Origin of the sequence: Micromonospora parva, from assembly GCF_000718515.1 — a bacterium.
Lineage (GTDB): Bacteria > Actinomycetota > Actinomycetes > Mycobacteriales > Micromonosporaceae > Micromonospora > Micromonospora parva.
Window position 1 is genome coordinate 454690 of the sequence record NZ_JNZS01000004.1, and the last position, 41161, is coordinate 495850.

The window sequence follows — 41161 nt, forward strand, 5'->3', positions numbered from 1 at the left end:
CCCGACGTTACTCACCGGTAACCAGGCCGGCAACCAGCGGAGATCCGCCGACCGGGCACCCTCAGAGGTTGGCGATGGTGCGCAGGATCTCCGCGTAGAAGTTTCCGTCGATGCTGCGGAAGAAGGCAAAGTCCTGACCCGGGTCACCGAAGAACGGCCGCAGCGTCCAGGCCAGTTGGGTGCCGACGAAACCGAAGAGCAGGATCCAGATGTAGAGCAGGGTCATGCTCGCCGGCCGCTGCGTCGGCTCGCCGCGTCGGATCGGAGCGTTGTCCCACGGGCGCTGCGGCGGGTAGCCGGGCGGGAACGAGGCACCGGCCGGCTGCCCGGTCCACTGCGCCGGAACCTGCGCCGGAGCTGGCGCGGTGGTCACCGCGCCGTTCGACGTCGACTCGGCCACCGCCGCCCCGGCCGGCACGGCCACCGCAGTGGCACTCTGACCGGCGGGCGGAGTGCCGACCGGCGTCGCCCCGGCGGGCACCGCGGCCGGCACGGCCTGGACCGGCGCCGGGGCGGTGACCTGCTCGGTGGCCTTGGCGGTAGGAGCCTCCGGCGCGAGCAGGCCGTGGTCGTTGAGCACCTGCATGCCGCCGGTCAGGAAACGCAACCCGACCAGCGCCGACAGGGTCAGGATCGCCACGTTGAGCAGCTTGAAGAACCCGTAGTCGTTGGCGGTGATCAGGAAGAACAGACTGATCGGCGCGAACGCCACAGCGAGCATCGAGGTGACGGTGATCGCCACCATCACCAGTGCCAACGACTGCCGCACCGAGAGCCGGGCGCCGAAGACCAGGTTGAACAGGTAGAGCGTGGGCAGGCAGATGGCCAGCGTGACCAGGAACAGCAGTGGCAGCTTCAACGCCGAGGTCAGCGCCATCAGCGGGCTGTGGAAGAAGCCCAACACCGCCCCGTAACAGGCCAACGCGATGGCGGAGCTGGTCAGCATCCGCCCGGTCAGGCCGTTGAGGTCACGCTCGGCCACGATCTGCTGCCAGATGCCCTCGCGATCGCGCAGGATGCGCTCGATCACGAGCGGGCTGGGACGGTCACCCGACACGGGGACCCCTCTCGATGCTCTTGCACTGTGGACTGGGTGGGCAGACGGTAGGGCACCGGGTGGCCGGTCCGCCACCCCGCTCCGGCGCGTCGTCAGCGCCACCCCACGTCGATCCGGTCGCCACGCTCGTCGAAGAAGTGCAACGCGTCCATCCGCACCGAGACGGCGAGCGGGTGACCGGCACTGACCGCCGGGTACGGCGCCAGCCGCACCGCCAGCTCCGCCGGCCGTCGGTGGTGACGGCCCGGATCGGGGAGCACGCTGGTCTGGACGCCGCCTGTCGCGGGCTCCTGCGCCTCCACCGGCTTGCCGGTGAGCCGCTGCATCACCGAGCCGAACCGGCGCAGGCCGCGCTGGCCGACCGGCGGCGGATCGAGCGGGGTGCCCATCTCGTCCACCATGATCGCGGTCGCGCCGATGTCGAGGAACGCCAATGACTCGTGCCCGTGATGCTCCAGGTAACGGATCCGCCCGCGCAGCACGTCACCGGGGCTGTCCGGGGCGACCGGGGTGAGCGCCTCGGCACGCATGCCGACCACGATCCGCTCACCGTGGTAGTGCGCCACCGCCCGACTGCGGATGTCGTTCCAGGGCAGGTAGAGCGACTGGTCGCCGAGGTTGAGCGTGACGTACCGGTCGAGGTGGACGTAGACCGACGCCTCCAGCAGGTTCATCCGTGGGCTGCCCAGGAACGCCGCCACGTACAGCGTCGCCGGCCGGCCGTACACCTGGGTCGGGGTGCCCACGTCCTGGAGCACGCCGCGGCGCATGATGGCCACCCGGTCGGCCATGGTGAGCGCCTCGGCCTGGTCGTGCGTGACGTAGACGGTGGTGACGCCCAGCTCACGGGTCAGGCCCGAGATCTCCGCGCGCAGCTCGGCACGAAGACCACTGTCCAGGTTCGACAGCGGCTCGTCCATCAGGAACAGGCCGGGCCGGCGGACGATCGCCCGACCCATCGCCACCCGCTGCCGTTGCCCGCCGGAGAGCTGACCCGGCTTGCGGGCCAGCACGTCACCGATGCCCAGCGCGCTCGCCACGTCGCTGACCCGCTCACCCCTCGGCTCGGGCTCGATCCCGGCCAGCCGCAGCGGGAACGCGATGTTGTCGCCAACTGTCATGTGGGGGTAGAGGGCGAAGTCCTGGAAGACCATGGCGATCTTGCGGTCCCGTGGGGGGAGGTCGTTGGCCAACTCGCCGTCGAGCATCACCGCGCCGGTGGTGGGTTCCTCCAACCCGGCGATCATTCGCAACACCGTCGACTTGCCGCACCCGGATGGCCCGAGCAGCACCATGAACTCACCGTCGTTGACATCGAGATTGATGCTGTCGACGGCAACAGTGCCATCCCGGAAAACCTTGGTCACATCCTTGAGCGTGACGGTGCTCACCGTCTTCCCCCCCAGCGCGTCGGCCGAACCCTCCAAGACTGTGACCAGGATCATGGCGTTAGCACATCGGGTAAACGTCTTATGTTCGATCGATGTCGCTGCTATTACACGACAGACGGCCGATCAGCAGTGCGTGGACCTCTCGCCGGGCTCCCCGAGGAACACCTGGCGCACCACCCGCTCCGCCGCCCGCCCGTCGTCCATTGTGCAGAACCGGGCCCGGAACTGCTCACGCGCCTTCGCTGCCGAGTCCGAGCGCACCGCATCGGTGCGGAACACATCGAGAAGGTCGGCGAAAGTGGCGGCCACCGCGCCCGGCGGCTCGGCGGTGACGTCGAAGTAGACACCCCGGGCCAGCCGGTACGCCTCCCAGTCCGGGGTGTAGAGCACGATCGGCCGGTCCAGCACCGCGTAGTCGAACATGGCCGACGAGTAGTCGGTGACCAGCACGTCCGCCACCAGGTAGAGATCCTCCACCCGCTGGTGGCCGCTGACGTCCCGCACCCGCTCCCAGTCCTTCGGCCTACCCGGACGTCGATCCCGGTCGTGGAAGTAGTGGCTGCGCATCAGCAACCGGCCCGAGTCCCCCAACGCCTGCACGAAGCGGTCCGGGTCGAACGGTGGCCGGTAGCCGGGCAGGTGCTCGCGGTGCGTCGGGGCGTACAGGACGACCTGCTCGTCGGGGTCGAGACCGAACTCTTCGCGGAGTCGGCGCACCTCGTCCGGACCGGCCGTGACCAGGCGGTCGTTGCGCGGGTACCCCACCTCCAGGGTCGTGTACGTGGCCGGATACGCCCGGTCCCACATCTGGGTGGAGAAGCTGTTGGCGCTGATGCTGTAGTCCCAGCGGTCCACCCGGCGCAGCAGCCCGGCGAAGTCCATCCGGCCCGCGCCGATCGGGTAGCGCTGCTGATCCAACCCCATCACCTTGACCGGCGTGCCGTGGTGGGTCTGCACGTGCACCTGTTCCGGTCGCTTGCGGACGAAGTCCGGGAAGTTGACGTTGTTGACCAGCCACCGGGCGCGGGCGAGCACCCGGTAGTACGCCGGCGTGCCGGCCACCACGTACTCCACCCCGGCCGGCACGGCGTCCACCCGGTCCCGGCGCACGATCCACACCCCGCGCACCCCCGGCGCCAACCGGCGGGCGACCTCGTAGATGGCCGCCGGGTTACAGGAGTAACCCCGGTACCAGTACGCGGCGTACACCGCGAGCGTCGGGTCGACGGGACGTCGCAACTCAGCCCGGTAGTACTCGCGCAGCAGCCCGTCGCGGGTCAGCCGGGCACCGCGCCGGGCAACCGGGCCGACAGTGCGCCGAGCGGTGCGGGCCCGCCGGCGGGCGGCGTCCCGGGCCCGGCTGGCCGCCCGCAACGCGCTGAAGGTACGCCACCGGCCGGTGGCGACGAGCTTGTGTTTGATCCCCTCGACCCCGTCGGGCACCGGATAGCCGCCGGGCGGCAGCCAACGCTCGTAGTCGGCGGTGATCTGCGCGAAGAAGGCCTCCCGCAGCTCCGGCGCGATCCGCTGACCGTTGCCGAGCACCGTCAGGTAGTGCCAGATCATCCGTTCGAAGACCGCCGGCCGCAGCGCCTCCGTCGCCGACCCCCACGAATCCATCAGATGGAAGACCCGGTGCCACTGCGGGAAGACCTCGAAGTGCCGGTCACCCCGGGTCCGGGTGATCGCGCCCGCGCGGCGTTGGCGGTAGTTGACACAGACCCGGTCCAGTACGCCGATCCGCCGCGCCGCCATCAGCACCGGGTAGCTGAACGAGACGTCCTCGTACCAGCCGGGCGCGAAGCGCAGCCCCAGGTCGACCAGGAACTCCCGACGGACCAGCCGGTTCCACGCGGTGTGCAGCAGGTGCATCGCCTGCGGCCGGTCCCGCAACCGGAAGGTGCCCGAGCCCGGTGACTCCGGAAACACCTCCGCCATCGCGCTGCGGGTGGCGGTGTTGTTCCAGTGGGTGCGGACGTGATCGACGAGCAGGACGTCCGGGCGGGTGACCCGCAACCGTTCGGCGACGTCGGTCAGACACTCCGGCGCCAGCCAGTCGTCGCCGTCGAGGAACCACACGTACTCGCCGACGGCCCGGTCCAGCCCGATGTTCCGGGCCGGACCGAGGCCGACGTTCTCCGGCAACCGGACCGAGCGGACCCGCTGGTCGCGGGCCGCGTACTCGTCGATGATGTCGCCGCTGGCGTCCGGCGAACAGTCGTCGACGGCGATCACCTCGATGTCGGTCTCCGGCTGACCGAGGATGGAGTCCAGGCATTCCCGCAGGTATCCCTGCACCCGGAAGGCCGGCACCACGAAGCTGATCAGGGTCATCCGGCCGTCCCTCCGTCAGCGCGGCGCGGCACCTCCAACGCCCGCCGGCGCGACCGACGCCCGCGCGCTACGGGCCGGTCGCACGAACCAGGCCAGGACGACGCTCACCACGAAAACCACGAGAAGGTACGCACCGAGTGTAGCCAGTCCGACACCCGCAATACCGACGATCGCCGCGAGCGCCACCAGCACCGAACGTCCCTCCCAACCCAGCGTCGCCGCGTGCAGCGGCGGTGCCGCCTGCCGCTTCTCCAGCCGGGCGGTCAGGTCATAGTGGTGCACGGTGAGCACGAAGACGTACCCGAAGATCAGCCAGCCGGGCACCCCGCCGACCACGCCGACGGCGATCGCGAACAGGTACTCGGCGGCCCGCAACGCCGCCGGGACCAGCCAGTCCAGCGGACCGTTGTGCGCCGCCCCGGCGCCCAGGCCGCCGACCAGCAGCACCAGCAGCGCGACCGGCACCGCCCACCGGAGCTGATCGGGCGCGTCGTTCAGCAGCGCCCCGACCAGCAGCACCGCCGGGCCGAGCGCGGCGATCACCGCCAGGGTCAGCGGCCCCATCGGGCGCAGCACCGGCAACCAGCGGGCCAACGGGCCGTCGTCGCGGTGCAGGGTGGCGTCGACAGTGTCCAGCACCGGCACCCACATCCAGCGGGCCCGCAGCGTCCGCAGCGCACCGGTGTACGCGAACGCCAGCACCCCCCAGACCAGCACGGCGATCAGGCTGACCAGCGGGTTGAACAGCGCCACGGTCAGCGCGATCAGCGCCCACCGCTCACCGATCGGGAAGACCACGGTCCGCTTCAGCCAGTACGACAGCGAACCGGTGTCCGCCTGCACCCGGGTCGACGCCGCGTTGAGCCGGTCACCGATCCCGCCGCTGGCGTTCGTCGCCGTACGCGGCCGACGGGCCGCCTCGTCGTGCAGCACCCCGTACCAGGTGTCGGTCATGTGCCGGACGGTCTGCAACGTCATCGCGGCGATCGCGAGCGCCCACCCGTTACCCAGCCCGGCGTGGCTCACCCCGAAGCCCAGACCGGCGTAGACCACGTACTCCTTGGCCCGGTCCGCCATCGTGTCCAGCCAGCCGCCCCAGGCGCTGAAGTGCCGGGTGTAGCGGGCCAGTTGGCCGTCCACGCAGTCCAGTACGAAGCCGAGATAGAGCAGCACCGCGCCACCGACCAGCGCGGGTCGCCCACCGACCCCGAACAGTACCGCCGCCGCCAGCGCGAAGAGCACCGAGATCACCGTCACCCCGGTCGGGGTGAGCCGGAGCCGCGCCGACAGCCGGACCAGGTACGGCGACCAGGTGCTGACGAAGTAGGTGGAAAAGAAGTCGTCCTTCTCCTTCACCGACAACCGCAGCTCGGCCCGGTCCTCGTCGACAGCGGTCACCGCCGCCTCGGCAACGGCCAGCCCGGCCGTGTCCTCGACCCGGTGCGCGACGAGCAGGCGTACCCGCTGGGCGAAGATCAGGGTGCCGAGCGCCGCGAGGCCCGCGAAGAGCCGGTCCACGGCGGGCCCGGGGGCACCGGCCGCGGCCGACCCGCCGGCCCCGGCGGTCGTCGGCAGCGGAGCCACGTCGCCGACCGGACCGATCGGGGCGGCGACGGGGAGCATTCCGGACGCGGCGGCCCGGGCGGCGGCCGCGAGGGTCGGCAGGTCGTCCACGCCGACCCGCAGCGCACCGCCGAACACGCCGGTGGCGTCCCCGTCGAGGGCGTCCAACGCGCCGGCGTCGACCACCTGGCCGCGCTCCTCCCGGACGGCGGTCCGACCGGGCACCGGCGGGTCGCCGAGCACCAGCGCCACAGTCGGCCCCACCGGGCTGGTGGCCAGGTGCCGCAGGACGGCGGTGTGCGCGACCAGGTCCGTTCCGGTGATCAGCACCGGGGCGGTCGCGGTGGCGACCAGGTCGGTCAGCTCGTCGAGGGTGGCGGCGAAGCGCACCTCGTCCGCCCCGGCCCGGCGCAACTGGGCGGCCAGTCGGTCGGCCAGCGGCTCACCGGTCGCCGTGGTCAGGCCCGCCGCGGATGGTCCGGCGGCGAGCACGATCGCGAGCGTCACCGCGGGACCGCGGCGTGGTACGCGTCGAGCGCCTCGGCGATGGTGCCGTCGAGCGTCAACCGGCCCGCGTCGAGGTACAACCCCCGACGGCAGAACCGGGTCAGGTCCTTTTCGTTGTGTGACACCAGCACCAGCGTGCGCCCCTCCCCGAGCAGACGATCAATCGTCGCGTAACACTTCTTGCGGAACTCCGCGTCCCCGACCGCGGTCACCTCGTCCATCAGCAGGATCGGGTGCGGCAGGTGCGAGATGATCGCGAAGCCCAGCCGCACCTTCATCCCCGACGAGTAGTGCCGCACCGACGTGTCGATGGCCCGTTCCACCTGCTCACCGGCGAACTCGACGATCTCGTCGAAGTGCCGCTTCAGGTAGCCCGTCGACAGGCCGTGCAGCCCACCGACCAGGTGCAGGTTCTCCCGGCCGGTCAGGTCGTTGGAGAAACCGGCTGACAACTCCAGCAGCGGCGCCACCGCGCCGTGCACCCGGATGTCGCCCTCGTCCGGAATGAGCACCCCGGCGATCAGCCGCAGCAGGGTGCTCTTGCCGGTGCCGTTGCGCCCGATCACCCCGACGGTCTCGCCGGGCTCCACGGTGAACGACACGTCCCGCAGCGGCCAGAACTGGCCGGGCAGCGCACCACGCGCGCCGCGGTGGATGAACAGCTCCCGCAGCCGCAGTTGACGGCGGCGGTTGCGGACGAACCGGATGCCCAGGCCGTCCGCCTCGATGATCGGCGTGGCCACGTCACAGCTCCTTGAGCACGGCGGGCTCCAACCGGCGGAACGACCACCAACCGGCGACCAGCACCAGCAGGCTGCCGACGACAGTGGTGGCGAGCAGACGGGCGTCCGGAAACTCGTCCGGGTACCAGATCGCGTGGTGCAGCTGGAAGATCCCCACCAGCGGGTTCAGCTCGTACACCACCTTCAACCAGCCCGGCAGACCGGACTCCCGGACCAGGCTGAGCGGGTAGATGATCGGCGTGGCGTAGAAGAGCACCCGGATGATCAGACGCATCAGCCGCTCCACGTCGCGCATCAGCACGTTCCAGGCGGACAGCAGCAGGGCCAGCCCGGTCAGCAGGACGGCCTGCACGGCCACCGCCAGCGGCAGGGACAGCAGCGACCAACCGGGGTGGATCCGACCGTGCGCCGCGTAGATCACCGCGATCGCGACCAGGATCGGCAGGCCGGCCGCGTACTCGGCGAACCGGCCGGTGACCCGGCCGATCGGGAAGACCTGACGCGGCACGTTCATCGTGGTGATCAGCCGGGACTGGCCGGTCAGCGCGTTCGTCGCCTCGCTCAGCGCCGAACTGGTCCACATCCAGGCGAAGATGCCGGTGATCAGGAACAACGGGTACGACCCGGCCGCCTCGCCGAGGTGCCGACCGGTGTCGCGGGAGTAGAGCACCCCGAAGACGAACCAGTAGATGGCGCCCATGCCGAGCGGCTCGATCAACGACCAGAAGTAGCCCAGCACCGACTGCTGGTACTTGACCGCCAGATCCCGCCTGACCAGGATGCGCAGCGAGTTGCGGTGCGACCACAACGCCGCGACGCCAGAGGTCACCGCCGCCTCCCGCCTCCTGAAACGGACGACAGGTTAGCAGTCGGTGAACGATTGCCCCGAATCGACCGGACTCAGCACTCGATCACGTTGACGGCCAGACCGCCCCGCGCCGTCTCCTTGTACTTGACCTTCATGTCGGCGCCCGTCTCCCGCATGGTCTTGATGACCTTGTCCAGCGACACCTTGTGCACACCGTCGCCGCGCAGCGCCAGCCGGGCGGCCGTGATCGCCTTGATGCTAGCCACCGCGTTCCGCTCGATGCAGGGGATCTGCACCAGGCCACCCACCGGGTCACAGGTCAACCCGAGGTTGTGCTCCATCCCGATCTCGGCCGCGTTCTCCACCTGCTCCGGGGTGCCACCGAGCGCCTCGGCCAACCCGGCCGCCGCCATCGAACACGCCGAACCGACCTCACCCTGGCAACCCACCTCGGCACCCGAGATCGACGCGTTCTCCTTGAACAGCACACCGATCGCGCCCGCCGTCAGCAGGAACCGCAGCACACCCTCGTCATCGGCACCCGGCACGAACCGGGTGTAGTAGTGCAGCACCGCCGGAATGATCCCGGCCGCGCCGTTGGTCGGCGCGGTGACCACCCGGCCGCCCGCCGCGTTCTCCTCGTTGACAGCGAGCGCGAACAGCGTCACCCAGTCCATCGCGTGCAGCGGGTCGACCGTCCCGGCCTCCGCCTCCAGGCCGCGCCGCAGCTCCGCCGCGCGCCGCCGAACCTTCAACCCCCCAGGGAGTACGCCGTCCCGCTCGCAGCCGCGCTGCACGCACTCCCGCATCACCCGCCAGATCTCCAGCAGACCGGCCCGGATGTCCGCCTCGCTGCGCCAGGAACGCTCGTTGGCCAACATCACCTCGCTGATCGACAGACCGGTGCGGGTGGTGACGTCGAGCAGCTGCGCCCCGGTCAGGAACGGGTACCGCACCACGGTGCTGTCCGGCGTGATCCGGTCCGCGCCGGCCGCCTCCTCGTCGACAACGAAGCCGCCCCCGACGGAGTAGTAGGTGCGGCTGCGCAGCTCCGCACCGGCACCGTCGTACGCCACGAAGGTCATCCCGTTCGGGTGGTACGGCAGCGACCGACGGCGGTGCAGCGTCAGGTCCCGATCCGGGTCGAAGGCGATCTCGTGCACGTCGAGGATGTTGATCCGCCGCTCGGCGCGGATCCGTTCGACCCGAGGACCGACGGTGTCCGTGTCGACAGTCTCCGGCGACTCACCGGCCAACCCGAGCAGCACCGCCCGGTCACTGCCGTGGCCGTGCCCGGTGGCACCCAACGAACCGAACAACTCGGCCTGCACCCGCGCCGTGTCAGTGAGCAACCCGTCGGCCTTCAACCCGCCGACGAACGTACGCGCGGCCCGCATCGGCCCCACCGTGTGCGAGCTGGACGGCCCGATACCGACACTGAAGAGGTCGAAAACACTGATCATGGCTGCGCTTCCTCGCCGTCGTCCCGGCGTACGGGACCCGGGCGGGTCGTGACCACCGGTCTGGCGGCCCCGATGGTGACCGTCCGGGGTATGGGTGCCGGCCTTCCGGGGTGTGGAAGGCCGATCAGCCAGCCTACCCGCCCAGGTCACCGCCCACCCGGTCCGGGACGTGAACACCCCACGACCGTCCCCCGCCCCCGCCCTCGCCCGGCCCCGTCTCGCCGCCTCGCCCTCGCCCGGCCCCGTCTCGCCTCGCCTCGCCTCGCCCCGCAAGATCGTGCTCGATCCAGGGTTTAGTGGCATCCGCCCGGTCCGAGGCCACCACAACCAGGATCGAGTGCGATCTTGCGAGGCGGCCCGGCGGAGACAGGTGGTGGCGGACGTTCGGGGAGGCGTCAGCGGGGGTCTGCCCGGGTAATGCACCTACGGGTCCACTGGTTGCCACTCCACCTCGGGACCGAGGGCGAGCTGGTCATCCCCTTCTACCGTGGATTGCAGACGCGGCGCACCGCCGCAGAGTGGGAGTACGACGATGAGTCGCAAACTGGTCCGGCCCCGTGAGGGGCGCATGCTCGCCGGTGTCTGTGCTGGCCTCGGTCGACGGTTCGGCATGTCCGCCGGGATGGTCCGGCTGCTGTTCCTGCTGTCCTTGCTGCTGCCCGGCACGCAGGTGATCGTCTACCTGATCCTGTGGGTGCTGATGCCGAACGAGGACCGCTACCTCGCCTCCACCGGCCACTGACCCCTCCCCGGTAAGACCAGATCTTGGACAGTTTCCGTCAGCACGTGACGGAAACTGTCCAAGATTGCCCGCACCGCTGCCACGCCGGCCGCGAGGGAGCCCCCGGCGGCGGGCACGAAACCGGGCCGTCAGCCCCAGCCGGGCCGTCAGCAGCAGCCGGGCCGTGAGCCACCGGGCACCAGCCGAGAAGCGCCCGCTCCGACGGAAGTCGGTGCGGGCGCTTCGGCGTACGGGGGGGAGGAGGAGGTCAGGGCGCCACGTAGGTGACAGTGATCTGCTGGTAGCCGAGGGAGCGGAGCAGCCCCTCCAGCATCTTGCGGGTGTTCTCCTCGGCGCGGGCGGAGAGCCCGCTGTCCCGGGCGGCGGCGGTGATCCGCTCCTCGGCGAGCTGGTAGACCTGCTGCTGCCGGTTGGGGTCGTTGCCGACCAGGTCACCGAGTCGGTTGAGCAGACCGCGCTGCTCGGCGAAGACGTAGCTCTTCTCCATGTCGAGGTTGGTCTCGCCGAGCTGCGGCGCCGGCAACTTGATCTCGACGGACTTGCCGTCGGCGGACTGGACGATGGCCCCGTCACCGATCTTGGTGAAGTCGACGTACGCCTCGACGCTGCCGGCCCCGACGAACAGGGTGCGCTCGTTGAGCAGGAAGTCCGGAACGTTGCGCCGGTCGTTCTGGGTGTCGACCACGACCTGGAAGTTGCCCTCGGCGGCCACGTAGCGGCTGAGGTCCTGGATCGACTTGAGCAGCGGTGGCTGACTGCGGTCGGTCTGCTCCTTGGCGAACGGGTTGCGGAACTCCGGCAGGATGCCGGTCGCCTGAATGCCGAGCAGCACGATCACGGCCAGCGCGGCGGCGCCGAGCAGCAGGAGCAGACCTCGGGCCGCCCCACCACCCCCGCCGGTGCCACCGGTCGTCGGGCCACCGGGGCCAGCCGGGTCGGCGGGGTCGCCGGTGCCCTCCGGGGTATCGGTGGTCCACTCGGGTGTAGCGGTCGACCGCACCTTGAGATCGTCACCGGTCGGGTAACCGGGGAACTCCCTCGTGGGCTCGTTGCTGCCAGCGTCGCGGGCCATCACGCTCACCGTCCTCGTCAGACACGTCGTCTGTCAATGACGGTACGGCCCCGTTACGACAGTCGCGCGGCGAGCGCCAGGAAGCGACAAAGGAGCAGGTCAGGCGAATGCGGAGAGCCCGGTGAGCCGCTGTCCGATGACCAGTTGGTGGATTTCCGAGGTGCCCTCGTAGGTCAGCACGCTCTCCAGGTTGTTGGCGTGCCGCATCACCGGGTACTCGCCGGAGACGCCGTTGGCGCCGAGGATGGTGCGGCACTGCCGGGCGATGGCCAGCGCCTCCCGTACGTTGTTCAGTTTGCCCACGCTGACCTGCTCGGGCCGCAGCCGCCGGGCGTCGGCGAGCCGGCCCAGGTGCAGCGCGAGCAGTTGCCCCTTCACCAACTCGACGGCCATGTCGGCGAGCTTCGCCTGGGTGAGCTGGAACCCGGCCAGTGGGCGACCGAACTGGGTGCGGGTGGTGGCGTACGCCAGTGTGGTTTCCAGGCAGTCGCGGGCCGCGCCGACGGAACCCCAGACGATGCCGTAGCGGGCCTCGGTGAGGCAGCTCAGCGGCGCCTTGAGGCCGACCGCCTCGGGCAGTCGGGCGTCGGCCGGGAGCCGGACGTCGTCGAGCACGATCTCGCCGGTCACCGACGCGCGCAGCGACATCTTGCGGTGAATCTCCCGGGCCGTGACGCCGGGCGTGTCCATTGGTACGGCGAAACCCCGTACGCCCTCGTCGGTGCGGGCCCAGATCACCGCGACGTCCGCGATCGGGGCGTTGGTGATCCACATCTTTCCGCCGGTGAGCACCCAGTCGTCGCCGTCGCGGCGCGCCCGGGTGGCCATCGAGGCGGGGTCGGAACCGTGGTCCGGCTCGGTCAGGCCGAAGCACCCGATCGCCTCACCGGTGGCCATCGACGGCAGCCAGCGTTGCTTCTGCTCCTCGCTGCCGTAGCGCCAGATGGCGTACATGGCGAGCGATCCCTGCACCGAGACCAGCGAGCGGACGCCGGAGTCACCGGCTTCCAGCTCCTGGCAGGCGAGCCCGTAGGCGACCGCTGAGGTGCCGGCGCAGCCGTAGCCGGTCAGGTGCATGCCGAGCAGGCCGAGCTTGCCGAACTCGCGGGCCAGCTCCCGGGCGGGCACCCGGCCGTCCTCGTACCACTCGGCGACGTGGGGCCGCACCCGGTCGTCGACGAGTTGGCGGACGACGTCACGGACCTGCCGCTCCTCCTCGCTGAGCGACGGGTCCAGGTCGAGCAGGTCCAGCGGAGCGGTCATGGACGCCACCCTAACGAAGCTTCAGGCCGGACCGCTCACTCGATCGGCTCGGAGAGCACCAGCACCCGGGCGTGGATCTGGTTGCGCTGCTGGAGGGCGGCGCGCAGCGCCCGGTGCAGCCCGTCCTCCAGGTAGAGCCCACCGTTCCACTGCACCACGTGCGGGAAGAGGTCACCGTAGAAGGTGGAGTCCTCGGCGAGGAGCTTGTCCAGCGCCAACTCGCGCTTGGTGGTGATCATCTGATCCAGGCGCAGTGGCCGCGGCGGGATCTCCGCCCACTGCTTGAGCGTCAGATTGTGCTCCGGATAGGGACGCCCGTCCCGGACCGCTCTGAAGATCACGACGGCACGCTCCCCTCCCCGTGGCCGGGCCGACCGACGGCGCCGAGCCGGGCCGCGGCGGGCACCGCGCGGCGCGGCACCGATGACCGTGCCAGCCTAGCCGCCCAGCGCACGCTGCGTTCTGCTCCCTGATGTCAGTTTCGCTATCGCTCGTCCGATCCTCAACCGGACGAACGGGACGTCCGCCTCAGTTCCACCGGCCGCGCCGCACAACCTCGTCCATCGGACGACGCCCCCGACGCAACGACGGTGACCGATGGTCAGCGGCCCGGTAACCGATTGTGACGGCACCGATGGGCTGGTACTCCGCCGGCACGCCGAACGCGTCCCGGTAGGTGCCGAGCCGCTGCGGCGGAATGCCGAAGAAGCACGCCCCCAGCCCCTCGTCCACCGCGGTCAGCAGCATCAGCAACGCGGCGAAGCCGGCGTCCACGTGCCAGTACGGCACCGGCCACCGGTCCGGGGACTGATCCGTCCAGCCCTTGTCCGGCTCCGCGTACCGCCGCAGGTAGGCCGACTCGTTGGCGTGCGGCACCACGATCAGCGGTGCGCGGCGCATGCCGGCGAGCCACCGCTGACGCCCACCCCCGTCGGGGGTGGTGGCAGCCCAGAACCGGTCCCGGTCGACCGGCTCCTCCAGCACCAGGAAACCCCAGCCCTGGGCGAAGCCGGCCGACGGCGCGCGGACCGCGTGGTCGAGCAGCCGGTCCACCACGTCGGGCGGGACCGGGCGGTCCGGGTCGTAGTTGCGCACCATCCGCCGACGGCGGACGACCTCGGCGAACTCCATCAGGCGCCGGGGCGGATGCCCCAGGCACCTCGCCAGGTCGTGCCGGGCTTGAGGGTGAGCAGATCCTTGCCCGACCGGAACGCGTCCGGTGGGCAGGTCATCGGCTCGACCGCCACCGAGCGGCGCTGCCGCTCACCGGTGAGGGCGTCCCCGGTGAACACCTGCCACCAGCCGAACTCGGCATCCGCCCAAATGCTCACACCGGTCGCGCCGTCCGGCGCGGAGAGGCTCACCGACGAACCGCCGTCGGCGTCGCGGATCACGTCACCGAAGCAGGAGTCCAGGACGGCGGCGCCGATCCGGCGGGGGCTGGTCCAGTCGTACTCGGTGCCGGCCACCGGGGTCACCCCCACCGGCAGCAGCCGGCCGTCCACCAGCACCCGGCTGCGGGTGGGCAGCCGCAGCACCAGGTCGTCCACCGCGACGCCGGGCAGTTGCAGGTACGGGTGCACGGAGAAACCGAACGGCGCCAACTCCCCGCCGATGTTGGTCACCTCGTGCTCGGCGCGCAGCCCGTCCGCGTCGACGCTCCACCGGCTGCGCAGCCGCAGCGGCCACGGGTAGCCGAGCTGCGGCGGCAGGTGGTAGCCGACCGTCACGGCGTCCGCGGACTGCTCCAGCAACTGCCACGGCACCCAGTTGACCAGCCCGTGGATGGCCACGTGCCGCTCCGGCTCGGTCAGTGCGAGCTGGTGCGTCCGCTCGCCGAACGAGTAGCGGCCATCGCGGATCCGGTTCGGCCAGGGGGCCAGCACCTGCCCGGTGCAACCCGGGCAGACCTCGTCGGTCCGGTACCCGTCGACCACGTCCACGCCGTCGTGCCGGTACGTCCGGAGCCCACCGCCCACCTCCACGATGACGGCCTCGTGGCCGGCGGCGGAGATGGTCCACTGGGCGCCGGAGAACGGGCGCTGATCGGGGCTTTCCATGCCGGCGACCCTAACCGGTCAGGCCCGGTCGCCGCTTGACGCCGTCGCCGCCCGGTAACGCAGCAGCACCGGGAACGCGACAGCGAGCACCACCACGAGCACCGCGGAGGCGAGCCCACCGGCCACCCAGGCCACCCCGCCGCCGAACCCGGCAGCCATGGTGCCGGCCCGCAGGTCGCCCAGGCGTGGCCCACCGGCCACCACCACCGTGTTGACGCCCTGGAGTCGGCCGCGCATCCGGTCCGGCGCGTAGACCAGCAACATGGACTGACGCAGCACCGCGCTGATCAGGTCGGCGGCGCCGGCCACGGCGAGCAGCACGACCATCAGCCAGAGCTGGTGGGCCAACCCCGCCGCGGCGATCGCCAGGCCCCAGCCGACCACCGCGAGCACCAGGCCGAGCCCCTGCCGGCGGAGCCGGCCGATCCAGCCGGAGGTCAGCCCACCGATCATCGAGCCGATCGCGATGGCGCTGTAGAGCAGGCCGACCGAGCCACCGCCGCCGAACCGCTCGTGCGCGATCTCCGGAAAGAGAGCCCGCGGCATGGCGAGGATCATCGCGATCAGGTCCACCGCGAAGGACAACAGCAGGACCGGGGTGGTGGCCAGGTAGCGGAACCCGTCGATGACGCTGGCCAGGCCGGCCTTTCGGGCCTGGCCGTCGGCGGTGGGCTCGGGCGGCAGCGACGGCAGCCGCAGCGCCGCCCAGAGCATCGCGGTGAACAGCACCGCGTCCAACCCGTACGCGATCGGCAGCACCACAGTGGTGTCCGGCGAGGCGGAGAGGATGAGACCGGCGGCGAGCGGGCCGGCGACCGAGGCGGCGGTGAAGGTCGTGTAGTTCAGCGTGGTGGCGGACGCCACCAGGTCGTCCGGCACCAGCCGGGGCAGCATGGCGCTGCGGGCCGGCGAGCTGATCGCGAAGGCCACCGACTGCACCGCCATCAACGCCAGCAGCAGCACCGGGCTGCCGACGTCCAGCACCGCCTGGAGCAACAGACCGAGGGTGGATGCCCAAAGCAACAATGAGCCACCGAGCAGCACCGCACGCCGGTCGCGGGCGTCGGCGACCGCGCCGCCCCAGAGCCCGAAGACCAGCAACGGTACGAAGGCGGCAATCCCCAGCAGGCCCACCCAGAACGAGTCCCGGGTCAGGGCGTACATCTCCACCGGCACCGCGACGGCGGTGAACTGGAAGCCGAACATCGCCACGGTGTTGCCGAGCCAGAGCCGCCGGTACGCCGGGACCCGCAGCGGACGCACGTCGATCGCCCAGCGGCGCGCGGCGCGCGGCCGGGTCTCCTGCACTCCCGTCACGGCGCCAACCGCTCGACGATCCAGGCACCCTCGTCCCGGCGACGGAAACGGAGCCGGTCGTGCAGCCGGCTGGCCCGACCCTGCCAGAACTCCACCGACTCGGGTTGCACCCGCAGCCCGCCCCAGTGCGACGGGGTCGGGATGTCGGCCTGGCCGGCGAAGCGTTCGGCCACCTCCTGGTACCGCTGCTCCAGCGCCGCCCGGCCCGACACGACCTGCGACTGAGGGCTGGCCCAGGCGCCCAGTTGGGAGCCGCGCGGCCGGCTGGCGAAGTACGCCTCGCTCGTCGCGCGGTCGACGGGCGTCACCCGCCCGGCGACCACCACCTGACGCTGCATGGGAAACCACGGAAAGACCAGGCTGGCGTACGGGTTCGCGGTCGCCTCGACGCCCTTGCGCGACAGGTGGTTGGTGAAGAAGACGAAGCCCTCCGGGTCGTACCCCTTCAACAACACCGTCCGCCCGCTCGGCCGGCCGGCCGGGTCGGCGGTGCCCACCACCATGGCGTTCGGTTCGGGCAGCCCGAAGGCCACCGCGTCGGCGAACCAGCTGTCGAACTGGGTGTGCCAGTCGGCGGCCAGGTCAGCCTCGGTCAGGCCCAGGTCCGCGGCGTACTCGTTACGCATCGCGGCCGGGGCGGGTGTGTCACCCGTCACGTCCCCACTCCTTCTCGGGGGCCCCGCCAGCACCCTCCCGCGCTGACCAGCCCGCCCTGCCCAGTCTCACTGAGCCAGGCGGAGAATGCGCGTCCGGGGATGTCGCGTGCAGCACAGTCGCAGCGGGTCGCGTATCCCTTACTCAGCAGGCAAGATGTTCCGAACACATCCCTGAGGGTCGCCTAAGGCGCCCGGCCGATCGGGCCGGATGAGCTGTTCGGGCGCACCGACCAGATCCAGGAGAGCGACATGGCCGATTTCAAACCCGGGCTGGAGGGCGTCGTCGCCTTCGAGACCGAGATCGCCGAACCTGACCGTGAGGGCGGCGCGCTGCGCTATCGCGGGGTCGACATCGAGGATCTGATCGGCCAGGTGTCGTTCGGCAACGTCTGGGCACTGCTGGTCGACGGCCGGTTCGGGCCGGGCCTGCCGCCGGCGGAACCGTTCCCGGTGCCGGTGCACTCCGGTGACATCCGCGTCGACGTGCAGTCCGCGGTCGCCATGCTGGCCCCGTACTGGGGTCTCAACCAACTGCTGGACATCTCCGACGAGCAGGCCCGTGAGGATCTCGCCCGGGTCTCGGTGACAGCGCTCTCCTTCGTCGCCCAGTCCGCTCGCGGCCTCGGCCTGCCGGCCGTGCCGCAGAAGGAGATCGACAAGGCGCAGACCATCGTCGAGCGGTTCATGAAGCGCTGGCGCGGCGAGCCCGACCCCCGGCACGTCAAGGCCGTCGACGCGTACTTCATCTCGGCCGCCGAGCACGGCCTGAACGCGTCCACCTTCACCGCTCGCATCGTCGCCTCCACCGGGGCGGACGCGGCGGCCTGCATCTCGTCGGGCATCGGCGCCCTCTCCGGCCCGCTGCACGGCGGTGCCCCGTCCCGGGTGCTCAGCATGCTGGAGGCGGTGGAGCGCAGCGGCGACGCGGAGGGTTACGTCAAGGGTGTCCTGGACCGCGGCGAGCGGTTGATGGGCTTCGGCCACCGCGTCTACCGCGCGGAGGACCCGCGCGCCCGGGTGCTCCGGCGTACCGCCAAGGAGCTGGGCGCGCCGCGCTTCGAGATCGCCGAGGCGCTGGAGAAGGCCGCCCTGGCCGAGCTTCAGGCCCGCCGCCCGGACCGGGTGCTGGCCACCAACGTCGAGTTCTGGTCGGCGGTGGTGCTGGACTTCGCCGAGGTGCCGGCGCACATGTTCACCTCGATGTTCACCTGCGCCCGGATGGGCGGCTGGAGCGCGCACATCCTGGAGCAGAAGCGGCTGCAGCGGCTGGTCCGCCCGTCCGCCCGCTACGTCGGCCCGGAGACCCGCAAGCCGTCCGACGTCGAGGGCTGGGCGGCCATTCCGCACGGCGTCTGAGCGGTACGAAAGGGGCCCTTCCTCGACGCCGGGCGTCGGGGCGGGGCCCTTTTCGATGGCTGCCGGCAACAACTGTGGCGAAGGCCTCAGACCTGCCCTCGGGGGCCCGGCTTCCACCGATGGGTCCGGGTGCGAGGATGGGGGCCGGCAGTGTCGCCGGCCCGCCCTCGCCCTTGCGGAAGGATCTTCAAGACCGTGGCTGACGCACCGATCATCCGGATTCCCGATGAGATCAAGCCCGCCGACGGACGTTTCGGCTGCGGCCCGTCCAAGGTCCGCCCGGCGGCGGTCTCCGCTCTCGCCGAGGTCGCGACCACCTACCTCGGCACTTCGCACCGGCAGAAGACGGTCCGTGACCAGGTGGCCCGGCTGCGCTCCGGCATCGCCGAGTTCTTCTCGCTGCCCGAGGGCTACGAGGTGGTGATCGGCAACGGTGGCACCACCGCGTTCTGGGAGGTCGCCACCTTCGGCCTGATCCGCGACCGGGCCCAGTTCGCCAGCTTCGGCGAGTTCGGCGCCAAGTTCGCCAAGTCGGTCAAGGACGCCCCGTTCCTGGGTGAGCCGACGGTCCGCAAGGCCGACGCGGGCAGTGCCCCGACCCTGGTCGCCGAGTCCGGCGTGGACGCGTACGCGACGCCGCAGAACGAGACCTCGACCGGTGTGGCGGTTCCGATCAGCCGGGTGGCCGGGGCGGACGAGGGCGCGCTGCTGCTTGTCGACGCGACCTCCGGCGCGGGTGGCCTGGACGTCAACGTCGGCGAGACCGACGTCTACTACTTCGCTCCGCAGAAGTGCTTCGGCTCCGACGGCGGGCTCTGGCTGGCTCTGATGTCCCCGGCCGCACTGGACCGGGCCGCCGAGATCAAGGCGTCCGGGCGCTACATCCCGGCCTTCCTCGATCTGGTCACCGCGATCGACAACTCGCGGCTGGAGCAGACCTACAACACCCCGGCGCTGGCCACCATCTTCCTGGCCGCCGAGCAGACCGACTGGATGAACGCGCAGGGCGGTCTGGCCTGGGCGGCGAAGCGCACCGCCGAGAGCGCCGCCGCGGTCTACGGCTGGGCTGAGCGGTCCAGCGTGGCCACCCCGTTCGTCACCGACCCGTCGTTGCGCTCCAACGTGGTCGCCACCATCGACTTCGCCGACGGGGTGGACGCCACGGCGATCGCCAAGGCGCTGCGCGCCAACGGCATCGTGGACACTGAGCCCTACCGCAAGCTCGGTCGCAACCAGCTGCGGGTGGCGCTGTTCCCGGCCGTCGAGCCGGCCGATGTCGAGGCGCTGACCGCGTCCATCGACTACGTGGTCGAGCGACTCTGAGGTTCGTCACGTTCGGTGTCCGTGGAGGCCTCCACGGACACCGAACGTGATCATCGCCGCAGCTCAGTCACGACATGCGGGGTGTCGCTTCCCCCACCCCGAGGCAGATGCGCGTACGGTGGTCCGAGACGCCTGGGTGGCCGACTCGTGGCGTGCGGCCAGCGAAGCGGGACGGAGGCAACGCTATGCGCCCAGTACGCTTCGTCGCCCTCTCCGAGGACGGCCATGCCCTGGTTCTCGCCGACGAGGTGGGGCGGCTGCTCGCCCTGCCCATCGACGAACGGATCTCCGGTGCGTTGCACGCCGAGCCCGGTTCGCCGCCGCTCGCGGTGGCACCGACCGCCGCCGACCCGGTTCCGTCTCTGTCTCCTCGGGACATTCAGGCCCGCATCCGCTCCGGTGAGTCCGCGGAGGATGTCGCCCGGATCGCCGGCGTGCCGGTCGACCGGGTGCTGCGCTATGCCGGCCCGGTGCTGCAGGAGCGGGCGATGCTCGCCCAGCACGCCCGCCGCACCCGTCTCAAGGGCGCGGAGAAGCCCACCCCGCTCGCCGAGGTGGTCAACGGCCGGCTGAGCCAGCACGGCATCGACACCGAGAAGATCTCCTGGGACGCGTACCGGCGTGACGACGGCACCTGGCGGATCATCGCCACCTGGCCGTCGGGCAAGGCCACCGCGCAGGCCATCTGGGATCTCGACAAGACCCGGCAGCAGGTCACCCCGCACGACGACATGGCGCAGTACCTGTGCGCGGAGCGGCCCACGCCGATCCTCGGCCAGGAGCCGGCACCGGAGCGGGGCGGGCACGGCCTGCCTGGTCCGTCGCGCGGTGAGCCGAGTCGTGGTGGGCACGGGTTGCCGGCGGCGTCCGAGCACCCGCGCCCGGGCCGCGATCCGATCCGGGCCGGCCGGGACGCCCTGCTCGCGTCGCTGGACCGTCCGCTCGGCGCCTCGTCGGGTCGTGGGCTGGAGCCGCGTACCCCGGCTGCGCTCGCCGGTTCGGACGCGCCCCGGCAGCGGCCGGTCGGTGGGGGTGCCGCCGCCCTGCTCGGCGGTGGCCAGGGGTCGGCCTTCGACGACGATTCGGACGCGCCCAAGGAGGTGCCGGCCGTGCCGTCGCTGGCGGTGCTCCGGCCCCGCCGGACGGGCGCTGCGGCGGCCGCCGGCGGCGAGTCGACCGACGCCAGCGGCAAGCCGCGCAAGCGGCTCCCGAGCTGGGACGACGTGCTCTTCGGCAGCGGCCCGGCCGCCCGCGAATCCTCCTGACGCCGCGCGGTGACGGGTGACCTCGCGTCACCCGTCACCGCGCGCGTTCGGTCCTCACCGACTGTCTGCGGCGCCTTCGCGGTGCGGCGCGGCGACCAGGCGTACGGCATCGGCCACGGCCCGGAAGTCCTTCTTGAGAATCGCGCCGTGGTTGCTGGCGACCTTCGCGCCGATAGTGATGTTCGGGTTGCGGGCGATCACCGCGTCGAGGCTGGCCCGGATCTGTTCCTGCTCGTCACCGCGACTGCCGAGGGACCTTCCCGAGGCGACCACGTACCGCACCGGGACGGTGATGGCGTCCAGCACCGGGCCCAGCGCCCGCTCGCGGGAGAGTTCGCCCAGCTCGATGTTGCTGTTCGCCATCTGGTCGGCGTTCATCCGTGGGGTCAGGCCGGTCGGGCGCAGCAGGGGCATGAACAGGTTCATCCGGCGGAACAGCGTGCGGATCCGTTGCGCCGTGGCCTCGTCGAGCCAGTCGTGCGGGAACGCGCCGTCGACGAGGACCGCGCCCAGGGCGCGCTCCGGATTCCGGTGGGCCCAGTGCGCCCCGACGACCGCTCCGTAGGACCAGCCCACCAGTAGCACCCGGTCGACGTTCCGGGCCGAGAGCACGGCGTCGACGTCCCGGACGACTGCCTCGAAGGAGTAGTCCGCCGAACGCTTCGACTTCTTGCCGCGGGCCCGCTCGTCGTAGGTGATGTGGCGGAATCCGGTGCCGAGGTCGGCGATGACCCGCCGCCAGTAACCCTGGGTGGCGAACTGGCCGTTGAGGTAGACCACGGGGATGCCGGTGCCGCCGGTGTCGGTGACAGCAAGGGCCGTGTCGTCGACCGGCACCATGCCGGTCCACGTCGAACTGGTGTTAGGGATCGTCATGTCTGCACTCCTGGTCGCGTGGAAGGTCGGGTGGAAGGTCGGGTGCGACTCAGAGGCTGCGGGCGGTGATGTCGCCGTAAGAGGTGGTGGCGCGGATGTCGAGCGCGGTGGTGCCGTCGTTCTTGAGGCCGTTGCTGATGCGGCCGAAGCCGGTGCCGGCATCCAGGGCGGCCGAGACGCCGGTGGCGGCGACGACCGAGATGTCGCCGGACTGGGTACGGAGCACGACCGTGCCGTGCACGGCCTCGGCGATCCGGATGTCACCCCTCGCGGTGCTGATCTCGGCGGGGCCGTTGAGCCGGCCGACCTCGACGTCGCCGTCGATCGCGGTGAGGCGGACGCTCGCGGCTTCATCGATCTTGATCTGGCGGTACGCCCCTTCGAAGGCGACGTCCCCTAGACGCCCGACGCTACGGAGTTCGGCGCTGGCGGACGTGCCGTCGATGCGGGAGCCGGCGGGCATCTGAACGGTGACCTCCAGGGATCCGGACGGACCGAAGAGCGGGTTGCCCGGGTCCGCCGTCGTGATCCGCAGGACGCCGTCGGCATAGGCGACGGCGGTCTGCTCGGCGGCTCTGGCGTCGCGGCTCTTGGCGGGGTCAGCCGGACGGACCTCGACGGTGGTGTCGGCCCGGTGCGCGGCGATGAGCTGGATGCGTCCGGCGGGGATGTTCAGGATGGCGGAGATCGGGGCGGGGGTGTCGAACTTCTGCATGGCGCTCTCCCGTGCGTGGCCGTTGTTTCTGATATTTGAAACGCTACGTTGCTTTCCAAAATCCGGCAACGACTTCGTTGCGTAGTGCAGGCATTTTCGCAGCTAGACCGCGCACAATCATTGCAATGGACGACGAGATAACGCAACGCCTGAACGCCGCGCCATTGCAATGAGAAGGGAGTGAACGCTACCGTGGGGGCAGCGAACGCCGTTGCCGGATCACCAAGGAGACAGCGATGCCCGGAGGCAGGCTCAGCCAGCAGGAACGCCAGCAGATCGCGTCCGGGCTGGCCGACAGCCTCCCCTACGCGGAGATCGCCCGGCGCCTCGACCGTCCCACCTCGACGATCACGCGTGAGGTGATGCGCAACGGTGGCCCCACCGCCTACCGCGCCGACCTGGCGCACCGGGCCACCGAACGTCGCGCGCACCGGCGCAGCCCGTCCTCGTCGCGGGGGGCCGAGTCGGCACCCCAACCGCACGGGCGGGACGCCCGGGCCGTCGCCGAATACGAGGAGACGTTCACCACGGTCCTCATGACCTCGGGTCTGAACCGGATGGCGGCCCGGGTGCTGACCTGTCTGTACACCACCGACTCGGGCAGCCTCACCGCGTCCGAGCTCGCCCGGCACCTCCAGGTGAGCCCAGCGTCCATCTCCAAGGCGATCGCCTTCCTGGAGAGCCAGAGCCTCGTCCGGCGGCACCGCGACGAACGCCGCCGCGACCTCTACGTCGTCGACGACGAGCTCTTCTACCAGGCGACGATCGCCAGCGCCCGGGCCAACGACCAGCTCGTCGAGACCGCACGCCAGGGCGTCGCTGTTCTCGGTGCGCACACCCCCGCAGCAGCCAGGCTGGAGAACATCGCCCGCTTCCTCGACTTCATGAGCGAGAGCATCACCCGCGCCGCCGAACAGGCCCGCGAGGTCCTGCACACCAGACCGGCCACAGCCACGCCCCAGGATCAGAGCGGCCAGGCGGCGATCCGTTCGTAGCGCGGCGGGGTGCCGAGGTGGCTGCGCACGAGTAGCAGCTCGAGCACCGGCCATGGTGGACCTCGATATCCGTCCAGGCTGGCCCGGTCGGCCTCGACGTCCGCCGGGGGCATCCGGTCGCCGGGCCGGGCGACGGTCAGGTGCGGGCGGAACGGCTTCTCGTCGTGCGGTAGCCGGGCGTTCCGCAGCCGCGACCGGACCAACCCCGCCAGGTCGTGCAGCGCCTGCATGTCTCCCCGCAGGTCCACCCAGAGCACCGTGGACCGGCCCCGACCGAACCGGCCACCGCCACCGAGGCTCAACCGGGGTACGGCGTCGCGGCCGTCGCGGAACGACTCGGCGGCCAATCCGAGCGCGCTCTCCACCTCGACCAGCCGGTCGGACCCGACCTCGCCGAGGAACGCCAGGGTGAGGTGCAGATGGGCCGGATCGGCGAGCCGGACGTTGCTGCCGGCCGCAGCCGCCACGCCGACACGCAGCCGGGCAACCTGCGCGCCGAGGTGGTTGACCGCCTCGACGGACGGGTGGACCGCGACGAAGAGCCGCAACCGCCGCGTCTCTCAGTGGTGCCGTTGCCGGTGCCCGGCCCGGGCCGCCGGCAGGGTCAGCCCGGCGGCGTGCAGCACGCCCTCGACCCGGACCCGCTCGATCTCCTGGTCGACGCCCTCCAGCTCGGCGAGGTGTTCGGCGACGCCGAGGGCACGACAGGCGCGGCGAACCCGGTCGTCGTACGCCTGCAGCAGCGCGCTGTGCCAGACCATCGACCGGCCCGCGCCACCGATCCGCTGACCGCCGAGCCGGCGCAGGTCGGCGGCGAGCTGCTCCAGCGGCCGGCGGTCATCGCTGTCGAACTCGCTGAGGTCGATGTCCCGGGTCAGCGCGTCGGCCTCGACGGCCCGGTCGAGGCGGGCGATGGTGCGTTTCTCCCGTCGGCGCTCACGCCACTCGGACCAGCCGCAGACCACCCGGTCGACGATCTCGTCGTAACAGAAGAGCAGGGCGAATGCCGCCGGCAAGGTGGCCACGGCGAGGAACGCCAGGGCCAGCATCAGCGCGCGTCCGACACCCACGTATCGACGCTAAGCCCCGACGTGCCACCCCGCCAGCGATTTGGCCGCATCCGCGCGATCCGCGCAACCAGACGCGGCCCGCCCAGCTCGGGCGCGCGGTAAACCTCAGCAGTCGGTGGAGGTGACGTAGAAGCGGGGCATCGGCAGCACCCGGAAGCGCAGCCGGGCACCGGAGTGGCGCAGCTGCCAGGTGAGGGCGATCAGCGCGGCGGCCAGCGAGATGAGCCCGCCCATCCAGATGCTGGCACCGGCACCGAAGTGCTCAGCGACCCAGCCGATCAGCGGCGCGCCGACCGGGTTGGTCCCCAGGAACACCAGCACCCACAGGGCCATCACCCGACCCCGGAAGGCCGCGTCCACACCCAACTGGACCCGCTGGTTGGCGGCCTGGGCGAAGAAGACCATGAAGAAGCCGGTCGGCACCAGCAGTGCCACGACCAGCCAGTACGTCCCGGCGAAGCCGACCAGGGTGCCGAAGCTGGCGCAGGCGACCGCCGCACCCAGCACCAGCCAGACCGACGGGCGGCTGCGCCGGCCGGTGCCGCTGAGCGCACCACCGAGCGCGCCGACGGCCAGGGCGGTGCTGAACAGGCCGAAGGACGCGGCCCCGGTGTGGAATACCGTCTTGGCCAGCGCGGCCAGGGTGAGCTGGAAGTTGAACAGCGACATGCCGATCACCGACATGACCGCCATCGGCAGCAGCAGGTCGGGCCGGCGCCAGACGTACCGCAGCCCGTCGATCACCTTCGCGGACGCCCGCTCGTCGCGCGGCAGCAGGGCGTCGCGGTGCAGTTCGGCGGTCCGCATCCGGACCACGTTGACCAGCGGCGCGACCGAGCTGAGGGCGGTGAAGAGGAAAACCGGGCCCACGTCGAACGCGGCGATGGCCAGGCCGGCGACGGCCGGGCCGACGATCCGGGCCGAGTTGAACACGGCGGCGTTGAGTGACAGCGCGTTGGGCAGCAGGGGCGTGCCGACCAGTTCGGAGACGAACGCCTGGCGGACCGGGGTCTCCACGGCGTTGGCGGTGCCGAGCAGCGCGGCGAACGCGAAGACGTGCCAGAGCTGCACCAGGTCGGTGAGGACCAGCACTGACATGCCGAGGGCCAGCACGGTCCAGAAGGCGTTCGCGGCGAAGAGCAAGACCCGCTTGTCGTACCGGTCGGCGAGCCGGCCGGAGAAGAGCGTGAGCAGCAGCACCGGGGTGAACTGACACGCGGTGACCACGCCGAGCGCGGTCGCCGAGTTGTCGGACAGATCGAGGACGAGCCAGTCCTGGGCGATGAACATCATCCAGACGCCGATCAGCTTGATCAGCTGCCCGGATGCGAAGAGGCGGTAGTTGCGGACCTGTAGGGACTGGAACATCGTGCTCAGCTTCGCCTGCACTCTTGGTGCGCCTCCTCGGACGTACGCGTCATCGACAGGTGACGGCACGGACCCGGTGGCGCGGGTGCGGCTCAGGCGCGAGCGAGCTGCTGAAGAATCTCGGCGGCCCTCTGCAGGGTCTCCCGTTCGTCCTCGTCGAGTGCGGCCAGCCGGTGGGCCAACCACTCGTCGCGGGCCCGCTCGAACTGGTCGAGCACGGCCTGCGCTCCTTCGGTCGCCGCGAGAATGACCTGCCGTCCGTCGGTCGGATGGGGTGTCCGCTGCACGAGGCCGCGGTCCTCCAACTTCCCGACGATCTTGGTCATCGTCGGCGGCTGCACCCGCTCCACGTCGGCCAGCTCCCGGGGTGTCATCGCGCCCGCCAGCCGCAGGCTGGTGAGCGCGGAGACCTGGGTGACCGTGAGGTCGCCGACCGGCCGGGCCTGTCGGACCCGCCGGTTGAGTCGGGTGATCGCATCACGCAGCTGGGGAGCCAGCTGCGCCGGTGGCACGCGTTTCGCCGTCACCGTCCGCTCCGTCACAGTAGTTAGCTTAACTAATGAGCATGGCTAACGACATCCGTTATGACCAGGCTCACGAGGGGATTCAGATGGTACGGGCGGGGAACCCTGATCGACTCCCCGCCCGGACGCAGCTCGGCTCAGAGCACCAGGGACTCGATCGGCCCCCGCAGGAAGTACAGCACGAAGAGCGCGGCCACCCCGTACAGCAACGGGTGGATCTCCCGGGCCTTACCCCGCGCCAACTTGACCACGACGAAGGTGATCAGACCAGCGCCGATCCCGTTGGAGATCGAGTAGGTGAACGGCATCAGCACGATGGTGAGGAACGCCGGAATGGCGATCTCGTAGTCGGACCAGTCGATCGTCCGCACCGCGGTCATCATCAGGAAACCGACCACCACCAGGGCCGTCGACGCCGCCTCGAACGGCACGATCACGACCAGCGGCGCCAGGAACATCGCGAGCAGGAAGAGCGCGCCGGTGACCAGGTTGGCCACGCCGGTCCGCGCACCCTCCGCGACACCGGCGGCACTCTCGATGTACGACGTGTTGCTGGAGGTGCTGGCCGCACCGCCGGCCGCCGCGGCGATCGAGTCGACAAGCAGGATCTCCTTGGCCTTCGGCGGAGTGCCCTGCTCGTCGAGCAGACCACCCTCCTGGCCAACCGCGACCATGGTGCCCATGGTGTCGAAGAAGTCCGTGATCAACAGCGTGAAGATGAACATCAGCACGACCAGCCAACCGGCCTTGCCCCACGAGTCCAGCACGTTGAACTTGCCGAGCAGCGACAGGTCCGGCAGGTCGACCACCGTCTTCGGCAGCTCCGGCACGTTCAACGACCAGCCCTTCGGATTGGGCTGACCGTTGACGAACGACGGGCCGATGTTGCCGATCGCCTCCACGATCACCGCGAGCACCGTCGAGGCGAGGATGCCGATCAGGATCGCGCCCTTCACCCGCCGGACCACCAGCACCAGCGTGATCAGCAGACCGACCACGAAGACCAGCATCGGCCAGCTCACCAGCTTGCCGCCGATGCCCAGGCCGACCGGGACGGTGGTGTTGGCGGCGTCCGGGATGCGCCGGACGAAGCCGGCGTCCACCAGACCGATGATGGTCAGGAACAGGCCGATGCCGACCCCGATCGCGGTCTTCATCTGGGTCGGGACCGAGCGGAAGACAGCGGTCCGCAGACCGGTCAGCACCAGCACCGCGATGATCACACCCTCGATCACCACCAGGCCCATCGCGTCGGCCCAGGTCATCTCGGGGGCGATCTCGTACGCCACCAGGGCGTTGACGCCCAGACCGGCGGCGAGCGCCAGCGGGAACCGGCCGACCACACCCATCAGGATGGTCATCAGGCCGGCGACCAGCGCGGTCGCGGCTGCCAGTGCGGGGATCGGGAGGCTCTTGCCGTCACCGTCGACGGCGCCGCCCAGGATCAGCGGGTTGAGCACCACGATGTACGCCATCGTGAAGAAGGTCGCCAGGCCACCGCGTACCTCGCGGCTCAGCGTCGAGCCACGGGCGGAGATCTCGAAAAACCGGTCGAAACCGTTACGCGGATGAGCAGGGTTGGGAGGTGTGCCGTTCTCGGGCGGCGCTACGGCCATCAGGTCCTCGCAGGTGATCTTCCGATTGTCGCGCGCATCGTCCCAGATCGTCGGTGGGCAGCGGAAGTACATCCCGTACGCTTGCCGGGTGCCGAACGAGCAGCCACCGCGACCCGCACCACTGGACCCGCCGATGGTGCCGTTCGCGCTCGCCGGGTTGGTCGCGTGGGCGGTGGCCGGGCTGGTCCTGCTGATCTTCTTCCGGGGCTGGCTCACCGACAACGGTCACCAGAACTGGCTCTGGACCTGCCTCGCCGGCTTCCTCTGGGGTTTCCCGGGCCTCGCCGTGATGATGCGCCACGACGCCAACCGACGCCGCCGCCGCGCGAGGTGAGCGGGGCACCGCGCCGGAGCACTCCGGCGCGGTCGATCAGGAGTGCCCGTACGGCTCCGCCGGCTCGGCCGCCTCGACCGAGCCCGGGGCCCGGCTGACCGACATGGCCTCCACCGCGCTGTCGTCGTACACCGTGGGCAGCTCGTCGACAGCGGTCTCCGCCGCCTCGATCAACGTCTCGGAGTGGGCGCCGCAACCGTGATCGGCGCTCACCACCCGGCCGTCGTCGGGTGCGTAGAAGTTGCCGCACGCCCCGAAGGCCTGCCGCATCGCACCGGCCAACGGCAGGTAGAAACCGCAGGTGCCGCAGCGGGCGGCGGACGGGGCGGCGGTCGAGATGGCCGCGGCGGGGCCGTGGTCACCGTCGTACCAGCGCTGCGCCGTGTCGATGCGGCCCTCCCGGGAGAGCACGCGGGCGCGTCCGAGGCCCAACTCCCACGCCGTCTCCTCGACCGCCGGGTCGTCGGAGAGCAGGTAACCGGGGACCAGTCGGTCGTCGTCGGGTGAGGTCGGAAGCAGATCACCCGGGCCCAGGTCGCCCGGCTTGAGCCGCTCCTGCCAGGGCAGCCAGCCGGGCGCGAGCAGCGCGTCCGGGCCGGGCAGCAGGACCGTCTCGCAGATGGTCACCGTCTTGCTGCGCGGCACCCGGGTGACGGTGACCGCCCAGCGCCAACCGCGGTAACCGGCGAGGCGGCATTCGAAGTAGTGGGTGACCAGCCGGTCGCCCTCGGCCACAACCTGCAGGTGATCGCCGACGTCGTCGGCGTCCACCTCGGTGATGCCAGCGCGAGCCACCTCGACGGCGGCGGCGCAGACCTGGTCGAGGCGGGCGGCACGGGTGGAGGCGGGCCTGGTCACCTCACCATTGTTCCCCATGCGCCTCGCAGGGGTGACAGGGACTCCCGGGGAACCTTTCCCAGCGGTGGTGCGGCGTACCCGGATCAGATGGGCGAGGATGGTGCACATGCCGTCGTACTCCCGCTCCGGGCGTTCCGTCCTCGGGCGGACCGTCGGCACCGGCATTCGCGCCGTCCGTCTGCTGCTGCGCGGTTCGGTGGGCAGCGGCCGCTGGGTGACCCGCCGGGCCGGTCGGGCCCGCGCCCGGGGTGCCGGCGGCGAGGTCGGCATGGTTCGCCTGTTCGACCTGCACGCGCTCTCCTGCGCCGGTGACACCCTGATCGCCATCGGCCTGGCCGGCACGATCTTCTTCAACGTGCCGCTCGGCGAGGCCCGCAGCAAGGTCGCGCTCTACCTGCTGGTGACCATGGTTCCGTTCGCGATGCTCGCCCCGGTGGTGGGCCCGCTGCTGGATCATTTCCGACACGGCCGGCGGTACGCCCTGGCCGCGACGATGCTCGGCCGCGCCTTCCTCGCCTGGTTGATCTCCGACTACATCCACGGGTTCGGGCTCTATCCGGCCGCGTTCGGGGTGCTCGCGCTCTCCCGGGCGTACGGTGTGGCCCGCTCCGCGGCGGTGCCCCGGTTGTTGCCGGAGGGTCTCGGCCTGTCCCAGGTGGGCGCCCGGGCCAGCGTCTACGGCACTGTCGCGGGCGCGCTGGTAGCGCCGATCGGATTGGCCGCGTTCTGGTTCGGCCCGCAGTGGCCGCTACGGGTCGCGTCGGTGATCTTCCTGGTCGGCATGGTGATCTCGCTGCGGCTGCCACCGAAGGCCGACTCGGAGCCACCCGAGCGGGTCCCCCGGCCCCTGCGCGCGCTGGGCCGCCGCCGTGGTGACCGGCCACTGGGCCGGGGCCGACCGTCCGGTCGGCTGGTGATCGCCACCCTGATCGGCGCCGCGATGCTCCGCGCGCTCTACGGCTTCCTGCTGCTCTTCCTCGCCTTCGCGATCAAGAAGGGCGACCTGACCACAGTGGTGTTCGGCCGGGACCTGGGTGCCGAGTGGGCGCTGGGCGTCGTCGGCGGCGCGCTCGCGGTCGGCACCTTCCTGGCCACCGCCATCGGCACCCGTCTGCGGATTCACCGCCCGACCGCCATCCAGTCGAGCAGCATGATCATCGTGGCCGGCGTCGCGGTGCTCGCCGTGATCCAGTTCTCGCTGGTGATGGTCGCCCTGCTCTGCCTGGTCGCCGCTCTGGTCAGCGGGGTGGCGAAGCTGGCCGTGGACGCCTCGATCCAGGAGCGCATCCCGGAACGGTTGCGGGCCAGTTCCTTCGCCCACTCCGAGACGGTGCTGATGCTCGCCTTCGTCGCCGGCGGCGGGCTCGGGCTGGTGCCGTTCGACGGTCGGATGGGCATCGCCGTCGCCGCCGGGGTCGGCGTACTGGCCGCGATCCGGGGGGTGCTGGCCGCCGCCCGGCTGCGCGGCGAGAAGCTGGCCGGCCGGCCGCTCGGCGACGACGAGCTGACCGAGGACGAGCCGGCGGACGAGCCCGGGGATTCGGCACCGACCTCACCGGCACCGGCCCAGACCAGCTCCCCGCAGTACGACGACCCGAGCCTCGCCCCGCCGGGCTACCACATCTACCGCCCGTCGTCGGCGGTCGGCGGCCCGGGTGGCGGGGCCGACGACGAGACCCGCCGGGAGTCCCCCGGCTCACTCTCGTGACCGGTCTGCTGGTGGTGACGGCGGTTCCCGCCGAGGCGGACGCGGTCCGCGCCGGGCTGACCGACAGCACCGTGACCGTCGCGCCGATCGGTGTGGGCCCGGCCATCGCCGGTGCCGCCACCGCCCGGCTGTTGGCACTCGCCGAGGCCGCCGGCCGGCCGTACCGCGCGGTGGTCAGCGCCGGTGTGGCCGGCGGCTTCACCGGGCGGGCCGAGGTCGGCGACACGGTGCTCGGCACCGCCAGCATCGCCGCCGACCTGGGTGCCGAGTCGCCCGACGGCTTCATCCCCGTCGACGAGCTGGGCATGCCGCCCGCGCTGCTCGGCGCCGGCAGCAGGGTGTCGGCGGACCCGGGTCTGCTGGCCACGCTGCGGGCCGCTCTTCCGACGGCAACGACCGGGCCGGTGCTGACGGTCAGCACCGTCACCGGCACCAGCGCCGGCACCGACGAGCTGCGCCGGCGGCATCCGGAAGCGGTGGCCGAGGCCATGGAGGGGTACGGCGTGGCGGTCGCCGCCGCGCAGGCCGGGCTGCCCTTCGCCGAACTGCGCACCATCTCCAACCCGATCGGCCCGCGCGACCGGGACGCCTGGCGGCTGCGCGAAGCCCTCGCCGCCCTGACCGCAGCGGCCCCGGCACTGCGCTGACCAGGCCCGCGTTCAGGAAAACCAGCGCTTGCCGGGTTGGCTGAGGCGCAGTGCCGCCGGACGGCGTGCCTCGATCTCGAAGCCGCACGCCAGCAGCAGCTCGGTGCCGAACCCCTCGGCGATGGCGGCCGCGTCGTCGATGCCCGCCTCGCGCATGTCAGCCACCAGCGCGGTGACCAGCCGACGTCCGAGCCCCAACCGCCGATAACGGGGATCAACCAGCACGCCGTCGAGCACCATCTCCCGCTCTGGCATGCCCGGATGCCACTCCCCGAACTCCAGGAACGGGCTGCGCTCGTGGGCCCGCAGTTCACCAACCAGCGCCCCGTCGGGAAGCTCGGCGAGGTACCGCCAGGAGGTGGCCGGCAGGTCGCCACCGATCACCCGACGCACCCGCGCAGTCCGTCGGACCTCGGCACCCCACCGTCGGTTGTCGCGGTAACGCCGGTTGCGCTCGTAGGCGGCCGGTGGCAGCGGAAGTGGATATCGCTGGGGCGGCAACCTGTACCACTCCGCCCACCAGGCACCGGGCCAGTCCCGAGGCTCGTGGACCGGCCACACGTCCAGGTGAGCCGGGTAACGGCGGTCTGCCTCGTCCCGCATGTCGTCGTGCGGCACCGGCGTGGGTTCTGTGATGCCGGAGATCGCGGTCGAGGTGCCGATGACCAACTGCCCACCCGCTGCCCGGACGAGACGCACCACTGTCCGGAATCGGGGATCGGCCGACCGCCCCGACTCGATCCGGGCCAGCGTCGGCTGCGGCACCCCGGACCTCTCGGCCAACTGCCGCTGACTCAGATCGGCCCGCCGACGCAGAGCGCGCAGCGCCAGGCCAAGCTCGACGCCATTGCCCTCGCTGGCGCCATTGCCCCCGTCGGTGCCGTCGCCCCCGTCGGCGTGGTCGCCCTCGTCGGCGCCGCTGCCCCCGTCGGTATGGTCGCTCGCCTCGGTCACGGACCGATGCTCCCCGCTGGTCAGCCCACTATCAACACCCTCATCGGGACTGTGGATAAAGCTGTGGACAACCCCTCCGGTCGGTGGACGACCTACTCCGCAGACCTCCTTTGGAGCTGAATCGTCTGCGACATCATCACGACCCGCACCACCACGACCCGCGCCACCACGGCCTCCATCACCACGGCCCGCACCACCACGACCTGCACCACCACGACCTGCACCACCACGACCCGCACCACCACGACCTACATCGCCACGGCCCGCGCCACCACGACCCGCGCCACCACGGCTTCCATCACCACGACCCGCGCCACCACGGCCTCCATCACCACGGCCTGCGCCACCACGGCCTACATCACGACGACGGCGGACCGCTGCGGCCCACACCACGACCCCGCACACCGCTGTGGTCGCGCCACGACTTCGGGCCACTCCGGAACACGTCGGCCGCACCAGGACTGCGGACCCTGCGGCCCCGGGTCCAGCGCGATTCGTTTGCGACATCAGCTCCAAAGGGAGTCCGTGGGAGGTACGGACCCCGCGCCCCGGGCGGATCACCGCCCACGCTGCTGCCGGCGGCTGGCCACACTCCCGGTGCCGCCGGCCGTTCGTCGCGGACCTCCCGTCACGGACCCCCGGTCACGGACCTCCGTCGCGGACCTCCCGTCACAGATCTTCGGTCACGGATCTCGATCACGGATCTCCCGTCACGGACCTCCCGTCGGCGATCTCCGCCGCCGATCTCCGTCGCGGATCACACTGAGCGGGGTGGGCGCGGGCGGCGAGGCGGGGGCGGGGCTAGCGTGGGGGTGTGGCGCTCTCCCTGGCGATCTCGCCCTGCCCCAACGACACGTTCGTCTTCCACGCGCTGGTGCACGGGCTGGTGCCCGACGCGCCGCCGGTCGAGGTGACGTACGCCGATGTCGACGTCACCAACACGGCGGCCGAGCGGGGCGCGTTCGACCTGGTGAAGGTGAGCTTCGCGGCGCTGCCCTGGCTGCTCGACGACTACCACCTGCTGCCCTGCGGCGGCGCACTCGGTCGCGGGTGCGGCCCGCTGGTGCTCACCCGCGGAGATCGTGACGGCGGGCCGGACCGCACCGACCTGACCGGCGCGACGGTGGCGGTGCCGGGCGACCGGACCACCGCGTACCTGCTGTTCCGGCTCTGGTCGGCCGGGCGACCGCCGGCCCGGATCGAGGTGGTTCCGTTCCACGAGATCATGCCGGGCGTGGCGGCGGGGCGCTACGACGCTGGGCTGGTCATCCACGAGGCGCGGTTCACCTACCACCGGCACGGCCTGAGCGCCCTGGTCGACCTCGGCGAATGGTGGGAAACCGACACCGGCCTGCCCATCCCGCTCGGCGCGATCCTGGCCAAGCGCGGCGCGGTCGACCCGGAGGCCGCGGCCGGTTGGATCCGCGAGTCGGTCCGGCAGGCCTGGGCGGACCCGGCGGCCAGCCGGGAGTACGTGCTGGCGCACGCCCAGGAGATGGAGCTCGACGTGGTGGACAGGCACATCGGCCTCTACGTCAACGAGTTCACCGCGGACCTGGGCGAAGCCGGTTTCGCCGCGGTGGCGGCACTGCTCGACCGGGCCGCCACCGCCGGCCTGGTGCCTCAGACCTCCAGCTCGCGGGCCACCGCGTGGACCAGCTGAGCGATCTTCTGCGCGGCCTTCCTGTCCGGGTACCGTCCCCGGCGCAGGTCCGGCTGAACCTTCGCCTCCAGCACCTTGATCATGTCTTCGACCAGGCCGTGCAGTTCCTCGGCCGGTCGACGGCGCAGCTCCGCCATCGACGGCGGCGCGTCCAGCAGCTTGACTCCCATGGCCTGCGCGCCCCGGCGGCTGTCCACCACGCTGAAGTCGACCCGTTGGCCACCCTTGAGGTCGGTGACACCCGCCGGCAGCGCCCCCTTGGGCAGGAACACGTCGCCGCCCTCGTCACTGGTGACGAAGCCGTATCCCTTGGCCGTGTCGTACCACTTCACTCGACCCGTAGGCACCTGAAAACCCCTGCTTCACTTGAGCCGCTACTGCTCCAAGGCTAGCTGGATCATCCCGTCGAGCGCCGCTGGGAATTCGGTGAGCTCGTCCAGCACCACTTCCGCCCCCGCCGCGCGCAGCTCAGCCCGGGAGCACGGGCCGGTCGCGACACCGATGCCGGGCACCCCGGCAGCTGCCGCCGCCGCCATGTCCGCCACGTGGTCACCGACGTAGTGGGTGGCGCCGTGCTCCCGCAGGGCGGTCGCCTTCTGCTCGGCGAACAGGTCGCCGGCCAACTCGTCGACAGTGAGGCCGAGATGGTCCAGGTGCAACCGGGCCAACCGGCCGATCTTGGAGGTGACCACCAGCACCCGGCCACCCCGGTCCCGGATCGCGTCGATGGCCTCCCGGGCACCGGGCAGCAGGAGCGTCGGCGTGATCGCGTACGCCGGGTACAGCTCGCGGTACACCCGTACGGCCGACTCGACCTGCTCCGGCGGGAACCAGTGCGCGATCTCGGTACGCAGCGGCGGCCCCAGCCGGGACACCGCCAGCTCGGCGTCGACCGGCACACCGGTCCTCGCGGTCAGCGCCCGGTACGCCGCGGCGATGCCGGGGCGGGAGTCCACCAGGGTCATGTCGAGGTCGAATCCGACGGTCAGTGCGGGCATGTCGAGAAACGTACCGGCTACTCCCGGTCGGCCGGACGTCCGAGGGGCGCGGAAGCCCGATGCCGGGCTAGCGTGGAAAGACGATGACCACCTCACTCGCCGACCACCTGCGGTCGCTGCCCGACGAGTCACTGGCCGCGCTCCTCCAGCTGCGGCCCGACCTCGTCGTGCCCGTGCCGGCCGATGTCTCCGCCCTGGCCATCCGGGCCCAGTCCCGGGTCTCCGTGGCCCGCGCGCTGGACGGGCTGGACCAGTTCACCCTCCAGATCCTCGACGCCGCCCGCCTCACCCGGAACCCGGACGACGCCACCACGGCCACCGACACCGTGCTCGCGATGGCGACCGCCGGGCCGCAGCCGCCGGCTCCGACGGCCGTCCGGGCCGCCGTGGGCCGACTGCGTGCGCTCTTCCTGCTGTACGGCCCGGAGCACGCGCTCCAGGTGGTGCCCGCCGTCGACGAGGTGTCCCCGTACCCCGCCGGGCTCGGCCGGCCGGCTGCGGAGCTGGACCCGCGCACGGCAGCGCTCTGCGCGGACCCGGCGAAACTCCGACGGACGGTGCTCGCCGCCCCACCCTCGGCCCGGGCGATCCTGGACCGGTTGGCGGCCGGCCCACCGGTCGGCAGCGTTCCGCCGGGAGCGTTGCAGGCGCCGCCGCTCGGTACGGAGGACCCGGTCCTCTCCGACCCCACCAACGGGGGTGCCCCGACCGGCTCCCCGGTGCGGTGGCTCGTCGACAACCGGCTGCTGGTCCCCGTGACGACCGGCTCGTCCACGGCCAGCGGAACTGTGGAGCTGCCCCGCGAGGTCGGCCTGCTGCTGCGCCGCGACACCGGCCCGCTCGGGCCCCTGCGCACCAGCCCACCGCCGGTGGCCGCGGCACCGCGGGAGCCGAAGGCTGTCGACTCGGCCGGGGCCGGGCAGACCATGGAGGTGGTCCGGAACACCGAAGGGCTGCTGGAGCAACTCGCCGACGAGCCCGCGCCGGTGCTGCGTTCGGGTGGCATCGGTGTGCGGGATCTGCGCCGGTTGGCGCGCACCGCCGGGCTGGACGAACCGACCACCGCGCTGCTGCTGGAGGTCGCGTACGCGGCGGGGCTCGCCGGTGAGCTGGAGATACCCGGGTCGGCCACCGGCCGGTACGGGGCGGACCAGCAGGTGCTGCCGACCGGCGGGTACGAGGTGTGGCGAGCCGCCTCACTGGCCCAACGGTGGGAGCAGCTCGCCCGAGCGTGGCTGACCATGACCCGGCAGGTGGGGCTGGTCGGCCGCCGGGACGACCGGGACCGCCCGATCGCCGCGCTCTCCGCCGAGGCCGAACGGGCCGGCGTGCCGGCCACCCGACGGGCGGTGCTGGGCGTACTCGCCGATCTGGAACCGGCCACCGCACCCACCCCGCAGGAGGTGCAGGACCTGCTGGACTGGCGGGCCCCGCGCCGCAGCCGGGGCCGGGACGCCGCCCACCGGGAGGTGCTGGCCGAGGCCGCGCAGCTGGGCGTGACGGGGTTGGGGGCGCTCACCACGTACGGTCGGCTGCTGCTGGGTGACCTGACGTCGACCGACGAGCGGACCGACGACCCGCTGGGCGTGCACGCGGACATCGAGAGCGGTGACCCGTCCAGTGCCGCCCGGGCGCTGGACGCGTTGCTGCCCGCACCGGTCGACCACTTCCTGGTGCAGGCCGACCTGACCGTGGTGGTGCCCGGCCCACCCGAGCCGGCGCTCGCCGCCGAACTGGAGGCGATGACCGAGCTGGAGTCGGCCGGTGGGGCCAGCGTGCACCGGGTCACCACGGCGAGCGTGCGACGGGCACTGGATTCCGGCTACACCGCCGACGACCTGCACGACGTGTTCCGGCGCCGGTCACGTACCCCGGTGCCGCAGGGGCTCACCTACCTGATCGACGACGTGGCCCGTAAGCACGGCGGGCTGCGGGTCGGCCTGGCCGGGGCGTACCTGCGCAGCGACGACGAGACGCTGATCAGCGAGGTGCTGGCCGACCGGCGACTGGAGTCGTTGGCGTTGCGCCGGCTGGCGCCGACGGTGCTGTGCACGCAGTACCAGGTTGGCCGGTTGCTGGGCGCGCTTCGCGACGCCGGGTACGCGCCGGTGCAGGAGGACGGCACCGGCAGCACCGTGCTGGCCCGGCCGCGCATCCGGCGGGCCCCGCCCCGGGTGTCGGTGACCAGTCGTACGACCGATCCGCTGGCCGCCCCGAAGCTGCCCATGCCCCGGCTGCTCGGCGTGGTGGAGCACATCCGGCGGGGCGACGCGGCGGCGCGGGCGGCCCGACGCGCACCGGCGGTGGTGCGCGGCGGTGCTCCGGGGTTGGGCGGCGGTCCAGTGCCGGCGCACACCCACAGTGAGGCCCTGGCTGTGCTCCAGCAGGCGGTCCGGGACAAGGCGCTGGTCTGGGTCGGTTACGTCGACGCGCACGGGGCGACCGCGTCGCGCCTACTCAAACCGGTTTCGATCGGTGCCGGCTACCTGCGGGCCGAGGATGAGCGGACCGAGATGCTGCACACGTTCGCGTTGCACCGGATCACCGCGGCGGTGGTGGCGGACTGACCGACGGCGCCGTCGCGCGGGGCGCTGTCGGTCAGCGGCGGCTCCGGCGCACGGTGCCGATCACCGAGATGACCAGCAGCAGCGCGAAGCCGGCGCCGGCGGCCTCCCCGACCGAGTCGATGAAGCCCTGCTGGAGCACCAGCCAGCCGAAGAGGAACCACCCGAGCAGGAGCGTCGCCGCGACGGCGTACGCGATCACGGTCGCTCGGGACACCTCGTCCGGTGCTGCTTGCTCATGCTCCGCGATCACGTCATGGTCGACCGTCATGCCCAGCCTCCCCGCCCGGTCCGGCCCTGGACTCCAAGAGTGACACTCGAGAGTCCGGTCGGACAGGGGGTCACCGCCGCAATTCGCTGCGTGTCGCTCAGGTGCCGGGGCGGCGGCCGATCAGCACCACCCGGGTGCCGACCTTGCCGAGTTCCCACATCCGGACGGCGTCGGCGTGCAGCAGATTGACGCAGCCGTGCGAGCCGATCGACTTCTCGTGCAGGTAGGTGGTGGTCTCGTGGAAGCCCATCCCCTGGGTGAAGTGCTGCCAGTACGGCAGCCACACCTCGTACGGGTCGGACCATTCCTTGGGGTTGCGGTAGTTGACGGTGTAGGTGCCGGCCGGGGTGCGGTAGCCGGACATGCCGGTGCGGGTCACCGTCGGCGCCATGATCACTTTGCCGGCGCGGAGCGCCCAGACGGTCTGTCGGGTCAGGTCCACGCAGAACGTGGTGCCTGTGCCGCCCTTGCAGCGGGCCGGGTCGGTGGTGGCGAGGCGCTGGGCCACGTCGAGGGTGGTCGGCCCGGCGCGACCCTCGACGGGGCGAATGCCGTACCTCTTCTGGAACTTCTTGATCGCCGCGCAGTCGGCGGCGGACTGCCGGCCGTCAACGGTCACCGCCCCGAACCCACCCAACCGGGCCAGGTAGGTCTCCACCGCGCGCTGGTGCTGGCCCTGGGGGCAGCCGGCGACGGTCGGCGTACCGCTGGGGGTCGGCTTGGTCGTGCTCGTGCGGGTCGGCTTCGGCGTGGGTTTCCGGGAGGGTTTCGGGGTGGCTACGGCCGACGTGGACGGGCCGTGCTGGTCCGGCCGGGGCGTGTCGCTCGCCCCCGTTGCCCGTTCTGCCGCACCGGCTGGGGCGGCTCCCCCGCCACCACTCCCACCGGACTGCGGCTCGAACGCGCACGCACCCGCGCCGACCAGCACGACCACCACGAGGGCGAGCAGCCGGGAAGTGGTCCGAAAGTGCTTCATGGAGCCTCCCCTGACAATCGTCCCCTTCTTAGACGTTCGTGAGTGCCATCACGGTTGCGGCGGGTGCGCATCTTTCTTCCGGCGTCCCGCATCGTGCAACACTGGATGGTCGGCCAGCGGCGGGTATGCGACCCGTTCCGGCCGGACGGCCAACCGAGGAGAGGACGCTGGCGTGAGCGGTGGACCACTGATCGTGCAGTCGGACAAGACCCTGCTGCTGGAGATCGACCACCCCGACGCGCAGGCCTGCCGGATGGCGATTGCGCCGTTCGCGGAGCTGGAACGCTCGCCGGAGCACGTGCACACCTACCGACTGACCCCGCTGGGCCTGTGGAACGCCCGCGCGGCAGGGCACGACGCCGAGGGTGTCGTCGACTCGCTGATCAAGTACTCCCGCTATCCGGTGCCGCACGCCCTGCTGGTGGACGTGGCCGAGACGATGGACCGGTACGGCCGGTTGCAGCTCGCCAACGACCCGGCGTACGGGCTGGTGCTGCGCGCACTGGACCGGCTGGTGCTGATCGAGGTGGCCAAGAGCAAGAAGCTCGCCGGGATGCTCGGCGACAAGATCGACGATGACACCATCCGGGTGCATCCGTCCGAGCGGGGCCGACTCAAGCAGGCGCTGCTGAAGCTGGGTTGGCCGGCGGAGGACCTGGCCGGTTACGTCGACGGTGAGGCGCACCCGATCGAGTTGGCCGAGGCCGGCAAGGACGGGCGCAAGCCGTTCACGCTGCGGTCGTACCAGCGGGAAGCCGTCGAGGCGTTCTGGGCCGGCGGGTCGGGGGTGGTGGTGCTGCCGTGCGGCGCCGGCAAGACCCTGGTCGGCGCGGCGGCGATGGCCGAGGCGAAGGCGACGACGCTGATCCTGGTGACCAACACGGTGGCGGGACGGCAGTGGAAGCGGGAGCTGATCGCCCGCACCTCGTTGACCGAGGAGGAGATCGGCGAGTACTCGGGCGAGCGCAAGGAGATCCGCCCGGTCACCATCGCCACGTACCAGGTGCTCACCTCGCGGCGCGGCGGCGCGTTCACCCACCTGGACCTGTTCGGGGCCCGCGACTGGGGCCTGGTCGTCTACGACGAGGTGCACCTGCTGCCCGCGCCGATCTTCCGGTTCACCGCGGACCTCCAGGCCCGCCGCCGGCTGGGCCTGACGGCGACCCTGGTACGTGAGGACGGCCGCGAGGGTGACGTGTTCAGCCTCATCGGCCCGAAGCGGTACGACGCGCCGTGGAAGGACATCGAGTCGCAGGGCTGGATCGCCCCGGCTGAGTGCACCGAGGTACGGGTGACCCTGACCGACGCGGAGCGGATGTCGTACGCGACAGCGGAGGCCGAGGAGCGCTACCGGATGGCGGCGACCGCCCGCACCAAGCTGCCGGTGGTGAAGGCGCTTGTCGACCGGCACCCGGAGGACCAGGTGTTGGTGATCGGCGCGTACATCGACCAGTTGCACCAGCTCGGCGAGTACCTCGACGCGCCGATCATCCAGGGCTCGACCACGAACAAGGAGCGGGAGCGGCTCTTCGACGCGTTCCGCACCGGGGAGATCCGCACGTTGGTGATCTCGAAGGTCGGGAACTTCTCCATCGACCTGCCCGAGGCGGCGGTGGCGATTCAGGTGTCCGGGACGTTCGGGTCACGCCAGGAGGAGGCGCAGCGCCTGGGCCGGGTGCTCCGGCCGAAGGCCGACGGCCGGCAGGCGCACTTCTACACAGTGGTGTCCCGGGACACGATCGACACGGAGTACGCGGCCCACCGGCAACGCTTCCTCGCCGAGCAGGGGTACGCGTACACGATCGTCGACGCCGACGACGTCCTCGGCCCGTCCCTGCCGTCCTTCGACTGATTCGGCGCAGCGCGGCCTTGATCGACTCGGTTTTCAGGAAGTCGCGGTGTCCGGGGCAGGTTGATGCCCCGGTTTCACCGAACCCGAGTCGGTCACCGCGTTGCCTGCGGGGCAGCGCCAGGGGGCAACGTGCCTCTCGCGCTCACTTTGGAGCTGATGCCGTGAACGAATCAGCCGCCCCGGCCCCTGCCGCCCACGCCCCCGCGCCCGAGTAACACCCACCCCCACCCCATCCGCGCGGTGATCAAGAGG

General features: G+C 71.5%; 39 protein-coding genes. 11 read left to right on the forward strand and 28 right to left on the reverse strand.

Going from position 1 to position 41161, the window contains the following annotated elements:
- Positions 1-61: 61 nt before the first annotated feature.
- The 7 genes from IF22_RS0106785 to IF22_RS0106815 all read right to left on the reverse strand — a co-directional run bounded on the left by IF22_RS0106785 (position 62) and on the right by IF22_RS0106815 (position 9866).
- Positions 62-1057: a hypothetical protein gene (locus IF22_RS0106785; RefSeq protein WP_030329593.1), complete on the reverse strand. Its 996-nt coding sequence runs from the start codon at positions 1055-1057 to the stop codon at positions 62-64.
- Positions 1058-1149: 92 nt separating this feature from the next.
- Entirely contained in the window at positions 1150-2448 is a 1299-nt protein-coding gene (locus IF22_RS0106790; RefSeq protein WP_030329594.1) for an ABC transporter ATP-binding protein, read from the reverse strand.
- A gap of 123 nt (positions 2449-2571) precedes the next feature.
- Positions 2572-4782: a bifunctional glycosyltransferase/CDP-glycerol:glycerophosphate glycerophosphotransferase gene (locus IF22_RS0106795; protein ID WP_030329596.1), complete on the reverse strand. Its 2211-nt coding sequence runs from the start codon at positions 4780-4782 to the stop codon at positions 2572-2574.
- 15 nt (positions 4783-4797) lie between these two features.
- Entirely contained in the window at positions 4798-6852 is a 2055-nt protein-coding gene (locus IF22_RS0106800; RefSeq protein ID WP_030329597.1) for a DUF5941 domain-containing protein, read from the reverse strand.
- Positions 6849-7595 (reverse strand): ABC transporter ATP-binding protein, encoded by a 747-nt coding sequence (locus tag IF22_RS0106805; RefSeq protein WP_030329600.1) that lies wholly within the window; start codon positions 7593-7595, stop codon positions 6849-6851. Before IF22_RS0106805 ends, IF22_RS0106800 begins: the two co-directional genes overlap by 4 nt.
- Before the next feature lies 1 nt (position 7596).
- A complete protein-coding gene (locus IF22_RS0106810; protein WP_030329602.1) occupies positions 7597-8424 on the reverse strand; it encodes an ABC transporter permease in 828 nt (275 codons plus the stop codon).
- A gap of 71 nt (positions 8425-8495) precedes the next feature.
- The gene (locus IF22_RS0106815; protein WP_030329604.1) at positions 8496-9866 is read right to left on the reverse strand and encodes an L-serine ammonia-lyase; all 1371 of its coding nucleotides are present in this window, start codon (positions 9864-9866) and stop codon (positions 8496-8498) included.
- Between the two features lie 532 nt (positions 9867-10398).
- On the opposite strand from IF22_RS0106815, the gene IF22_RS0106820 reads away from it, so the two are divergent.
- Positions 10399-10608: a PspC domain-containing protein gene (locus IF22_RS0106820; RefSeq protein WP_030329606.1), complete on the forward strand. Its 210-nt coding sequence runs from the start codon at positions 10399-10401 to the stop codon at positions 10606-10608.
- Positions 10609-10855: 247 nt separating this feature from the next.
- On the opposite strand, the gene IF22_RS0106825 is transcribed toward IF22_RS0106820, so the two are convergent.
- The 7 genes from IF22_RS0106825 to pdxH form a co-directional block, all read right to left on the reverse strand.
- Positions 10856-11680 (reverse strand): DUF4230 domain-containing protein, encoded by an 825-nt coding sequence (locus IF22_RS0106825; protein WP_030329609.1) that lies wholly within the window; start codon positions 11678-11680, stop codon positions 10856-10858.
- A 99-nt stretch (positions 11681-11779) separates the two neighbouring features.
- On the reverse strand, positions 11780-12943 hold the full coding sequence (locus IF22_RS0106830; protein WP_030329610.1) for an acyl-CoA dehydrogenase family protein: 1164 nt from the start codon (positions 12941-12943) through the stop codon (positions 11780-11782).
- Positions 12944-12978: 35 nt separating this feature from the next.
- Entirely contained in the window at positions 12979-13284 is a 306-nt protein-coding gene (locus IF22_RS0106835) for a type II toxin-antitoxin system VapB family antitoxin (protein ID WP_030329612.1), read from the reverse strand.
- Between the two features lie 187 nt (positions 13285-13471).
- Positions 13472-14074 (reverse strand): nitroreductase family protein, encoded by a 603-nt coding sequence (locus IF22_RS0106840; protein ID WP_030329614.1) that lies wholly within the window; start codon positions 14072-14074, stop codon positions 13472-13474.
- Positions 14074-15003, reverse strand: a complete 930-nt coding sequence (locus IF22_RS0106845) for an aldose 1-epimerase family protein (RefSeq protein WP_030329616.1) — start codon at positions 15001-15003, stop codon at positions 14074-14076. The genes IF22_RS0106840 and IF22_RS0106845 overlap by 1 nt, the downstream gene beginning before the upstream one ends.
- 18 nt (positions 15004-15021) lie before the next feature.
- Positions 15022-16320 carry an MFS transporter gene (locus IF22_RS0106850; protein ID WP_030329617.1) on the reverse strand — a complete coding sequence of 433 codons (1299 nt, stop codon included), beginning with the start codon at positions 16318-16320 and terminating at the stop codon, positions 15022-15024.
- Complete coding sequence (pdxH, locus tag IF22_RS0106855; RefSeq protein ID WP_051708239.1) at positions 16317-16946, reverse strand: pyridoxamine 5'-phosphate oxidase; 630 nt, start codon at positions 16944-16946, stop codon at positions 16317-16319. The genes IF22_RS0106850 and pdxH overlap by 4 nt, the downstream gene beginning before the upstream one ends.
- 279 nt (positions 16947-17225) lie before the next feature.
- Between pdxH and IF22_RS0106860 the strand changes: the two genes are divergently transcribed.
- From IF22_RS0106860 to sepH, 3 genes are all read left to right on the forward strand, one after another.
- Positions 17226-18332, forward strand: coding sequence for a citrate synthase 2 (locus IF22_RS0106860; RefSeq protein ID WP_030329620.1), 1107 nt, complete (start codon positions 17226-17228; stop codon positions 18330-18332).
- A gap of 195 nt (positions 18333-18527) precedes the next feature.
- Complete coding sequence (gene serC, locus IF22_RS0106865; RefSeq protein WP_030329622.1) at positions 18528-19655, forward strand: phosphoserine transaminase; 1128 nt, start codon at positions 18528-18530, stop codon at positions 19653-19655.
- A gap of 185 nt (positions 19656-19840) precedes the next feature.
- The gene (gene sepH / locus IF22_RS0106870) at positions 19841-20920 is read left to right on the forward strand and encodes a septation protein SepH (RefSeq protein ID WP_030329624.1); all 1080 of its coding nucleotides are present in this window, start codon (positions 19841-19843) and stop codon (positions 20918-20920) included.
- A 54-nt stretch (positions 20921-20974) separates the two neighbouring features.
- Here the strand turns inward: sepH and IF22_RS0106875 are convergent, their stop codons facing one another.
- Entirely contained in the window at positions 20975-21796 is an 822-nt protein-coding gene (locus IF22_RS0106875) for an alpha/beta hydrolase (RefSeq protein WP_036410896.1), read from the reverse strand.
- A 49-nt stretch (positions 21797-21845) separates the two neighbouring features.
- The gene (locus IF22_RS0106880) at positions 21846-22511 is read right to left on the reverse strand and encodes a DUF4097 family beta strand repeat-containing protein (protein WP_030329628.1); all 666 of its coding nucleotides are present in this window, start codon (positions 22509-22511) and stop codon (positions 21846-21848) included.
- 236 nt (positions 22512-22747) lie between these two features.
- On the opposite strand from IF22_RS0106880, the gene IF22_RS36400 reads away from it, so the two are divergent.
- Entirely contained in the window at positions 22748-23506 is a 759-nt protein-coding gene (locus IF22_RS36400; RefSeq protein ID WP_030329630.1) for a helix-turn-helix domain-containing protein, read from the forward strand.
- On the opposite strand, the gene thpR is transcribed toward IF22_RS36400, so the two are convergent.
- From thpR to IF22_RS0106910, 5 genes are all read right to left on the reverse strand, one after another.
- Complete coding sequence (gene thpR, locus IF22_RS0106890) at positions 23476-24054, reverse strand: RNA 2',3'-cyclic phosphodiesterase (RefSeq protein ID WP_030329632.1); 579 nt, start codon at positions 24052-24054, stop codon at positions 23476-23478. The genes IF22_RS36400 and thpR overlap by 31 nt on opposite strands.
- A 12-nt stretch (positions 24055-24066) precedes the next feature.
- Positions 24067-24576 (reverse strand): hypothetical protein, encoded by a 510-nt coding sequence (locus IF22_RS0106895; protein ID WP_030329633.1) that lies wholly within the window; start codon positions 24574-24576, stop codon positions 24067-24069.
- A gap of 105 nt (positions 24577-24681) precedes the next feature.
- Positions 24682-25965, reverse strand: a complete 1284-nt coding sequence (locus IF22_RS0106900; protein ID WP_030329636.1) for an MFS transporter — start codon at positions 25963-25965, stop codon at positions 24682-24684.
- A 71-nt stretch (positions 25966-26036) separates the two neighbouring features.
- The gene (locus IF22_RS0106905) at positions 26037-26486 is read right to left on the reverse strand and encodes a MarR family winged helix-turn-helix transcriptional regulator (protein WP_030329638.1); all 450 of its coding nucleotides are present in this window, start codon (positions 26484-26486) and stop codon (positions 26037-26039) included.
- A 119-nt stretch (positions 26487-26605) separates the two neighbouring features.
- Complete coding sequence (locus tag IF22_RS0106910; RefSeq protein WP_030329640.1) at positions 26606-28084, reverse strand: NCS2 family permease; 1479 nt, start codon at positions 28082-28084, stop codon at positions 26606-26608.
- Positions 28085-28172: 88 nt separating this feature from the next.
- Between IF22_RS0106910 and IF22_RS0106915 the strand changes: the two genes are divergently transcribed.
- Positions 28173-28418: a DUF2530 domain-containing protein gene (locus IF22_RS0106915; protein WP_030329642.1), complete on the forward strand. Its 246-nt coding sequence runs from the start codon at positions 28173-28175 to the stop codon at positions 28416-28418.
- A 36-nt stretch (positions 28419-28454) separates the two neighbouring features.
- Here the strand turns inward: IF22_RS0106915 and IF22_RS0106920 are convergent, their stop codons facing one another.
- Positions 28455-29294, reverse strand: coding sequence for a DUF3027 domain-containing protein (locus IF22_RS0106920; RefSeq protein WP_030329644.1), 840 nt, complete (start codon positions 29292-29294; stop codon positions 28455-28457).
- An 88-nt stretch (positions 29295-29382) separates the two neighbouring features.
- On the opposite strand from IF22_RS0106920, the gene IF22_RS0106925 reads away from it, so the two are divergent.
- Both IF22_RS0106925 and IF22_RS0106930 read left to right on the forward strand, forming a co-directional pair.
- Complete coding sequence (locus IF22_RS0106925) at positions 29383-30984, forward strand: MFS transporter (protein ID WP_030329646.1); 1602 nt, start codon at positions 29383-29385, stop codon at positions 30982-30984.
- A complete protein-coding gene (locus IF22_RS0106930) occupies positions 30981-31631 on the forward strand; it encodes a futalosine hydrolase (protein WP_030329648.1) in 651 nt (216 codons plus the stop codon). The genes IF22_RS0106925 and IF22_RS0106930 overlap by 4 nt, the downstream gene beginning before the upstream one ends.
- A 12-nt stretch (positions 31632-31643) precedes the next feature.
- Here the strand turns inward: IF22_RS0106930 and IF22_RS32905 are convergent, their stop codons facing one another.
- Positions 31644-32585, reverse strand: coding sequence for a helix-turn-helix domain-containing protein (locus IF22_RS32905; RefSeq protein ID WP_081883730.1), 942 nt, complete (start codon positions 32583-32585; stop codon positions 31644-31646).
- A 92-nt stretch (positions 32586-32677) separates the two neighbouring features.
- A complete protein-coding gene (locus IF22_RS34915; protein WP_156057358.1) occupies positions 32678-32830 on the reverse strand; it encodes a hypothetical protein in 153 nt (50 codons plus the stop codon).
- Positions 32831-33399: 569 nt separating this feature from the next.
- On the opposite strand from IF22_RS34915, the gene IF22_RS0106945 reads away from it, so the two are divergent.
- The gene (locus tag IF22_RS0106945; protein WP_030329650.1) at positions 33400-34248 is read left to right on the forward strand and encodes a 1,4-dihydroxy-6-naphtoate synthase; all 849 of its coding nucleotides are present in this window, start codon (positions 33400-33402) and stop codon (positions 34246-34248) included.
- Here IF22_RS0106945 and IF22_RS0106950 read toward each other — a convergent pair.
- Both IF22_RS0106950 and IF22_RS0106955 read right to left on the reverse strand, forming a co-directional pair.
- Positions 34209-34595 carry a cold-shock protein gene (locus IF22_RS0106950; protein WP_030329652.1) on the reverse strand — a complete coding sequence of 129 codons (387 nt, stop codon included), beginning with the start codon at positions 34593-34595 and terminating at the stop codon, positions 34209-34211. The genes IF22_RS0106945 and IF22_RS0106950 overlap by 40 nt on opposite strands.
- 27 nt (positions 34596-34622) lie before the next feature.
- Positions 34623-35246, reverse strand: a complete 624-nt coding sequence (locus IF22_RS0106955; protein WP_030329654.1) for an HAD family hydrolase — start codon at positions 35244-35246, stop codon at positions 34623-34625.
- Between the two features lie 83 nt (positions 35247-35329).
- Between IF22_RS0106955 and IF22_RS0106960 the strand changes: the two genes are divergently transcribed.
- Positions 35330-37813 carry a helicase-associated domain-containing protein gene (locus IF22_RS0106960; protein ID WP_030329656.1) on the forward strand — a complete coding sequence of 828 codons (2484 nt, stop codon included), beginning with the start codon at positions 35330-35332 and terminating at the stop codon, positions 37811-37813.
- Positions 37814-37844: 31 nt separating this feature from the next.
- Here the strand turns inward: IF22_RS0106960 and IF22_RS0106965 are convergent, their stop codons facing one another.
- Both IF22_RS0106965 and IF22_RS0106970 read right to left on the reverse strand, forming a co-directional pair.
- Entirely contained in the window at positions 37845-38081 is a 237-nt protein-coding gene (locus IF22_RS0106965) for a hypothetical protein (protein ID WP_030329658.1), read from the reverse strand.
- A gap of 97 nt (positions 38082-38178) precedes the next feature.
- Complete coding sequence (locus tag IF22_RS0106970; protein WP_030329660.1) at positions 38179-39057, reverse strand: L,D-transpeptidase family protein; 879 nt, start codon at positions 39055-39057, stop codon at positions 38179-38181.
- 172 nt (positions 39058-39229) lie between these two features.
- Between IF22_RS0106970 and IF22_RS0106975 the strand changes: the two genes are divergently transcribed.
- A complete protein-coding gene (locus IF22_RS0106975) occupies positions 39230-40909 on the forward strand; it encodes a DNA repair helicase XPB (protein ID WP_030329662.1) in 1680 nt (559 codons plus the stop codon).
- Positions 40910-41161: the final 252 nt, after the last annotated feature.

What these genes read in the sequence shown, in the direction of transcription:
- IF22_RS0106825 (WP_030329609.1), bottom strand. Translation starts at nt 11,680, where the DNA reads ATGGCCCGCGACGCTGGCAGCAACGAGCCCACGAGGGAGTTCCCCGGT.
- IF22_RS0106925 (WP_030329646.1), top strand. Translation starts at nt 29,383, where the DNA reads ATGCCGTCGTACTCCCGCTCCGGGCGTTCCGTCCTCGGGCGGACCGTC.
- IF22_RS0106860 (WP_030329620.1), top strand. Translation starts at nt 17,226, where the DNA reads ATGGCCGATTTCAAACCCGGGCTGGAGGGCGTCGTCGCCTTCGAGACC.
- IF22_RS0106960 (WP_030329656.1), top strand. Translation starts at nt 35,330, where the DNA reads ATGACCACCTCACTCGCCGACCACCTGCGGTCGCTGCCCGACGAGTCA.
- IF22_RS0106795 (WP_030329596.1), bottom strand. Translation starts at nt 4,782, where the DNA reads ATGACCCTGATCAGCTTCGTGGTGCCGGCCTTCCGGGTGCAGGGATAC.
- IF22_RS0106970 (WP_030329660.1), bottom strand. Translation starts at nt 39,057, where the DNA reads ATGAAGCACTTTCGGACCACTTCCCGGCTGCTCGCCCTCGTGGTGGTC.
- IF22_RS0106910 (WP_030329640.1), bottom strand. Translation starts at nt 28,084, where the DNA reads ATGGCCGTAGCGCCGCCCGAGAACGGCACACCTCCCAACCCTGCTCAT.
- IF22_RS0106965 (WP_030329658.1), bottom strand. Translation starts at nt 38,081, where the DNA reads ATGACGGTCGACCATGACGTGATCGCGGAGCATGAGCAAGCAGCACCG.
- IF22_RS0106920 (WP_030329644.1), bottom strand. Translation starts at nt 29,294, where the DNA reads ATGGGGAACAATGGTGAGGTGACCAGGCCCGCCTCCACCCGTGCCGCC.
- IF22_RS0106815 (WP_030329604.1), bottom strand. Translation starts at nt 9,866, where the DNA reads ATGATCAGTGTTTTCGACCTCTTCAGTGTCGGTATCGGGCCGTCCAGC.
- IF22_RS36400 (WP_030329630.1), top strand. Translation starts at nt 22,748, where the DNA reads ATGCCCGGAGGCAGGCTCAGCCAGCAGGAACGCCAGCAGATCGCGTCC.
- sepH (WP_030329624.1), top strand. Translation starts at nt 19,841, where the DNA reads ATGCGCCCAGTACGCTTCGTCGCCCTCTCCGAGGACGGCCATGCCCTG.
- IF22_RS0106830 (WP_030329610.1), bottom strand. Translation starts at nt 12,943, where the DNA reads ATGACCGCTCCGCTGGACCTGCTCGACCTGGACCCGTCGCTCAGCGAG.
- IF22_RS0106880 (WP_030329628.1), bottom strand. Translation starts at nt 22,511, where the DNA reads ATGCAGAAGTTCGACACCCCCGCCCCGATCTCCGCCATCCTGAACATC.
- IF22_RS0106955 (WP_030329654.1), bottom strand. Translation starts at nt 35,246, where the DNA reads ATGCCCGCACTGACCGTCGGATTCGACCTCGACATGACCCTGGTGGAC.
- IF22_RS0106820 (WP_030329606.1), top strand. Translation starts at nt 10,399, where the DNA reads ATGAGTCGCAAACTGGTCCGGCCCCGTGAGGGGCGCATGCTCGCCGGT.
- pdxH (WP_051708239.1), bottom strand. Translation starts at nt 16,946, where the DNA reads ATGCGTAACGAGTACGCCGCGGACCTGGGCCTGACCGAGGCTGACCTG.
- IF22_RS0106875 (WP_036410896.1), bottom strand. Translation starts at nt 21,796, where the DNA reads ATGACGATCCCTAACACCAGTTCGACGTGGACCGGCATGGTGCCGGTC.
- IF22_RS0106845 (WP_030329616.1), bottom strand. Translation starts at nt 15,003, where the DNA reads ATGGAAAGCCCCGATCAGCGCCCGTTCTCCGGCGCCCAGTGGACCATC.
- IF22_RS0106840 (WP_030329614.1), bottom strand. Translation starts at nt 14,074, where the DNA reads ATGGAGTTCGCCGAGGTCGTCCGCCGTCGGCGGATGGTGCGCAACTAC.